This window comes from Providencia sp. PROV261 (genome assembly GCF_028477945.1).
Lineage (GTDB): Bacteria > Pseudomonadota > Gammaproteobacteria > Enterobacterales > Enterobacteriaceae > Providencia > Providencia stuartii.
In genome coordinates this window covers 1-57,671 of sequence record NZ_JAMPMC010000012.1, presented here as the reverse complement: position 1 = coordinate 57,671, position 57,671 = coordinate 1, and the positions used below count along the sequence as shown (strand labels likewise).

Genomic DNA, 57,671 nt, shown 5'->3' with positions numbered 1-57,671 from the left:
GCATGTAGCCAGTTAACTTGTGCTTCATGGCCTTCCTGAGTTAATGAATTGAGCATGCTCAGCATCGGTGTTAAACCGACACCCGCTGAAATGAGAGTGACAGGGGTTTTATTATCGATATCAATAAAGAAATCACCGCATGGTGGCGCTAAATGAACAATATCACCTTCATTTAAGTTTTGGTGAATATAATTGGAGACAACACCATTATCTTCACGTTTAACGGCAATACGATAACTACGACCATTTGGTGCTGTGGTCAGTGAATATTGGCGAATTTCTTGGTTAGTTAGGCTGTCATCATTGATATAAATAGTGATGTATTGGCCTGGACGATAATCTGCGACAGGCTGACCATCGACAGGGACAAACTCAAAGCTTGTGATCACATCACTTTGCGCCTGTTTAGCCGCAACACGGAACTCACGTAAACCTTCCCAGCCCCCTGTTTTATCTGCATTTTGGCGGTAAATTTCTGCTTCACGGTTGATAAAAATATCAGCAAGGACACCATAAGCTTTACCCCAAGCATCTAACACTTCTTGCCCTGGGTTGAGTAACTCATCGATAGCAGCCAATAAATTTTCCCCGACAATAGGGTAGTGTTCAGGTTTGATATTCAAGCTTGCATGTTTTTGTGCGATTTTTTCTACAGCAGAAATCAATGCTTCGGGCGTCTCAATATGTGTTGCATACGCGCAAACCGCATTAAATAAGGCTTCACGTTGTGAGCCGTTACTTTGATGCGTCATGTTAAAAATATCTTTCAGCTCAGGATGTTGTTTGAACATTCTGTCGTAGAAGTGAGCAGTTAGTTTGGGACCCGTTGCAGCAATGGCTGGGATAGTGGATTTAACAATAGCGATAGTTTGGCTGTCTAGCATACAGGCTCTCCTGAAATAATTTCATTCGATGATGAATTTTATAACATGTATTTTAAATGCAATTTATAACTTTTAACACACAAAGTAAATAGGTCTATTATAAAAAGAGTTTAAAAATAGAAACTTTATAAAAGAGTCACCCAATAAATAGGATTTAATCTTTTAGCAATGCGAATATGGCTGATTTTATCTTGGTATGCTTGATAGTCTTTTATGACTGAGAAAATTTATGCAAACGTTTGCGTATATTTTTTCTTTAGGGCTATCACCCTGAAGAAAAAGAGTTTACACTGTGTGCTATTGCGATAGTTTTGTTATCAACTTATTGAATGGCTGAGGCAGGAGAAGCGAATGTTAAAGCGTGAAATGAATATTGCAGATTATGATCCACAACTGTGGGAAGCAATGGAACAAGAAGTCGTCCGTCAAGAAGAACACATTGAGTTAATTGCTTCAGAAAACTATACCAGTCCACGAGTGATGCAAGCTCAGGGATCTCAGCTAACGAATAAATATGCAGAAGGCTACCCAGGCAAACGCTATTACGGTGGTTGTGAGTATGTTGACGTTGTCGAGCAATTAGCTATCGATCGTGCAAAAGCGCTGTTTGGTGCAGATTATGCTAACGTACAACCTCATTCAGGTTCACAGGCTAATGCGGCTGTTTACATGGCGTTGCTGCAACCGGGTGATACCGTATTGGGTATGAACCTTGCTCATGGTGGTCACTTGACCCATGGTTCACCAGTCAACTTCTCTGGCAAACTTTATAACATCGTTCCTTACGGTATCGATGAAAGCGGAAAAATCGACTACGAAGATATCAAAGCACAAGCATTGAAACATAAGCCAAAAATGATCATCGGTGGTTTCTCTGCATATTCTGGTATTGTTGATTGGGCTAAAATGCGTGAAATCGCAGATAGCATCAATGCTTATCTATTCGTTGATATGGCTCACGTTGCGGGTCTAATCGCAGCAGGCGTCTATCCTAACCCAGTTCCACACGCACATATTGTTACTACAACAACCCATAAAACATTAGCTGGCCCTCGTGGTGGTCTGATTTTGGCGAAAGGTGGTGACGAAGAACTGTACAAAAAACTGAACTCAGCCGTCTTCCCTGGCTCTCAAGGTGGCCCGTTAATGCATGTTATTGCAGGTAAAGCGGTCGCATTGAAAGAAGCGATGGAACCTGAATTTAAAGTTTATCAACAACAAGTTGCGAAAAATGCGAAAGCAATGGTAGAAATTTTCCAACAACGCGGTTATAAAGTAGTGTCCGGTGGCACAGAGAACCATCTGTTCTTAGTGGATCTGGTTGATAAAGGTATTACAGGTAAAGATGCTGACGCTGCATTGGGTCGTGCAAACATTACGGTGAATAAAAACAGCGTTCCTAACGACCCGAAAAGTCCATTTGTTACCTCTGGTATCCGCATTGGTACGCCAGCGATCACACGTCGTGGCTTTAATGAAGGCGATGCACGTGAACTGGCTGGTTGGATGTGCGATGTTCTGGATAACCTCAATGATGAAGCGACCATTGAACGTATCAAACAAAACGTATTGAATATCTGCGCAAAATACCCAGTTTACGCATAAAATAAAATTAATTTAGTTTCAAAACCCGCTTCTACACTTTGGTAAAAGCGGGTTTTTTGCATTGAAAAACAAGGAGGAGTGATGGTAATTCCATCAACTCGCTGGCTAGCGATTGATTATTTTACCTATTTTTTCGCTTACAGTATTTTTCTACCATTCTGGCCAATTTGGCTACAAGGTGAAGGTATTGATGCTGAAATGAGCGGGGTGTTATTAGGGATTGGGTTAGCTGCGCGTTTCCTTGGTGCAATGTTTATTACACCGATGGTTAAAGATCAATCCAAACTCATTAACGCATTAAGAATATTGGCAGGATTGTCTCTACTCTTTGCTGTTGCCTTTTCCTTTGGTTCCCATTGGGCATGGCTATTTTTTGTCATGACTGGGTTTAACTTATTTTTTGCGCCATTAGTGCCACTCGGTGACTCGCTGGCAGGAACATGGCAAAAGCAGTTTCCCTTTGATTATGGCAAAATTAGGCTTTGGGGCTCCGTCGCTTTTATTATTGGCTCCATAGCGATGGGATATTTCGCCGATATATTAGGTCATCAATCCATTATGGTGGCTTTAATTATTAGCTGCTTAGCTTTATTACTCACGGCAATGTTAACGCCTGCAATTATGCCTAAAGGCATACCTAAAGTTGCAGGAGAAGATAAACTCTCATTTAGACAACTCATTGCGGATAAAAACGTAGTGACGTTCCTAATTTGTGTCACCTTGTTGCAAGGCGCACATGCTGCATATTATGGCTATGCCTCTTTATTTTGGAAGGAAGCAGGCTATTCTGACATCGTTATAGGTCGCCTCTGGGCACTTGGCGTTGTCGCTGAAGTTGTGGTTTTTATGTTGAGTAACAAACTATTTCGTCGTTGGAGTTCACGAAATCTACTTTTGTTATCTGCCATCAGCGGCATCATTCGTTGGGGGCTAATGGGGGCATTTACCTCACTACCAGTCCTTATTGTTGTTCAGATATTGCACAGCGGAACCTTTACCGTATGCCACCTCGCTGCAATGCGTTTTATCAGTGCTCGAAAAGAAAATGAAATTATTCCATTACAAGGTGTTTATTCAGCATTAGCAACAGGGGGCGGTTTAGCTATCATCACTGTTGTGGTGGGGGCTATCTATGAGCGTGTGCCAGACAATCACGGTTTAGTCTTTTATTTAATGGCACTATTGGCGATCCCTGCTTTGTTTATTAGACCGAAAGTTGTAGCACAATCATAAGGTTAACTTGGGTTTGTTCCTAAATATCAGGGTTAGATATATATCTGAAGTGAATGAACAATCCAAAATCACTAACAAGAAGGCATTTTGGTGGTGTAATCGATAGTAAAAAACGTGACACTAAAATGCTTTCTATCAAATTGAGTTATCTTATGGTGGGTTATATGAGAGGGGAGAATTAAAGGCATTGGGGGAAGCCCCAACACCTTTATTAAATCATTAACGTTTCAGTGACTCGGATAATTCTTCACGCATCACAGATAAAATCTCTTTAACAATGCGTGGGCTACCCGCAACAATATTACCTGAAGCTAAGTAATTATGGTTGCCAACAAAATCCGTCATAATACCGCCAGCTTCACGCATGATCAGTTCACCACCTAAGAAATCCCATGGTTTTAAACCAATTTCATAGTAAGCATCGACACGACCCGCAGCGACGTAACACAAGTCAAGAGCCGCTGAGCCTGTACGGCGGAAGTCTGCACAGCTCTCAAACATTTTGCTCATGATGTTCATGAACACAACGGCGTGTTGTTTTTGCTTAAAGGGGAAACCGGTTGCCACGATCGCGCCATCGAGTTCGCGAGCATCGGCACCACGTAGGCGATAACCATTTAATTGTGCGCCTTGACCACGAACAGCGGTAAATAACTCGTTACGCATAGGATCGTAAACAGCGGCGACTTCTGTACGGCCTTTAATACGAACCGCGATAGAAACAGCAAAGTGAGGGAAACGTTTTGTGAAGTTAGTAGTGCCATCCAGTGGATCGATTACCCATTGAATATCATCTTCTTTACCAAGTAACTCACCACTTTCTTCAGTAATGATAGTGTGGTCAGGATAAGATTTACGGATGACCTCGATAATTAAATGTTCTGCTTCACGGTCAACGTTGGTGACGAAATCGTTAGAGCCTTTTTGAGTGATTTGAACATTGTCAGGCGTTTCATAGCTTTTTGCTATGTGGTTGCCAGCCTTACGCGCAGCACGTATGGCGATATTTAGCATCGGATGCATGGGCTTTTTCCACTGGAATGTTAAAGAACGAAAAACTTTGAGTGGGCGGATTATATAGATGTTCGTCACAATAAGCAATTTTGTGTTAGACTCTTGCGATTATTTTTTAGAAAAACGACTAAACCATGTTAGACAATATCCGCATTATCCTTGTTGAGACCTCACACACTGGCAATATGGGCTCTACTGCTAGAGCCATGAAAACCATGGGTTTATCCAACCTTTATCTCGTTAATCCACAAGTACAGCCTGACTCGCATGCGATTGCGCTTTCTGCAGGAGCCAGCGATGTTATTGGCAATGCCACGATAGTCAATTCATTGGATGAAGCTCTAGAAGGGTGTAAATTAGTCATTGGCACGAGCGCGCGCTCTCGGACACTTTCTTGGCCGATGGTTGCACCGCGTGAATGTGGCGAAAAATCAGTGATGCAAGCGAAAACGGCGCCTGTTGCCATAATTTTTGGCCGTGAGCGTATTGGGCTGACCAATGAAGAGCTGCAAAAATGCCAGTACCATCTTTATATACCTACCAATCCTGAATATGGTTCATTAAACCTTGCGATGGCGGTTCAGTTGGTCAGTTACGAAATTCGCATGGCCTATTTAGCCCTAGAGGAAAAAAACGCAGTGAACTCGGAGGAGGATGAGGTAGAATATCCGCCGGTAGAAGATATTGAGCGTTTTTATGTGCATCTTGAAAGTGTGTTAAATGAATCAGGGTTTATTCGTAAGGCGCATCCGGGCCTAATTATGAATAAATTGAGACGTTTATACACCCGTGCACACATTGAAACTCAGGAGCTACATATTTTACGAGGTATCCTGACTTCAATGGAAAAATGGGCAAAAAAATGAGTTATCACTCCGTGAAAAATACTTGAGTAAATTAGTCAGGTAAATAGTTGACTAAATTAGTCGGGAATGTCACAATTGGGCAATATTTTACCACGGAGTATATGTTATGAGACTCACTTCCAAAGGGCGTTATGCAGTAACGGCGATGTTAGATGTCGCATTACACTCTCAGACAGGGCCTGTACCTTTAGCTGATATTTCTGAGCGTCAGGGAATTTCCCTCTCTTATCTTGAGCAACTTTTCGCTCGTCTACGCAAAAACGAGCTTGTTTCGAGTGTTCGTGGCCCAGGTGGTGGTTATTTGCTAGGCCGCGATGCTGATCAAATTTTTGTTGCTCAAGTAATTGCCGCGGTTGATGAATCTGTTGATGCGACACGTTGTCAAGGTAACAAAGAAGGTTGTCAAAATGGTGACCGTTGTCTAACGCATGCGCTGTGGCGTGATTTGAGCGATAGGATCACAAGCTTCCTAAGCAGCATTAGCCTTGATGAATTAGTTAAAAATCAAGAAGTCATAGATGTCGCCGATAGACAAGATAACGAAAAACGTCGGGCAACATTAGGTGGTCTTTCACCTGAAACGATTATTAATGTCCGTGCTTAATTATATAATATTTTAATAAATTGCAGTTGATACACAAAGTGATGGGGTTCGAATGAATGATCATCATAGGTATCGTTAGAAAATGAAGACAATTTTGTCTTTTGGAGTAAGTGAGCAATGAAATTACCGATTTATCTTGATTATTCAGCAACAACACCCGTTGACCCACGTGTTGCTGAAAAAATGATGCAATGTCTAACAATGGACGGCATTTTTGGTAACCCCGCTTCGCGCTCTCACCGTTTTGGGTGGCAAGCAGAAGAGGCCGTTGATATTGCACGTAATCAAATCGCAGAATTGGTGAATGCCGATCCACGCGAAATTGTCTTTACTTCAGGTGCAACAGAATCTGATAACTTAGCTATCAAAGGTGCCGCTAATTTCTATCAAAAGAAAGGCAAGCACATTGTCACTTGTAAAACAGAGCACAAAGCAGTTTTAGACACCTGCCGCCAGCTTGAGCGTGAAGGGTTTGAAGTGACTTACCTTGCACCACAAAGCAATGGTTTGATTGACCTGAAAGATTTAGAAGCTGCTTTACGCGACGATACTATCCTTGTTTCTATTATGCATGTGAATAATGAAATTGGTGTCGTTCAAGATATCGCAGCCATCGGTGAAATGTGCCGTAGCCGCAACATTATTTTCCATGTCGACGCCACTCAAAGTGTTGGTAAACTCCCTATCGACCTGTCCACTCTGAAAGTGGATTTGATGTCATTCTCTGCACATAAACTGTATGGCCCTATGGGTATCGGTGCTTTGTATGTGCGTCGTAAACCACGTGTTCGCCTTGAAGCTCAACAACACGGTGGTGGTCATGAGCGTGGTATGCGTTCTGGTACATTACCTGTCCATCAAATCGTTGGGATGGGTGAGGCTTACCGTATCGCAAAAGAAGAAATGGCTGAGGAGTCAGCACGCTTACGTAAACTGCGCATGCGTCTTTGGAATGGCATTAAAGATATTGAAGAAGTTTACCTCAATGGTGATTTAGAGAACGGTGCTCCACACATTCTGAATGTCAGCTTCAACTATGTTGAAGGTGAATCGCTGATGATGTCTCTTAAAGATTTAGCGGTATCATCTGGCTCTGCATGTACTTCTGCAAGCCTAGAACCTTCTTATGTTCTACGTGCCCTTGGAATGAATGATGAACTTGCTCACAGTTCTATTCGTTTTTCTTTAGGTCGCTTTACAACAGAAGAAGAAATTGACTATGCAATCAAACAGATTCATGGCGCAATTGGCCACTTACGTGAACTGTCTCCTTTATGGGAAATGTTCAAAGACGGCGTAGATCTTAACAGCATCGAATGGTCTCACCATTAATCAGACAGTTTCAGGAGTTTAAAAATGGCATATAGTGAAAAAGTCATCGATCATTATGAAAATCCACGTAATGTGGGTTCATTCGACAATAACGACCCAAGCGTAGGTAGCGGGATGGTTGGCGCGCCAGCTTGTGGTGATGTGATGAAACTGCAAATCAAAGTAAATGATAATGGAATCATTGAAGATGCGCGTTTCAAGACTTACGGCTGTGGCTCAGCAATTGCTTCAAGTTCACTTGTCACTGAGTGGATGAAAGGTAAAAGCTTAGATGAAGCCGAAGCGATTAAAAATACAGCTATCGCTGAAGAGCTAGAATTACCACCAGTGAAAATTCACTGTTCGATTCTTGCTGAAGATGCAATTAAAGCAGCCATTGCGGATTATAAAAGCAAACGCCAAGGCAAATAAGGCTTTAATTCCGGCTAATGGGCACATGGACATAAATAACTAAAATCCGTGTGATGAAAACATCGGTCGGTATAATTGATTAATTTTTAAGGCGGATGCTACCAATTAGTGAGTATCTGCCTTGTTTGTTTCTATAGTGAGGTTCGCAATGTCTATTTCTCTAACAGAAAGTGCTGCGCAACGTATTCAAGCTTTCCTCGCAAGCCGTGGTAAAGGTGAAGGTTTACGCCTTGGTGTCAGAACATCAGGTTGCTCAGGCATGGCCTATATTCTCGAATTTGCAGATATTATCAATGAAGAAGATACCGTTTTTGAAGATAAAGGTGTCAAAGTGATCGTTGATGGTAAAAGCATTGTCTACTTAGACGGTACTGAGCTAGATTTTGTCAAAGAAGGCTTAAATGAAGGTTTTAAATTCAATAACCCCAATGTCAGCAGTGAGTGCGGTTGTGGTGAAAGCTTTCACGTATAATGTCTTTTTATAGGCAATATTTTTAACTAATGCATTTCGTGGCTCCTGACACCTATCGAAAGCGAATATTCGCGCTGATTATTTAACATTGTGAGTGAGTTTTGATAGCTAACTAGACGAAGTGCATGAGTGCGTCAGTTCGAGAAACTAAGTACTTATGGATTATTTTACTCTTTTTGGGTTAACGCCCAACTATGCGATCGATAATGAACAATTAACGCAACGTTTTCAATCGCTACAGCGCCAATACCATCCAGATCGCTTTGCTGCCTGTACGGAACAGGAAAAAATGCAAGCGCTTCAACAAGCGGCAACGATCAATGCGGCTTACCAAGCTCTTCGTCATCCACTAAAACGTGCCGAATATATGTTATTACTACAAGGGATTGATATTAATAACGAACAACATACTATGCACGACACTGCATTCTTAATGGAGCAATTAGAGCTACGAGAAGAGCTCGATAATATTGAGCACCATAATAATGCGACTGATTTGCTTACAGCGTTCATGACGAAAGTAAAACAAATGCAAAAAACACGTTCCGCATTGATGGTTGAGCAACTCGATAGTGCACAGTGGGAATTGGCGGCAGATACGGTACGTAAATTGCGTTTTCTCGATAAATTACAGCAACAAGCTGAACAACTCGAAGAACGTTTACTGGATGATTTTTAAGAGAAACGATTATGGCTTTACTTCAAATCAGCGAACCAGGCATGACAGCCGCACCACATCAACGTAAATTGGCGGCGGGGATTGATCTTGGTACGACTCACTCTTTGGTCGCCACGGTACGTAGCGGTGAAGCAACGGCTTTACCTGATCATGATGGGCGTTATTTACTACCATCGGTCGTCAATTATCAATCCGATAATAAACAAGTGGGCTGGGCGGCAAAACAGCTAGCAGAGCGTGACCCTGTTAATACCATTATTTCGGTAAAAAGAATGATGGGGCGTTCATTGGCTGACATCCAACAACGTTATCCCGACCTACCTTATCGTTTCACTGCTAGTGAAAATGGGCTTCCTTTTATTCAAACGGCAGCAGGGCAAGTTGATCCGATCCAAGTTTCTTCAGATATTTTAAAAACGCTAGCAAAGAGAGCGGAAGAAACATTAGGCGGAGAAATGGATGGTGTCGTGATCACCGTACCCGCTTATTTCGATGACGCACAACGCCAAGGAACAAAAGATGCAGCCCGCCTTGCCGGTTTACATGTTCTCCGTTTATTAAATGAACCGACAGCGGCGGCTATTGCCTATGGTCTTGATTCAGGCCAAGAAGGGGTCATCGCTGTTTATGATTTAGGAGGCGGAACATTTGATGTTTCTATTTTGCGCCTAAGTCGTGGCGTGTTTGAAGTCCTTGCTACAGGGGGCGATACCGCACTGGGCGGCGATGATTTTGACCAAGCATTAGCCAAATGGATTGCCGAGCAAGCAGGTATTCAGACACAAGGTGACCACCATTTAAATCGTCAATTACTGAATGCTGCAACCGAAGCGAAAATCGCACTTAGTGAGGCTGAAACCGCACAAATTTCATTGCCACAATGGCAAGGAGAAATTCAGCGTGAGGTGTTTGAACAGTTAATACAAAACCATGTGAAACGCACATTAATGGCCTGCCGTCGTGCATTGAAAGATGCACAAGTAGATGCTGATGACGTGTTAAATGTGGTGATGGTTGGTGGCTCTACCCGCGTGCCTTTAGTCAGAAATAAGGTTGGTGAATTTTTTGGTAAACAACCATTAACTTCGATTGATCCTGACAAAGTAGTAGCCATTGGTGCTGCCATCCAAGCTGATATTTTAGTGGGCAACAAGCCTGATAGTGACATGTTGCTGTTAGATGTTATCCCATTGTCGTTAGGTCTTGAAACGATGGGGGGATTAGTCGAAAAAATTATCCCTCGTAATACCACGATACCTGTAGCACGTGCCCAAGAGTTTACGACGTTTAAAGACGGACAAACAGCGATGTCTGTGCATGTGGTACAAGGTGAGCGTGAAATGGTTTCAGATTGCCGTTCATTAGCACGTTTTTCATTACGCGATATTCCGCCAATGGCTGCTGGTGGTGCTCATATTCGTGTCACTTTCCAAGTGGATGCGGATGGCTTGTTAAGCGTCAGTGCAATGGAAAAATCGACGGGAGTAGCCGCTTCTATTCAGGTGAAGCCCTCATATGGGTTAACTGATACTGAAATTTCAAGCATGATTAAAGATTCAATGACTAATGCGCAAGATGATTTAAATGCACGCCGTTTAGCGGAACAAAAAGTTGAAGCAGCAAGAGTGCTTGAGAGTTTGACTAGTGCATTAGAGCAAGATGCTAATCTATTGACTCCCGACGAAGAGTCAGCGATTGATAATGCCGTCAATATATTAATTGAAGCAGTAGAAGGCACAGACCCTACTGCTATTGAAAATGCCATTAAACAACTGGATAAGCAATCACAGGGGTTTGCGGCGCGTCGAATGGATGCTTCTATTCGCCAAGCGCTATCAGGCCAATCTGTGGATGAGATATAATTATGCCTAAAATAGTTTTTCTACCTCATACAGAATTATGTCCGGAAGGTGCAGTTGTTGATGCACAACAGGGCGAGTCAATTTTAAATGCAGCATTGCGAGTTGGCATTGAACTTGAACATGCATGTGAAAAATCATGTGCTTGTACAACTTGTCACTGTATTGTTCGCGAAGGCTTTGATTCTCTCGAAGAGAGCAGCGAATTAGAAGATGACATGCTGGATAAGGCATGGGGATTAGAACCAGAAAGTCGCTTAAGCTGCCAAGCTTTGGTCGCTGACGAAGATTTGGTTGTTGAGATCCCAAAATATACAATTAATCACGCTCGTGAACATTAATACTGATATAATCCGCTGTGTGGGGAAGCAAATATGAGCCTTAAATGGTCGAATAGCCGAGAAATCGGTGAAGCACTGTACGATGCGTATCCTGATTTGGATCCAAAAACTGTGCGCTTTACGGATATGCACCAATGGATTTGTGAATTAGAAGAGTTCGACGATGATCCACAAAAATCCAACGAGAAAATCTTAGAAGCCATTTTATTGGTTTGGTTGGATGAGTTCGAATAATTTTCAAATTTGATAGATAAACCGGGCAACTCGTCCGGTTTTTATTTATGAGCACTATCTTGATACCTATTTGGCCGTTAATCGGTTAAGTTACTTCTATCAGCGACTGATTTAGACAAGAGCTGCCTGTAAAAAACAGATACAGATAAAGTGGGAGAAACGATGACAAAACAAATTATGCCAGTAATGATTTCATTTGAAGCCGCGGCACCTTGTTGGGGTGAAGGGGCGTTAGTGAGTTCTGGCGATAAAGGAATAACTATTCATTTAAAGCATCCGGGTAAGTTGTGTGCGGTACAAAGTGCAGGGCGTAAATTGGATAGCCAAGGTATTCGTAATGTTTCTTTAACGGGTGAAGGTTGGGATCTAGAAAAAAGTTGGGCATTTTGGCAAGGTTTCCGTGCACCAAAAGGGGCAAGAACAATAGAGTGGCCAGTTTTGCCAGAAGCGGATCGCCAAGAATTAGAAAACCGTATCCGTACAATTGATTGGGTACGCGATGTGATCAATGCGCCAGCGGATGAGTTAGGGCCAGAGCAACTGGCGCAACGTGCGATTGATTTGTTGTGTCATATTAATGCTGAAGATATCAGTTACCGTATCATTAAAGGTGATGATCTACTTGAGCAAGGGTATGCAGGTATTCATACGGTAGGTCGTGGTTCAAGCCGTGCGCCTGCTTTATTAGCGTTAGATTACAACCCTACAGGCAACCCCCACGCGGCTGTTTTTGCCTGCTTAGTTGGGAAAGGGATCACATTTGATTCAGGTGGCTATAGTATCAAACCTTCATCATCCATGAACTCAATGAAAGCAGATATGGGTGGGGCAGCAACGCTGGTTGGTTCTCTGGCACTCGCTATTAATCGTGGTCTGAAAAAACGCGTTAAATTGTTCCTTTGCTTGGCTGACAATATGGTTAGCAGCAATGCCTTTAAATTAGGTGATATCATCCGTTACCGCAATGGTAAGTCTGTTGAAGTGATGAACACAGATGCAGAAGGTCGTTTAGTTTTGGCTGATGGCTTGATTGATGCAAGTAAAGAGCAGCCATCGCTGATTATTGATGCGGCAACTTTAACGGGGGCTGCAAAAACCGCAGTTGGCAACGACTATCATTCAGTGCTTAGCTTTGATGATAAACTGGTTGCTGAGCTTATGGATGCTTCAAATGAAGAGTTTGAACTGTTTTGGCGCTTACCACTGGCTGAATTCCACCGCCAGCAATTGCCGTCGGGGTTTGCTGACCTAAATAACATTGCTGCACCATCCCATACAGCAGGTGCAAGTACCGCAGCCGCATTCCTATCCCATTTTGTTGAGAATTATCGTCAAAACTGGGTGCATATTGATTGTTCAGCAACGTACCGTAAATCACCAGTGAGCCTGTGGGCTGAAGGTGCAACGGGAATTGGTGTAAGAACGATAGCAAACTTACTGATGAAAAAAGCAGGCTAAAAAGTCTTATCTTAATAAACATTAGCGGGGACGAAGGGGGCGACTTTTCGTGCCCGTTTTTTTATTATAGGGTTAATTATTTTTCTATGAGGCATAAGCATGTCGCAGCAATCCGAATCGAATAAACCTTTTAGCAACGATAACAATATCGAATTTACTGAGTTGGTTATTCCTCAAGGGGCATCGTTAAAATTAAGCGCACTTGAAGAAGAGCCTGAAGCATTAGTAGGGGTCTTAACTGAATGTTTTAAACAGCATAAGGTGGTACGCCGTGCCTTTTTAGTATCTGCCCAAGAAGAAAACCAAGAGGGTGATGAAGCTATTTTAATGGTGGCATTAGAGTTTGTGCCAGGAACTGAGAATATCGATGAGATTATTCATCAAGCGGGAACATTAGCGTGTGAATATTTAGACGATAATGAGTCCATTGATTTTTGTTTAGTTAATGAAGCAGAAAAGGGTATTAGCCATTTTATTACTGAACATATTCAACCTTTCTATCAACGTAAGTTAGGCAGTTGGTTACGTGATTCAATCCCAATTAAAAACACCAAATAAGCTTCTGCAGTGGGTTAGTGGCCCACTGTGGGGTATCCCTCATTAGACCAATAGCTTAAATAACCTAAGCAGCGAGCGTCATTACATATAGCGTTTCAGAATCATGCTATTTTTCAGAGAAACTTTTGTCGTGAGTTAATTGAGCGACTAATGACCTTTTCAGTATTGAGATGATAGGTTTGTCATGTAATGACAAATAGTAGGGTACATCGTCCATATTGATGGTTAAATAGTTTAAAGTCATAAATATTGCTGTGTCGATAACGATATGGCTAGTGTGAGTGTAGTCAGTAACGACTTAATATATGACGAGTTATAGTGGTCATTTAAAATACGATGCTCCCTTCTAAGGCAATCACCAAAATCGCCTGCAAATAAATATCACAATGATTTTTATAGGTCTGCTTAGATAAGGTTCGCTAATGAAGAAAGTACAACGACACTCAGCTCACGATGCGGCATTTAAAGGTTTCATGGCGCAAATAGAAAATGCTAAAGATTTTTTTCATTTTCATTTACCAGAGCATATTCATGCATTATGTGATTTTGAAACATTAACTCTCACTAATTCTTCTTTCATAGACAAACAATTGCGTTCACGATTATCAGATGTGTTGTATTCAGTTCAAACGACAGAAGGAGAAGGGTATATTTACTTACTCGTCGAACATCAATCTTCACCAGACAAATTGATGGCATGGCGATTAATGCATTATGCATTTTTAGCGATGAATCAGCATTTGCAACAAGGGCATAAGAACTTGCCGCTAGTCGTACCTGTTTTGTTTTATCACGGGGAGAGTTCACCTTATCCATATTCACAATTATGGACTGACTGTTTTCCTCTCGCGGATGTGGCTAATAACTTGTACACACGTTCTTTTCCTTTAGTCGATGTCACGGTTATTGATGATAATGAAATTGTTAATTATCGTAAGGTTGCAATTATGGAATTGGCTATGAAACATAAGCATTTGCGGGAGGAAAGTGAGCATGTGATCTCCCTATTGGCTCAAGCGCTCAATAATCACTATAATACTGATAGCGATGTCATCACTATTCTCAACTATCTATTTTTTACGATGGATGCAGAAAATGTTGAGAAAATAGTCCAACAGTTGAGTGAAAAAACTGAAAAGCATCAAGAGGTTATTATGAATATTGCACAACGTTTGCAAGATAAAGGTGTAAAAGCAGGCTGGGAAAAAGGGCATCAACAAGGTCTGGAAGAGGGCATTGAAAAAGGTATTGAAAAAGGCATTGAAAAAGGCAAACATGAGGCAAATCTTGCCACCGCTAGAACACTTTTAAAAAATGGAATTAGCCTTGAGTTAATTATGGAAAGTACAGGGCTAAGCCAAGAAGAACTTATTTCCCTCCAGTGATGTGACAGGCGCTCTGCTTTGTTGATGTGAAGGGCTCTATTTTTTCTTTGTATCTTACAAAATCATCACAACACCGCCTACAGATACATTAATGGATTATCTTATGTGCGTTAATATCTGTTTTATCTGTACTGATGCCTAAAATAGTTAGGGTTTTTTCCGCTTTGTCTTATAGGTACTAATCGCACAATCTGTTAAATTGTGTAACCGATTTACGCACTATCTCAGTCTTTGCTTATTTTAACATCCAGCCAAGATTTCTGTAGCTTCCAACTTATAGATGGAAGTAAAAGCACCATATATTAACTATAAAAGGAAGAATCGGTCATGAATCAACATATTCGTTGGGCTTCATTGGCGGGTCTAAAAACAAAAAAACGTTATATTGTAGCAGCATTAGCCTCAGTTATTGCACTAACAGGTTGTGATAATTCAGACAACACAAATAGTAAAGAAAACAGCGTCGTAGCCGAAAAAAGTGCAACGACAGAAAAAGTGATTCAAACGGCACCGTTAGCGGCGGCAAAGGGAGCTACGCCGAAATTATCAGCAGCTGAAATGATGAAGCGCTATGCGGGTAAAGAGTTAACTATTCTTGATGCCTCTGAGTTGCAACTAGATGGGGCAAGCGCAATGGTTGTCACCTTCTCTGTGCCGCTATATGAGGAGCAAGATTTTAGTCAATATTTAAACTTAGTTGATGTGAAATCAGGAAAATTGGATGGTGCTTGGGAACTATCCGATAATAAAATGGAGTTACGTTTTCGTCACTTACCGCCATCAAGAGAGTTAAATCTCACAGTAAATACAGGGATTAAGGCGATAAATGGGCGTACGATAGAGCAACCATTTGAGAAAAAACTGCAAACAGCACAGATTATCCCAACTGTTGGTTTTGCAAGCAAAGGCTCCTTATTACCGAGCAAAGTAGCACAAGGATTGCCCGTTATTGCGCTGAATGTAGATAAAGTCGATGTGAATTTTTTCCGTATTGACGAAAAGCAATTACCACAATTTCTGTCAATGTGGCAATACCGTAGTAACTATGAATATTGGTATTCAGAAGAGTTTCTCAATAAAACCGAACTTGCTTATACAGGGCGCTTTGACCTCAATCCTGATAAAAACACTCGCCAAACCGTTTTACTACCTTTAAAAGACATTAAAGAGCTACAGCAAGACGGCGTCTACCTAGCTATCATGCAAAAAGCGGGTAGCTACAGTTATCAGTTCCCTGCAACAGTATTCACCCTGAGTGACATAGGGGTCTCACTGCATAGCTATCAAGATCAGGTTGATGTTTTTACGCAATCACTCGCAAAAGGTTCAGCCCTTAAAGGCGTTGAGCTGCGTATCCTTGATGAAAAAGGTCAATTGGTTAACCAAGCGACTACTGATAGCGAGGGGCATGCCAAATTAGATAAATTAGCGGGTGGAAAATTATTGCTAGCGACCCTTGATGGGCAAACGAGCATGATTGACCTTACTCAACCTGCTTTAGACCTCTCTGAATTTGATATTTCAGGCCCTACTGGATACGCAAAACAATTTTTTGTGTTTGGGCCACGTGACTTATATCGCCCAGGTGAACTGTTATTGGTTAATGGGTTATTACGCGACGGTGATGGAAATCCACTTAAAGCGCAACCTGTTAAAGTGGATGTTTTAAAAACGGATGGACAGGTTGTTAGAAGTTTTGTGTGGCAACCTGAGAAAGACCATGATGGTTTGTATCAATACCAGTATGAAATTCCTCAATCAGCGGAAACGGGGGGCTGGTCATTACGCTTTGATTTAGGTGACGGGTCACCACTACGTTACTATAAATTCAATGTTGAAGACTTTATGCCTGAACGCATGGCATTAGATGTCACTACAAAAGATAAACCTATTTTGAATAATCAGCCTGTTGAGTTTGATATTCAAGGCCGCTATTTATATGGTGCACCCGCCGCGGGTAATGAACTTCAAGGGCAAATATTTATTCGTCCTGATCGTGAAGCCGTAGCTAAATTACCTGGATTTGAATTTGGTTTTGCGAGCGAAGAAGGGTTGCAACGTAAGCTTGATGAATTCGATTTAACGCTAGATGATACGGGTGAAACCGCCATTAGTGTGCCACAAAGTAATTGGGAATCTTTACGCTCCCCAATAAAAGTTATTGCGCAAGTCAGTCTATTGGAGGCTGGCGGGCGTCCGGTGACCCGTCGTGCTGAGCAAGCCGTATGGCCAGCAAGAGAGATGGTGGGTATTCGCCCATTATTCAATAAAAAGGAAATTTATGATTATCGAACTGACCGCTATGCCCAACGCTATAATGTTGATGAAAATTCTTTAGCGGAGTTTGAGCTTGTCTTTGCTGATGCTGCCGGAAATAAATTAGAGGCCAACAATTTAACTGCACGCCTGATTTATGAGCGCCGTGATTATTATTGGAATTGGTCTGAAAGTGGTGGTTGGACATCAAACTATGACCAAAAAGATTTAGTGATGGCCAATGAAAACATCAAGATTAGTCAAGGTCAGACAACAAAAGTCTCATTCCCTGTTGATTGGGGTGCCTTCCGTCTTGAGGTTATCAATGAAAATAACCAATTAGTCACCAGTCTACCGTTTTGGGCCGGTTATTCATGGCAAGACAATACGGGCGGTAATGGGGCTGTGCGCCCTGATCAAGTTAAGCTGAGTTTAAATAAACCGGCTTATTTACCGGGTGAAAAAGCAAAAGTTCGTGTGGAATCACCAAAAGCGGGTAAAGGTTATATTTTACTTGAATCAAGTAATGGTCCACTGTGGTGGCAAGAAATTGATGTTCCTGAAAAAGGAATGGAAATTGAGGTACCAGTGAATAAAGAGTGGGCTCGCCATGACCTATACATTACTGCGGTCGTTGTTCGTCCAGGAGATGACTCGAAAGAGGCAACGGTTAAGCGAGCGATTGGGGTACTTCATCTTCCGTTAGCGGATGAAAATCGCAAGATTGGATTAGTGCTCTCAGCACCAACCCAAATGCGTCCAAACCAAGACCTTATCGTTAAAGTGAAAGCGACGGCACAAGATGGCAAGCCATTACCTGAAAAAGTCAATGTATTGCTATCTGCTGTGGATACTGGCGTGTTGAACATTACTGATTTTAAAACGCCCGATCCGTATGACGCCTTCTTTGGTCGTAAACGTTACAGTGTCGATCAGTACGATGTGTACGGTCACCTCATTGAAGGCCAAGGTAAGTTAGCAAATTTACGTTTTGGTGGTGATGGTGAAGATACTTCATTAGATCGTGGTGGAATGAAGCCACTTACAGAAGTGCAAATCATTGCGGAACAGGCGGCACCTGTCACATTAGATAAAAATGGTGAAGGTGAAATTAGCTTACCGATCCCTGATTTTAATGGTGAGTTGCGCGTAATGGCTCAAGCATGGAATGAGAAGGATTTTGGTCATGCTGATAGTAAAGTCGTGGTAGCGGCGCCGCTTATCACTCAAATGTCGATGCCACGTTTTATGGCTGGTGGTGATAAATCTTACTTCGCATTAGATCTCACTAACACGACGGACAATACACAAAATGTGACAGTGACTTTTAAAGCCTCTGGAATGGTGAAATTAGATGGAGTTGCCACGAAAGAGCTAGCCTTAGTGAAAGGTAAACGTACAACGGTAACGTTGCCAGTTCGCGCGGATTATGGTTATGGTCAGGGTGAGGTTTCAATGACAATCAATGGTATTGATTTGCCAGATGAATCATTGAAAGCGTATAGCAATAGTTGGAAAGTCGGGGTTCGCCCTGCACAGCCTGCGGAAACGGTCTCTTATGCTGTTGCTATTGAGCCGGGTGAGCAATGGTCATTACCAACCGAGAATTTACAAGGTCTCTCCCCTAATACGCTCGAAGGTCAAGTTTTACTAACTAGCCGTCCACCATTGCAGATTGCCCGCTATATTCGTGAGTTATTTGCTTATCCATATGGCTGTCTTGAGCAGACAATCAGTGGCTTGTATCCATCGTTATACTCTTCACAAGCAGAGCTGAATAAGTTAGGTATAAAATCGCAGACAGATGATGACCGTCGCAAAGCCATTGAATTGGGGATCCCTCATTTATTAAGCATGCAACGTCCTGATGGTGGTTTCTCGTTATGGGATCGTAACGGTAGAGAAGAGTACTGGTTAACGGCATATGCTGCGGATTTCCTTAACCGAGCAAATCAGCGTGGTTATGCGGTGCCGAAAGAGGCATTAACCAATGCTAATAGTCGTTTATTGAGCTATTTACAAGATGGTAATCAAATTAATTACCCCTATGTAGATGATCAATCAGCCGCACGTTTTGCAGCCCAAGCCTATGCGGGCTTAGTACTTGCAACACAGCAAAAGGCGCCTCTCGGAGCACTACGACAACTCTACTCAAGAAGTCAGGAAGCCAATAGTGGGTTGCCACTAGTACAGTTGGGTATCGCTTTAAATTTGATGGGCGATAAAACACGGGGTGATAATGTAATTGCTGATGGGTTGAAAAAGCAGCGAGCTCGTTACAGCTACAGTGGGGATTATGGCTCAATCATTCGTGATGATGCGATGATCGTTGCGTTACTGAATGAATACCAATTGATGACAAAAGCACGTGATCAAAAACTGCAAATGCTTTCAAACAACTTGGTATCTCAACAGTACTTCTCAACTCAAGAGAGCAATGCGCTGTACTTGGCGGGACGTTATTATGTGAATAATACAGAAACCCCATGGAAAGCGGTCATTAATGGTCAACAACCACCGATGACCTCAGATAAGCCTATCAATGAGTTTTTAACTAAAGAGCAGCTAAAAACAGGTTATAGCATCGAAAATACAGGAACGAACACGTTGTATGGCCAATTGAACGTAGTGGGTTATCCATTGTATACGCCAACACCAAGTTCGAATGTGTTGAATGTGAAACGAACCTATTTAGATCTGCAAGGTCGTCCAATTTCACTCGATCGTTTAAGAACAGGTGAAATGGTTGTGGTGAAATTAGAAGTTAATGCTTCACAAAGAGTACCTGATGCTTTAGTGGTTGATTTATTGCCTGCTGGCTTAGAGCTTGAAAACCAGAACTTAGCAAATAGTAGTGCTAATCTGAGTGAAACTGCGCCAAACTTGCAGGAAGTGATTGATGATATGCAACAATCACAAGTCAACCATATGGAATATCGGGATGATCGCTTTGTGGCAGCCGTTGAGGTTGAGCAATATAGACCGACAACATTAGTCTATTTGGCGCGTGCCGTGACACCGGGGGTATATTCTATCCCGGCTCCACAAGTGGAATCGATGTATGTTCCTGAATGGCGTGCGGTAGGTAAAGCTAACGGCCAATTAGAAGTCGTTCGTTAATCTTTAATCAGCCCTTATACTGGATGCGTGATGATTTCGGTATAAGGGCTATTTGTTTGCGGTATATCCATCTATGAAAAAAAGATTACGACGCGCTGGGTTGGTTTTGCTCTGCTTGGTGATTTTTTTGCCTCTTTTATTTTTGCTGGCAGATAAGATTTGGCCATTGCCGATAAAACAAGTTGAGATGGCGCGCACGGTCGTTGCCCAGGATGGTACACCACTTTGGCGTTTTGCGGATAAAGAAGGAATATGGCGTTACCCCGTAAAACTGGATCAAGTTTCCCCTGAGTTTATCGAAGCATTATTGACCTACGAAGATCGTCATTTTTATCAACATCCCGGTGTTAACCCATTTTCATTACTGAGAGCATTGTGGCAAGACGTCAGTTCAGGGCGCATTGTCTCTGGTGGAAGTACGATCTCAATGCAAGTTGCTCGGTTAGTCGATCCCCATGACCGCACCATAACAGGGAAATTGAAACAGTTATGGCGTACTGCACAACTTGAATATCACTATTCAAAAGATGAAATACTGGAAATGTATCTTAACCGAGCTCCCTATGGAGGTACGATTGAAGGTATCGGTGCGGCCAGTTGGGTCTATTTAAACAAAGCACCTGATAAATTAACCTCGGGTGAAGCGGCATTGTTTGCGGTGTTGCCACAAGCACCTAGTCGACTAAGGCCAGACCGTTACCCCGAAAGAGCGCAAGCTGCACGCGATAAAGTGCTCGATAGACTCGCGGAATATCAGGTGTGGCCAGCAGATAAAATTGAAGATATTAAACAAGAACAGATTTGGTTAGCGCCACGCAAAAATCCGAATTCTGCGCCTTTGTTGGCGCGCCGAGTTGTCAAAGATGCACAAGAAACGGTCATTGAAACCACCATTGATGCAGGGTTGCAGCGCCAATTGGAAGAGATGGCAATTAACTGGAAAAACCAGCTTCCTAAGCAGACATCGCTAGGGATATTGGTAGTAGATCATACTGATATGAGTGTGAAAGCTTATATTGGGTCAATCGATTTTCAAGATAATAGCCGTTTTGGTCATGTCGATATGATCACGGCTTGGCGCTCACCGGGGTCAACATTGAAACCCTTTTTATATGCCTTAGCGATGGATGATGGTTTGATCCACGCTGAATCTTTACTGCAAGATGTGCCTCGACGCTTCGATGATTATCGACCGGGGAACTTTGATAGCGGTTTTAATGGGCCTGTGAGTGTGAGTGACGCATTAGTCCGCTCACTGAATTTACCCGTAGTACAAGTGCTTGACGTTTACGGAAGTAAGCGTTTTACGGCGAAATTACGTAATGTGGGAACAGAATTACGTTTTCCTTTAGCTAGCGAACCTAATTTGTCGTTAATTTTAGGTGGCACTGCCGCTCGTATGGATGAGCTAGTTGCGGCTTATAGTGCTTTTGCTCGCCAAGGGAAAGTGTCGCCATTGCGCTATCGTCCAACAGACACAATACGTGATCGCCAATTAATGTCAGCGGGTGCGGCATGGATTATTCGGCGTATTATGGGTGGTGAAGCGCGCCCTGTTCCTGATAGTAGTTTGACCGCGCAAGTTAATTTAGCGTGGAAAACAGGTACTAGCTATGGTTATCGAGATGCTTGGGCTATCGGGGTAAATCCACGCTACACAATAGGAGTGTGGGTGGGGCGGCCCGATGGTACTCCTGTTGCCGGGCAATTAGGTTATGCGACCGCGATCCCCATTATGAATCAAGTGAATAATTTATTGTTAGGGCGTTTGTATCAATCGAATCAATTGATGCCAAAAGACACCAAGCCATCAACGGTCAGTCAAGCGATGATCTGTTGGCCTAGCGGCACTGTATTACCAGAAGGGGATAGTAATTGTCGGCAACGCCGTTTAAGTTGGATTTTAGATAATACGATCCCGCCAACATTAATGGCGAAAGATCAAGAATCATTATTGGGGTTACGTCAGAAAATATGGGTAAATGAACAAGGGTTGCAGGTTGCTCCTGATTGCTCTAATGCAGTGGAAAAAGAGGTTTATTTGTGGCCGATTACCTTAGAGTCTTGGTTACCACAGAGTGAAAAACGGATAAATCGTTTACCGCCAATCGACTCGTCCTGTCCTCCACTGCGTACGGAAACACCACCTTTGTTTATTTCGGGCATCCGTGATGGGGAAATTCTGCAACGGCTACCAGGAAAAACGAGTTTGGATGTGCGTCTAATGACACAAGGTGGGCAAGGGCAGCAATGGTGGTTTTTAAATGGTGAACAGATCCAAGAGACTGAGCACAATGGTAGCGTTTTACTGACCTTCGATAAGGCAGGAAACTATCAAATTTCGGTATTAGATCTTGGTGGGCAAGTCACGTCAGTTAATTTTAAAGTCAAGTAACAAATAAAAAGTGTGACTGAGTCAAAAAAATAGTGTTTTTTGCTATAAAAAGTTTAACAAAATGTTGATGTGACTGTAGGAAATTGTAATCGTAGCCCCTATAATCAACGCCTTAATTTCTGCTGCTCGTCATCAGAAGATAAACAATATAAAAAACTACAACTGACATCTACTTTGTGTTTTGATTAACATGAAAGTTAAGAATACAAAAGTAAAAGTCACGATATCGCTAAGAGGTTATTTATGACGGTTCAACGTACATTTTCTATTATTAAACCAAACGCAGTGAAGAAAAATGCTATTGGTGCAATCTATAATCGTTTTGAAAGCGCTGGTTTTTCAATCGTTGCCGCCAAAATGTTGCATTTGACTCGTGAGCAAGCAGAAGGTTTCTACGCAGAGCACAAAGGCCGCCCTTTCTTTGAAGGTCTGGTTGAATTCATGACTTCTGGTCCAATTATGCTGCAAGTACTAGAAGGCGAGAACGCAGTTCAACGTCACCGTGACCTAATGGGTGCAACTAATCCAGATAATGCACTGGCAGGTACTCTACGTGCTGACTATGCAGACAGCTTCACTGAGAATGCGGTTCACGGTTCAGATTCTGTTGAATCAGCAAACCGCGAAATCGCGTATTTCTTCACTGAAGACGAAATCTGCCCACGCTAATTGGTAAACTAGTGTAATGCATTAGCATTATTCTTATAAAGTTTGTACAATGCGACGCCCTGTTAATATAATTGTTAACAGGGCGATTTTATTATGAACGTTGTGCTACCAAAGTAGCACTCGCCGAAAGTGTAACAACGAGGCAACTTAACATGTCCGATATGACAACCAGTGCACAATGTGCAACTTCCTCCGCTATTTCTGTCACACCAGAAAACAACACACAAAAAATTAACCTGCTGGATTTGAATCGCAAGCAGATGCGTGAGTTTTTTGCGCAAATGGGTGAAAAACCATTCCGTGCCGATCAAGTCATGAAATGGATTTATCACTACTGTTATGACGATTTCGATCAAATGACAGATATTAATAAAGCGTTAAGAGCAAAACTAAAGGAAGTCGCTGAAATTCGTGCTCCTGAAGTTGCTGAAGAACAACGCTCAGCAGATGGCACCATTAAATGGGCGATAACGGTAGGTGACCAGCAAGTCGAAACGGTTTATATTCCAGAAGATGATCGTGCAACCTTGTGCGTCTCCTCACAGGTAGGTTGCGCGTTGGAATGTAAATTTTGTTCTACCGCTCAACAAGGATTTAACCGTAACTTACGGGTTTCTGAAATTATCGGGCAGGTTTGGCGCGCAGCAAAAATTATTGGTTCATTAAAATCCAGTGGTCGTCGTCCTATTACCAACGTGGTTATGATGGGAATGGGGGAGCCATTACTGAACTTGAATAATGTGGTTCCCGCGATGGAAATCATGATGGATGACTTTGGTTTTGGTTTATCTAAACGCCGAGTCACACTGTCAACTTCCGGTGTTGTTCCTGCGCTGGATAAATTAGGGGATATGATTGATGTCGCTTTGGCGATTTCATTACATGCACCGACTGATGATATCCGTGATGATATTGTACCTATCAATAAAAAATACAATATAGAAACATTCCTGAGCAGTGTAAGACGTTATTTATCCAAATCCAATGCGAATGGTGGTCGTGTCACGGTAGAGTATGTCATGCTTGACCACATTAATGACAGTATTGAACAGGCTCACCAATTAGCGGAATGTTTAAAAGATACGCCAAGTAAAATTAATTTGATACCTTGGAACCCGTTCCCTGGGGCGCCGTATGGTCGTAGTTCGAATAGTCGTATTGATCGTTTTTCAAAAGTATTAATGGAATATGGCTTTACAACGATTGTGCGTAAAACACGTGGTGATGATATTGATGCCGCCTGTGGTCAGTTGGCGGGAGAAGTGATTGACCGAACAAAACGGACCTTGAAAAAACGTATGGCTGGGGAACCTATTAAGGTGAAAGCAGTCTGAAGTTATAGATAAAGTCTAAATATTTGGTCTAATTATCATTTGGGTCATTTATGGATAGGCAAAATGACCCTCATCACCTACAATGTTTTGTAGGTGATGATATTAATATAATTATCACATTAGGATTATTACGAGTAAAGCTAAGGAAAAATAGCTTTATATTTCATTCACTCGGAAACAGTGTTGCCAGCAAATGACTATCGATAACAATACCGAACAAACCCCAATCACTGTAGGAAAATTATTGTCTCAAGCGCGTGAACGTATGGGATTAACACAAGAGTCAGTCGCGGAGCGTCTGTGTCTTAAAGTTAGTACGGTAAGGGAAATCGATGAGGATGTGAAACCTGCTGGCGTTGAACCTACGTTTTTACGCGGTTATATGCGCTTATATGCGCGTATGGTTAATGTGCCTGAAAGTGAATTGAATGCGTTACTTAAAAATGATGAGCCGATTGCGGCATCAACAGTCTCATCAATGCAGAGTTACTCTTTAGGTAAAAAGCGTAAGAAGCGTGAAGGTTGGTTAATGAAACTAACCTGGCTAATTGTCATTGTTTTGATTGCTATGGTTGGTATTTGGTGGTGGCAAGATCATCAAAAACAACAAAATGAATTTGTTACGATGGCAAATCAAAATGATTTGCTTATATCTCAGCAAAATGAAAGTGGAAATCCAGTTGAGCTTTCCAATGGGTCAACAGAGACGCCAACAAATACATCTGAGACAGGTGAAGGTACCCTTGTCGACTTAAACGCCGCTCAAGCGACAGAGAATCAGCCAATTGAATCTTTGCCAGTAAAAACCGTTCCGTTACCGAATTCACCTAATACAACCGTGAGCGTTGATCGCACTCAATCAACGGAAGAGCCTGTAGCTACTCCTGTCGTTCAAGATGCGCTCACCATGAGCTTTAAAGGTTCATGTTGGCTGGAAGTTCGCGATGCGAATAATAAAGTCTTGTATAGTGGTATTAAGAACAGCGGCGACACCTTGGATTTACAAGGTAAATTGCCTTACCGCTTGAATATTGGTGCGCCCGCAAACGTTGATATCAAATTCAATGGTAATGTGGTTGACTTAAGCCGTTTTATTAAAGCGAATCGTTCTGCTAAATTAAAAATACCTGAAGCATAAAGTCACAAATTAAGAAGACGCAAACTGTATCCTAAAACTAGAATTGTGATAGTTTGCAGTTTGCGTTTTTGTGTATAGTGGTCATCGAAGCAATGATTATCAACTACACAACAGTGTTTAAGAGCACATGGATGTCCAGAGAGTAAAATTAAAATGCATAATGAATCACCGATAAAAAGACGTAAATCCACCCGAATTTATGTAGGTAACGTGCCTATTGGCGATGGTGCTCCCATTGCTGTCCAATCTATGACGAATACGCGCACGACGGATGTTGAAGCCACTGTGCGGCAAATCCAATCACTTGAGCGTGTAGGTGTTGATATCGTCCGCGTGTCTGTTCCTACGATGGATGCAGCAGAAGCCTTTAAATTAATTAAGCAGCGCGTGAATGTGCCATTGGTTGCGGATATTCACTTTGACTACCGTATCGCGATGAAAGTGGCTGAATATGGTGTTGACTGCCTACGAATTAACCCAGGTAATATCGGCAGTGAAGAGCGTATTCGCCAAGTCGTTGATAGTGCTCGTCATCACAACATTCCTATCCGTATAGGGGTCAATGGCGGGTCACTGGAAAAAGATATCCAAGAAAAATACGGTGAGCCAACACCTGAAGCATTGGTTGAATCAGCAATGCGACATGTTGATATCTTGGACAGGCTGAATTTCGATCAGTTCAAGGTCAGTGTTAAAGCGTCGGATGTCTTTCTTGCCGTCGGCTCTTATCGTTTATTGGCGCAAAAAATTGATCAACCACTTCACCTCGGTATTACAGAAGCGGGTGGGGCTCGTTCTGGTTCAGTGAAATCAGCAATTGGTCTTGGTATGTTGTTGGCTGAAGGTATCGGCGATACGTTACGTATCTCACTCGCGGCGGATCCTGTTGAGGAAGTGAAAGTCGGTTTTGATATTCTAAAATCGTTACGGATCCGCTCACGTGGCATCAACTTTATTGCTTGCCCAACCTGTTCACGCCAAGAATTTGATGTGATTGGTACGGTAAATGCTTTGGAGCAGCGCCTCGAAGATATTATCACGCCGATGGATGTCTCTATTATTGGTTGTGTAGTGAATGGCCCGGGTGAAGCCGAGGTTTCTACTTTAGGTGTGGCTGGCGCGAAAACCAAAAGTGGTTTCTATGAAGATGGCGTTCGCCAAAAAGAGCGTTTTGATAATGACAATATTATTGATCAGCTTGAGGCGAAAATTCGCGCAAAAGCAGCAATGCTTGATGAAAATAACCGTATAAAGATAAACCAAGTCGAAAAATAATTGTCAAACAACTGGCTCATTGAGGGCCAGTTTTTGTTTTTATGACTTTTTGACGGGGGTTCAGCGCATAGCTTGATGTAAAAATTAAACGGACAAACCCAAAAAGAGCAGAATATTCCCGATTGAAGCGGAATATTGTGGTTTGTCGATTGAACCCAATGACATTTCGCTTTTATAATCGAGTCTATTCGATTCCGAAAAAATAGAGACATAACGTGGCAAAAAATATCCAGGCCGTTCGTGGCATGAATGACTATCTGCCGGCAGACACTCGAGTCTGGCAGAAAATTGAAGCAGTACTTAAAAATATTTTGCAGGGTTACAGCTTTAGTGAAATCCGTACCCCGATTGTAGAGCACACCCCGCTATTTAGCAGAGCGATTGGTGAAGTGACCGATGTTGTCGAAAAAGAGATGTATACCTTTATCGACCGTCACGACACAGATAAAGCAGAGGTAAGTCTCACTTTACGCCCTGAAAATACTGCCGGTTGCGTCCGTGCAGGTATTGAGCATGGTTTGCTGTACAATCAGGAACAGCGTTTATGGTATCTAGGGCCCATGTTTCGTCATGAACGCCCACAAAAAGGCCGCTATCGTCAATTTCACCAACTTGGCGCCGAAGTTTTCGGTCTGGCGGGGCCAGACATTGATGCTGAACTGATAATGATGACAGCACGCTGGTGGCGCGCATTAGGTATCAGCGAACATGTGACGTTAGAGTTAAACTCAATCGGCTCTTTAGACGCTCGTGCAAATTATCGTGAAGCATTAGTGGCCTTCCTTGAGCAGCATAAAGAAAAACTCGATGAAGATTGCAAACGCCGTATGTACACGAATCCATTGCGTGTGCTTGATTCAAAAAATCAAGATGTACAGGCGTTATTAAATGATGCTCCTGAGTTGTTTGATTATTTAGATGATGAATCTCGTGAGCATTTTGATGGTTTATGCAAATTGTTAGATGCAGCGGGTATTCAGTATCGTGTTAATCAACGTTTAGTACGTGGTCTGGATTATTACAACCGCACCGTTTTTGAATGGGTGACAACAGCGCTAGGCTCGCAAGGTACAGTATGTGCTGGTGGACGTTATGATGGTTTAGTCGGTCAATTGGGCGGTAAACCAACCCCAGCAGTCGGTTTTGCTATGGGCATGGAACGTATGGTTCTATTAGTTGAAAGCCTAAATCCTGGCTTTATTGCTGATGAATCTGTCACGGATGTTTATTTAGCCTCATTTGGTGAAAATAGCCAAAAATCGGCGCTGTTATTAGCAGAGCAAGTACGTGATGCTCTACCAAGCTTACGTGTGATGACCAACCATGGCGGCGGTAACTTTAAAAAGCAATTAGCGCGTGCAGATAAACAGGGCGCTAAAGTTGCGTTGATTTTAGGCGAAGAGGAAATCGCTAATCACCAAGTCGGGGTAAAAGATCTACGAACAGGTGAGCAAGAAACAGTATCGCAGCAGCAATTGGCACAGCGTTTAGCTGAACTGTTAGGTTAAGGAGAGGCACGTGGAAGTTTATACAAACGAAAATGAACAAGTTGATGCGATTAAACGCTTTTTTGCTAATAATGGCGTGGCATTGGTGGTCGGGCTTGTTTTAGGGGTTGGGGCTGTTTGGGGATGGAATTACTGGCAGTCACATAAAACAAATATGCTGCAAGAAAGCGCTCAACAGTTTGCAAAAGCGAGCGAAGAACTGCATTCAGGCTCTACTCAAGGTATTGAAGCTGCGCAAAAATTCGCTGCGGATACAACAGATGTATACAGCGCGATGATCGGACTAGAATTGGCTCAAGTGGCTGTCGATAAAGGCGATTTAGCGTTGGCTGAAAAATCATTGTCTGCTGCTTTAACTAAAGCAAAAACCGATGATATGCTTGATTTAATTAATTTCCGCTTAGCAAGAGTGCAGCTTGCACAAGGGAATGCTGATGCAGCATTAGCTTCTGTTGGTAACATCAAAGGAAAGGCATGGCAGGCTGCTGCACAAGATGTTCGTGGAGATGCATTACTTCATAAAGGCGACAATGCAGGCGCAAAAGCTGCATATACTCAAGGGCTAGATAGTGAAGGCTCACAGACGCTTAAAGAACTTCTTACCCTTAAACTGAACAACGTATCTGTACTCTAAATTATTAGGGTCGTATCTAATCGATAGGCCAATCCCCCTTAGAGCGATAGACATACGCGATAGGGGGAAATCAATGGATATCAACAGGATACGGCTTGAAATTGGATGAGTATAATTTATAAGAAGAAAGGAAACGATTATTATGCAGTTGCGGAAAACACTTTTGATTGGCTTAGTCGCTTCAGCTTTACTTGCCGGTTGTTCCAGCGAAACTGATTCTATCGTTATGGCACCACTTCCTCAGGTTGAAAACCAATTTACTCCAACGATCGTTTGGGATAAATCAGTCGGTAATGGTGTAGAGCAGTTTTATTCTGATCTATCGCCAGTATGGGATGGTAGTGCTGTTTATGCTGCCGATCGTAAAGGAATAGTGAAAGCATTAGAACTGGAGAGCGGTAAAGAAATTTGGTCAGTAGACCTTTCTAAGCGCACAGGTTTTCTTTCTGCTAACTTATCCGCACTGCTTTCGGGTGGGTTAACGGTTTCGGGTAACCATATTTATATTGGTACTGAACGCGGAACAGTCATTGCATTGAATAAAGAAGATGGCTCGGTGGTATGGGATGTCGAAGTAGCAGGTGAAGCCCTCTCTCGCCCAGTAGCCAATGATGGCTTAGTTATTGTTCATACCAGTAATGGCATGTTGCAAGCACTTGATGAGAACAGTGGTGAAATCAAGTGGACAGTGAATATGGATACACCATCATTGTCTTTACGTGGTGAATCAGCGCCAAGTATTGCCTATGGTGCCGCTATTGTTGGTGGTGATAATGGCCGCGTTAGTGCTGTACTTTTATCCCAAGGTCAACTTATTTGGCAACAACGTATCTCTCAAGTGACTAGCTCTACAGAAATTGGTCGCTTAGATGATGTTGATATGACGCCAATTATTGATGATGGTACTATCTATGCAATTGCGTATAACGGTACACTCGCAGCACTTGATATGCGTTCAGGACAAATAAAATGGAAACGCGATCTCGGCTCTGTCAATAACATGGTGCTTTCAGGTGAAAACCTTTATCTGGTCGACCAAAATGATCGTGTATTGTCTGTGCGTAAGAGCGATGGCGTAACACTGTGGACACAAGAAGATCTGCTTAATCGTGGGTTAAGTGCACCAGAAATGTACAATGGCTACCTTGTGGTTGGTGATAAAGAAGGCTACCTCCATTGGTTAGACATGAGCACTGGTGGTTTTGTAGCACAAAACAAAATTAACAGTTCAGGTCTGCATAGCCGCCCAGTTGTTGCCAGTGATAAGCTAATGGTTCAGGCAAGAAACGGAACAGTTTATCTGTTAACTCGTTAATTTTCTGACAAGCTGTCAATTTCTCGCTAAAATCAACGGTTCCTAGTGGTAGGAACCGTTTCGTTTTTTGTTTTCTGGTTGGGTTTTGTTTAAGAACCGGGATTCTTTTAGTTAATTAGAGTAGTGAGGCATCAAATAATGATACCCGTCGTAGCGCTGGTTGGGCGTCCAAACGTAGGAAAATCCACGTTATTTAATCGATTAACCCGTACCCGTGATGCACTGGTAGCGGATTTTCCTGGTCTGACTCGTGATCGCAAATATGGTCGTGCCGAAGTGGAAGGGCATGAGTTCATTATTATTGATACGGGTGGTATCGATGGTACTGAGGAAGGCGTCGAAACCCACATGGCAGCACAATCCTTACAAGCGATTGAAGAAGCTGATGTGGTTCTATTTATGGTCGATGCACGTGCAGGGTTAATGCCTGCTGATGAAGGTATCGCAAAACACCTGCGTAGCCGTAAGAAAAAAACATATCTGGTCGCCAATAAGACGGATGGTATTGATGCTGACAGTGTAATTGGAGACTTTTATTCACTTGGCTTAGGTGAAATCCACCCTATTGCAGCGTCACATGGTCGCGGTGTGACCCAGCTAATCGAAAAATCGCTAAAACCTTTCATTGAAATAGAAGAAGAAGTCGAGCTAACCGAGGAAGAAGAAAACGCGGCGTATTGGGCAGCGCAAGAGGCTGAAGCTGAGTTTGATGAAGAAGACGAGGAGTTTGATCCAACAACGTTACCAATTAAATTAGCGATCGTTGGGCGCCCAAATGTAGGTAAATCAACACTGACTAACCGTATCCTTGGAGAAGAGCGTGTTGTGGTGTTTGATATGCCAGGCACAACTCGTGACAGTATCTATATTCCAATGGAGCGTGACGGGCGTGAATACGTTTTAATTGATACAGCGGGTGTCCGTAAACGCGGTAAGATCACCGAGACGGTCGAAAAATTTTCGGTAATCAAAACGCTGCAAGCGATTGAAGATGCGAATGTGGTGTTGTTGGTCATTGATGCGCGGGAAGGTATTTCCGATCAAGACCTGTCACTACTTGGTTTTATTCTTAATGCTGGTCGTTCATTAGTGATTGCGGTTAATAAATGGGATGGAATGAAGCCTGAAGATCGTGAACATGTGAAAGACATGTTAGAGCTACGTCTCGGCTTTGTGGATTTTGCCCGTATTCACTTTATTTCAGCGCTGCATGGTAGTGGTGTAGGTAACCTGTTTGAATCCGTTGAAGAGGCCTATGAGTCTGCGACACGCCGTGTTGGTACTGCATTGTTAACACGTATTATGAAGATGGCGGAAGAGGAGCATCAACCTCCACTTATCCGTGGTCGTCGTGTGAAAATGAAATATGCGCATGCGGGGGGTCATAATCCGCCAATTGTTGTTATTCATGGTAATCAAGTTTCTGATTTGCCTGATAGCTATAAACGTTACCTGATGAATTATTTTCGCCGTTCATTGCAAGTGATGGGTACACCAATTCGTATTCAATTCAAAGAAGGTGAAAACCCTTATGCGAATAAGAAAAATCAGCTAACAGCAACTCAATTGCGTAAACGTAAGCGTTTAATGCAACATTTGAAAAAACGCTAAGCGAAGAAGTCGCACGTCAACGTGAAGCTTCTGAAAAAGCCGTAACAAATTATTCTGTTACGGCTTTTTAATAACTATCCGTTATTATTTAAAGTGAGCTAGGTTCAACCGTTTGGCTCCCTATCTATGCAGATTACAGAGGGTAACCATGCAAATTAAATCTTCGACACGTCTTAATAAGTACATTAGCGAGAGTGGAATTTGTTCAAGGCGTGATGCGGATCGTTATATCGAGCAAGGAAATGTCTTTATTAATGGCAAACGTGCGGCTATCGGCGATCAAGTTTTTAGTGGTGACGTTGTCAAAGTAAATGGACAACTTATTGAACCTAGGAATGAAGAAGACTTAGTGTTAATTGCGCTGAATAAGCCAGTTGGTATTGTGAGTACGACGGAAAGTGGGGAAAGAGATAATATCGTTGATTATGTTAATCACAGTAAACGTGTTTTCCCTATTGGTCGCTTAGATAAAGATTCTCAAGGGCTAATTTTTCTCACAAACCATGGCGATTTAGTGAATAAGATCTTGCGTGCGGGTAATGAGCATGAAAAAGAGTATTTAGTCACGGTTAACAAGCCTATTACTGATGATTTTATTCGTGGTATGGGAGCTGGCGTACCTATCCTAGGCACGGTAACTAAAAAGTGTAAAGTAAAGAAAGAAGCTCCTTTTGTATTTCGGATCACGTTAGTTCAAGGGTTAAATCGTCAGATTCGTCGCATGTGCGAATATTTTGGTTTTGAGGTCACTAAGTTAGAACGCGTGCGTATTATGAACGTGAATCTTTCTGGGATCCCATTAGGTGAATGGCGTGACTTAACAGATGATGAGCTAATTAAGCTATTTGAGATGATTGAAAAATCAGAATCAGAGGCTAAGCCGAAAAAGTCTGCTAAACCGAAAACATCAACGGCAGGGAAAACGGGTAGCAAGCCAAATGCAGGTAGTAAGCCTAAAGGAATGGCTGATACTGCGTCTCGTAAACGTTTCACTCAACCAGGCCGTAAAAAGAAAAGACGCTAACCTTATGTTTTAAAATGTCAGCCGTATTTTATGGCTGACAAGCTCTGTCTGTTAGTGACAGGGCATTTTATTTGCAAACTTAAACGTAGATACCGACATTTTCCCAGCTTTTGCGAGTAAGATTAACGACATGATGGTCAAATTTTTCTGTCGCTGTTCTAATGGTTGCTTTGGCGAAATCGTCAAATGTTGCTCGCGTGCTAAGTGTCTTATCAAACATAGTGCGGATCCAAATCTGTCCCGCTACCTCCCATGAGTAACCACCTAACGTTGTCGCCAGCAGGTAAAATGCTTTATTAGGTATACCTGAATTAATATGCACACCACCATTGTCTTGGAAAATAGATAGATTTTTGTAATCTCTCATATGACCGACTTGTGGGTCTCTGTTTGTTTCCGAAAGGCGATAGGCGGTTCCCGGTGCGGCCATAGAACGTAAAGCAGGAGCTTTGGCTTTATTGATAAAAAGGTTTTCACCGAGCAGCCAATTGGACTCAGCTGCTGTTTCATTTGCTACATACTGTTTAACCATAATACCGACAACATCGGCAACGGATTCATTCAAGGCACCTGACTGGAAAATATAATCAAAATCAGTCGTAAAGGTAATAAACCCATGGGTTAATTCGTGTGCAATAATATCAATATCATTATAAAACGGGCCAAAATAGATACTATCACCATCACCGAAATAGATAGCTTGTGAATTCCAGAATGCGTTTGGATAATTTTTGTCGAAATGAACTACCGCATTGATTTGCGAATCACAACCAAAGATCTTATCAATGTTGAGCTTCTCTTTATAAAACTGCCTAACATAGCCAATAGAATCATAAACAATCTGTACGGGTGTGTATGGTTGTGCAGGATCACCTTCTTTCATAACAATAAGATAGTCTTCATGGGGCATATGAAGTTCATCAGGACTCGGATAGGTAGGCTCCAGTGAAAGGTCAGAACGAGAGCAGATAGGTAGGTTAGAATGGGTATGGTTAGGTAAAAATGCTTTTTCCTGTGCATCGCGGATGATGCGTTCGTAGTTTGTACCTGGGCGGACTGAACAAGTAAATAACTGTTTTAGGTGTTCTTTATCTTCCGTCGAATAGCCTCTGCTCATTAATTCATTGATATGAAGTAGTGTGGATTTAAGCTTTTGGCATTGAGATTCTTTATATAAGTGATCAACAAGGTATGGGGGAAGATAGGAACGACCAAGAATATGATTCATAAATAGACTCCATTTTGTGGGTGGAAATGGAATCATAAGCTACAAGGGGATGAGTGTAACTAGTTGATAATTAATTATATTTGATAATTTTTGCTATTTTTTGTTACTAAAGCCGCCAAGTGCTTTGGCGACTTTATAAAAAATGATTTTTACACTTATTTCGCCAGCCAATCTTTTTTAGAGACTAAAAAGTCACTATACAGCTTGGCTTCGGGGGTATTGGGCTCAGGGTGATAGTCATATTCCCAACGGACTAAAGGAGGCATTGACATTAAAATGGATTCTGTACGTCCTCCACTTTGTAAACCAAATAGTGTACCGCGATCCCACACGAGGTTGAATTCAACATAACGACCACGTCGATACAGTTGAAATTGACGCTCTCTTTCTCCCCACTGATGGTGGCGACGTTTTTCTACGATAGGTACATAGGCATCTAAAAAACCATGACCAACAGCTTGTGTGAAGTCGAAACAAGTCTCGAAATCAGGTTGGTTTAGGTCATCATAAAATAGCCCACCAACGCCTCGTGGCTCATTGCGATGTTTCAAAAAGAAATAGTCATCACACCACGCTTTATATTTGCGGTAAGTTTCTGAACCAAAAGGTGCGCAGAGGTCGTGTGCAATGGTGTGCCAGTGGATCACATCATCTTCAAAACCATAGTAAGGGGTTAAATCGAAACCACCACCAAACCACCAAACGGGATCTTGACCCTCTTTTTCTGCAATAAAAAAACGGACATTTGTATGAGTGGTTGGAATATAGGGATTCAGAGGGTGGATCACCAAAGAGACTCCCATAGCTTGATAGCTACGACCTGCTAATTCAGGGCGGTGAGCGGTTGCTGAACTCGGGAGTTTTGTTCCTTGAATATGGGAAAAGTTAACGCCTGCCTGTTCAAAAATAGCACCTTGAGTTAACACACGGCTGCGGCCTCCGCCACCTTCTGCGCGTTCCCATGTTTGTTCTAGGAAGGTTTCCTTACCATCCAGTTCAGTAATTTTTTGGCAAATGGTTTCTTGTAGTTCAAGCAAAAATGTTTTTACTTGAAAAATATCAGGGTAATTCATTGTTTTCCAATAGAACGGTTGGTAAAAAAAAGTGAGTAAAGTATACCCTTTTGAGTTAAAAAAGGCATATTGAATATTGATTGTGCGCAAAAAGCGGTGATAATGGCAGAAAACTCAGTTAAAACGGGTCATGAACATGGAAATACGCATCTTTCGCCAAAGCGATTTTGAAGAAGTCATCACATTGTGGGAACGCTGTGATTTAAATGAGTTTGGGGATGATCCTGAACTTGATATTGAACGAAAACTCCAGTGTGGTGCAGATCTTTTTCTTGTTGCGGAAGTGACAGGTGAGGTTGTTGGCACTGTGATGGGAGGATATGACGGAATAAGAGGAACGGCATGCTATCTTGCGGTTCATCCAGAGTTTCGTGGCCGAGGTATTGCCAATGCTCTGATTAGTCGCTTAGAGAAAAAATTGCGAGCAAGAGGGTGCGGCAGAATTGAGTTCCTTGTGAATGAGGAGTCTGACGCTGCTATCTGTATGTTCGAAAAAATGTTATATGAAGAAGAGCAGCCAGCAAGGCTTATCTATACAAAAACACTGGATCGTGATTTGGATTTTTAATGCTGTTGTGTGTTTATTTCGTTATAAACTGGAATGTTTTCAGAAAAAGGTTGTCACAGTAAGCAGTCAGTCAGCCAATAAATAGAGGATGTTATGCCCAAAAGTGTAATTGTGAAGCTTTCTCAGATAGTCGCGCTAAGTGGTGTGTTTTTGCTATCGGGTTGTGCAGGCTCAGGGGGGTTTTGGTCTTCACTTTCACCAATGAACTGGTTTAGTAGCCCTATTACTGCGAAGGCAGCGGGTGTGGGGGAGATCACAGGGTTCACACCAATGCAAGCTGACATCATCAAGGAGCGATTAGATAACCGTTACACGATACGAAGTGGGATGCAAACTGAGCAAGGTGAAATTGTGACCGTGTTTCAAGGTATCGATGATGAGACGGTTAAAATTGAAGTGATTGGCCCTGAAAAAGGTTATGTTTCACGTATTATTGTGGATGACCCTGACATTAAAACTGAATGGGGAACGAAAATTGGTTCATCATTTAGCGGTATTTATGAAAAAGCTTTTGGCGCATGTAAAATGGCTGAGCCAATTAATAATCAACCGACTGTTGAATGTGTAGCCCCGCAAACATCCCATATCATTTATCGATTTAATGGTAAATGGCAAGGGCCAGAAGGTTTAATGCCACCGGATGATGAATTAAAGAGCTGGACGGTATCACAAATTATTTGGAAAAAATAATGGTGATTTAGCGTGATGATAGAGAGCTATTGGTCGATAGCTTGGATTATGTTCTAAACATTTAATTGATATAACAACGTGTTTTATTAAGGTAAAATACGTTGTTATTCCCTCCTAATATACGATCCCCTCTTAACCCACTTATCTTATTAAGAATAAATTGTGCATTTTTCTAAATGTTAGCCAATATTTGCGTTAAAACAGGTGAAAATCGTCATCGATGAGATACTATATCGCTAGACATAAATAATAAATTATTTAAAAGAGGTTGATTAGCATGTCTCATTCTCAGAGCGGTATTTTGAAAGATCATAGCCGTTTCGGTATTTTCATTGAAGCAATGGTGCAAGGGTCTCTGGCTGATATAAAAACAGGTTGTCAGCGTTTTGTTGAAACACTGACTCAATTACAAGAGCAGTATCCAACAGATAGATTAGGGGCTGTAGTGGCCTTCGGCTCTGATATCTGGAAACAGCTATCAACACCGGAAAGCGCGCCTGAGTTAAAACCATTTCATCCATTAGGTAAAGGGTTAGCGCCAGCAACACAGCGTGATATTTTTATTCATATCCAATCTCAACGCCATGATATTAACTTTTCATTGGCACAGGCGGCACTAAAAGCATTCGGCTCAGCAATTAAAGTCGAAGAAGAGATCCACGGCTTCCGTTGGGTTGAGGAGCGCGACTTAAGTGGCTTTATTGATGGAACCGAAAACCCACAAGGTGAAGAAATTGCTGAAGTTGCATTAATTGCTGATGGCATTGATATGGGAGGCAGTTATATTCTTGTTCAGCGTTATGAGCACAGCCTCAATAAATGGGACCGTTTCTCTGAACAAGAACAAGAGAAAATGATTGGTCGCACCAAAAAAGACAGTGTGGAGCTGGATGAAAGCGAACGTAATGTGACTTCACACGTTTCTCGCGTGGTGGTTGAAGAAGATGGGGAAGAGCTATCGATTATGCGTCATAGCTTGCCATATGGTACGGCAAGCGGCAAACATGGTTTATTCTTCGTTGCGTATTGCGCGCGCCTCCATAATATTGAACAGCAGCTTTTGAGTATGTTTGGTGAAAAAGATGGTAAATATGATGACCTGTTACGCATGACCAAAGCAGTATCAGGAAGCTACTATTTTGCCCCTTCAATTGACACTTTATTGTCGTTATAAATTATTCTTATTGCCGCCATCTGGCGGCAATTTACTTTTGCGTCAATATCCTACTTTTCCCTTCTATTGCTTAGCGCCTTCATGAAGGCCTTTCACGCAGTCAACTTTATGATAACTAATATAATTTATTTGCTTATTGCCATAATTTCTTGAATATACCAATTTGATATATTAAAAGGCAATTGATAGCTACACAGTTATAAACAAAGCAGATAAAGTAACCTCATTAGCGTAGTTTTGGTTTAGTCATAAGTAGGTGCCTAATGCAAAAAGCGATTTTAAAGAAAACAGCCTTAGCGAGTCTCGCAACATTTTCAACATTTTCATTGATGGGGAGCGCGCCGTTGGTAGCGGCTGAACTGCTCAATAGCTCTTATGATATCGCCCGAGAGCTATTTGTTGCACTAAACCCTGAATTTGAAAAGCAGTGGAATGAACAGCACCCTGATGACAAATTAACGATCAAGCAATCACATGCTGGCTCATCGAAACAAGCCTTAGCTATTTTGCAAGGTTTAAAGGCTGATGTGGTGACTTATAACCAAGTGACAGATGTACAAATCTTGCATGATAAAGGCAAGTTGATCCCTGAAAATTGGCAAGCAAGATTACCGAATAATAGCTCACCATATTACTCTACGATGGCGTTTTTAGTGCGTAAAGGTAATCCAAAGGGCATTAAAACGTGGGATGATTTAGCGCGTGAAGATGTGAAGCTGATTTTTCCAAATCCAAAAATATCGGGTAATGGTCGTTACACTTATTTAGCGGCATGGGGAGCCTATGCGCAAGAAAATAAAGGTGATGAAAAGAAAAACCGCGAGCAGATGAAGCAGTTTTTGAAAAATGTAGAAGTGTTCGATACAGGGGGGCGTGGTGCCACAACTTCCTTTATTGAAAGAGGCCTTGGGGATGTATTGATTAGCTTTGAATCAGAAGTGAACAATATTCGTCAGCAGTATGGTGAAACGGACTATGAAGTTATCGTTCCTCCTGTCGATATTCTGGCGGAGTTCCCAGTTGCTTGGGTTGACAAAAACGTTCAGAAAAATGGTACGGAAGAGGTGGCGAAAGCCTATCTTAATTACCTATATAGTCCAAAAGCTCAAGAAATTATCACTAAATTTAACTATCGGGTGAACGATCAGGCAGTCATGGCGGCAAATAAAGATAAGTTCCCTGAAACCCGCTTATTTACGGTCGAATCACAGTTTAAGAGTTGGCCTGCGGTGATGGAGACCCATTTTGCGACGAACGGAGAGTTTGACAAATTGATGGCAGAAGGGCGCCGTTAATGCGTAAGTCAGGGAAACGCTTTTTGCCAGGATTTGGCCTCACACTAGGTAGCAGCCTATTTTATACCTGTTTGATCCTGCTGCTACCTTTGAGTGCGTTAGTCGTTCAGTTATCTGAAATGACGTGGCAACAATATTGGGATGTGATCAGCTATCCGCAAGTCGTTGCCGCTTATAAAGTCACCTTACTGGCTGCACTGGTTGCGAGTTTATTTAATGCGGTTTTTGGCATGCTGCTCGCTTGGATTTTGACTCGGTATCGTTTTCCTGGCCGCACTTTTTTAGACGGCCTTGTTGACTTGCCTTTCGCCCTACCTACCGCGGTGGCAGGTTTAACATTAGCTACGTTATTTGCAGCGTCTGGCTGGTACGGGCAGTTTCTGCATCACTTTGATATTAAAGTAGTAAATACTTGGCTCGGCATTGCTGTCGCAATGGCTTTTACCAGTATTCCATTCGTTGTACGAACGGTACAGCCTGTGTTAGAAGAGCTTGGGCCTGAATATGAAGAGGCGGCACAAACATTGGGTGCAAGCCGTTGGCAAACATTTCGACGGGTGGTATTGCCTGAAGTTTCTCCCGCATTAATTGCAGGAACAGTATTGTCTTTTACCCGAAGTTTGGGGGAGTTTGGCGCCATTATCTTTATTGCAGGAAATATTGCTTGGCAAACTGAAGTCGTATCTTTGATGATTTTTAGTCAGTTACAACAGTTTGATTACCCAGCAGCGAGTGCGATTGCTTCTGTTATTTTAGCGGTTTCATTATTACTGCTATTTAGCGTCAATGTCGTACAAAGCCGCTTTGGCAAAAGGTTGGGAGGAAAGTAATGGCTCAGGTTACACCTGTCACGGGGGCTTCTCGTCAATCGATTAATTGGGCTAAATGGTCTTTGATTATCACTGGCATATTGTTTTCAGTCATGTTGTTGGTGGTGCCAATTATTTGGATATTTTTGACCGCTTTTTCCAAAGGTATTGATGCGGTTTTAATGAATTTGAATGACGCGGACATGTTGCATGCTATTGGACTGACGGTCCTTATTGCACTGATAACGGTGCCTGTCAACTTGATCTTTGGCACCATGCTCGCGTGGTTAGTTACTCGATTTCAGTTCCCTGGTAGGCAACTGTTATTAACCCTAGTCGATATTCCTTTTGCGGTATCGCCAGTGGTCGCGGGGTTACTTTATCTACTGTTTTATGGCTCCAACAGTTGGTTTGGGGGCTGGCTAGAAAGTTATGATATCCAATTAATGTTCTCGTGGCCCGGTATGGCATTAGTGACCATTTTTGTGACCTGTCCTTTTGTGGTTAGGGAATTAGTTCCACTGATGTTAAGCCAAGGTAGTCACGAAGATGAAGCGGCAGTATTACTGGGCGCTTCAGGTTGGAAAATGTTTTGGAGAGTTACCTTACCAAATATCCGTTGGGCACTATTGTATGGTGTTGTTCTGACTAATGCTCGAGCAATAGGTGAATTTGGTGCCGTGTCCGTTGTTTCTGGTGCCATACGCGGGGAAACCTATACGCTACCGTTACAAGTAGAATTATTGCATCAAGACTATAACACCGTAGGCGCATTTACTGCTGCTGCGATCCTAGCTGTAATGGCGATTATCACTTTAATTATTAAAAGTGCATTGCAATGGCATTTGAGCCGGCAGCAATCCGAATCAGGAGTTCATTTACCATGAGTATTCAAATTGAAAAAATTGGGAAATTGTTTGGTAGGACGCAAGTGTTGAAAGATATTTCATTAGATATTGCATCTGGTGAAATGGTGGCACTGCTCGGTCCATCCGGTTCAGGTAAGACGACACTATTACGGATTATTGCAGGGTTAGAACAGCATAGCCATGGCTTACTACGCTTCCATGGTCAAGATGTTAGCCGTATTCATGCTAAAGATAGGCATGTTGGCTTTGTATTTCAACATTATGCCCTGTTTCGTCATATGACGGTGTTTGACAATGTCGCGTTTGGTCTCACCGTTATGCCAAGAAAACAACGCCCATCATCGCAAGCTATCAAGCAGAAAGTCATGCAATTACTTGATATGGTTCAGTTGGCGCATTTGGCCTCTCGTTATCCTTCTCAGCTTTCAGGAGGGCAAAAACAGCGTGTTGCGCTGGCCCGTGCCTTGGCTGTAGAGCCACAAATTTTATTGCTAGATGAGCCTTTCGGTGCGTTGGATGCTCAGGTACGTATTGAATTGCGCCGCTGGTTACGTCAATTACATGATGAATTGAAGTTTACCAGTGTATTTGTCACCCATGATCAGGAAGAGGCCATGGAGGTTGCCGATAGAATAGTGGTGATGAGTCAGGGGCATATTGAGCAAGTTGGCACTCCTGATGATATCTGGCAACGTCCTGAAACGCGTTTTGTGTTGGAGTTTATGGGGGAAGTGAATCAACTCCATGGGCAAATTAAAGGTTCTCAGTTACATATTGATGGTTATGAATTCCCTCTACATCATGCAAGTGCCCAACAAGGCGAGGTGGATGTGTTTTTACGTCCATGGGATATAACATTGAAGAAAGACGTTGATGAACAGCACCGATTACCGGTTCGTGTGATTGAATCCGGGCCGAGAGGGCATTTCTGGCAGTTAACGGTACAGCCTATAGGTTGGGGGCATGAACCTCTCTCTGTAGTTTGGCAATCGTCTCATGCAACGCCTGTGCGTGGTGAGCACTATTTCCTTGGTAGTCAACAGGCTAAAATTTACCAAGGTGAAAATGAGCTCTTATTTCCCCAGTTAGCTAAAAGTGCCTAACCATTCCTAATATTGCGTTGATGTTGTTATTTCATCAACGCAATATCCCTCGATATTAAAACGCAATTTATGCCTGCCTGACCATTTTTGAGCTGACTAATGGCATTTTTTTGAGACTATTTTCAGTCAAATTCCCTGTAAACATATCATATATCGATATTAGTAATAACATCGACCAGAATTATTAATTACTGATATATAAGTGAATTTTTTTCATGCTGCTAATTTGTAGGTGTTAGGATACTATCTATATCATTCGAAATAGTGATTATAGATAAATAGAATAAGGAATAGACAGTGGCAACTCTGGAACAATTTATAGGTAATACGCCGCTAGTTAAACTTCAGCGTTTGACACAGGGGATGGATGCTGAAATTTGGGTCAAACTAGAAGGTAATAATCCGGCTGGCTCCGTCAAAGATAGAGCCGCGTATTCAATGATCACAGAAGCGGAAAAACGTGGTGAAATAAAACCTGGTGATACATTGATTGAAGCGACGAGTGGCAATACCGGGATTGCTTTGGCAATGATCGCCGCAGTCAAAGGTTATAAACTCAAACTATTGATGCCCGAAAATATGAGTAAAGAGCGCCAAGCCTCAATGAAGGCTTATGGTGCTGAACTCATTTTAGTCAGTACTTCAGTTGGCATGGAGGGCGCTCGCGATTTAGCTCAAGAAATGGAAGCGAAGGGGGAAGGGAAGGTTCTTGACCAATTTAATAACCCCGATAATCCATTAGCCCATTTTAAGACCACAGGCCCTGAGATATGGCAGCAAACCGATGGGCGCATGACTCACTTTGTTTCAAGTATGGGAACGACAGGAACTATCACGGGTGTCAGTCGTTATTTAAAATCACAATCATCACATATTCAGATTGTGGGCTTACAACCAGCGGAAAAAAGCCAAATTCCGGGGATCCGCCGTTGGTCGCCAGGCTATCTTCCGGGGATCTTCAATCAGGAATTCGTTGATACCGTTTTAGATATTAATCAGGAAGAGGCTGAGGAGACGATGAGAGCCCTCGCTAAACAAGAAGGTATCTTTTGTGGTGTTAGTTCAGGAGGTGCGGTTGCAGGCGCTTTGAGAGTGGCTAAAATGAATCCGGGAGCGGTGATCGTTGCCATTATTTGTGACCGAGGCGATCGCTATCTTTCTACGGGCGTGTTTGACGATTAATTAGCATCGCCATCTAGACACTGACAAAAGCATCAATGTGCTCGAATATAGGTGAGTCGTTGATTGCAACAGATATGATGGCGATGGATTTTATCCTGCCATAAAAAACCACCAGAGGTCATACAACGCTATCTGGTGGTTTTATTTGAAAAGCTTAAAAGGGATTGCCGTTATTTTTTAACGCGCATAATAACTGTTTCACCCACGGTAACGCTACCGCTAAGCTTAGTCAGCTCTTTAATTTCATCCATATTAGAAATCACAACCGGCGTTAGAACTGATTTTGCTTTTTCTTCCAGCAATGCAAGGTCAAACTCGATAACCAAATCACCTTTTTTAACGGATTGCCCTTCTTCAGCGATACGTTTAAAGCCTTCACCTTTCAGTTCGACTGTATCAATACCGAAGTGAACAAATAGTTCAATACCATCATCAGATTCAATAGAAAACGCATGATTGGTTTCAAATATCTTACCAATAGTCCCATCTACAGGAGCGACAATTTTGTTCCCTGCTGGTTTGATGGCGATACCATCACCAACAATTTTTTCAGCGAAAACAACATCGGGAACATCTTCAATATTGACAATTTCACCCGATAGAGGTGCGATAATTTCAATACTGCCACTGCTATTTTTATCATCCGAAACCAGTGATTTCAGTTTGTCAAACAGACCCATGGACCTTCTCCTAATCGTTTTTATATGGGACCGAACTAATGTGCTGCTCCTAGCATAACGTTTTTTCTTGGATAAAGGTATCAACAAGTTTCATCAATTCGTCTGCGGTTGGTTGGGCAAGGGCTTGCTCAGCCAGTGCTTTAGTATCTGCAAAGTTTGCATTACGAATTAATTTTTTAATACGAGGAATTGAAATTGCACTCATACTAAATTCATCTAACCCCATACCAAGCAGCAACAAGGTTGCACGTTCATCACCTGCTAATTCACCACACATTCCTGTCCATTTGCCTTCTGCATGTGATGCATCAATGACTTGCTTAATCAAGTTCAATACAGCAGGCGACATTGGATTGTAGAGGTGAGAAATCAGCTCATTACCACGGTCAACAGCTAGAGTATATTGAGTGAGATCGTTCGTCCCAATACTGAAAAAGTCAACTTCTTTTGCTAAATGATGAGCAATAACCGCTGCGGCAGGGGTTTCCACCATGACACCAACTTCGATTGATTCATCAAAGGCTTTGCCTTCTTCACGTAATTGACCTTTTAGCATCTCAAGTTCTGCTTTTAGTTCGCGAACTTCCTCAACGGAAATAATCATCGGGAACATAATACGCAGTTTACCAAAACTTGAGGCTCTTAAAATAGCTCTTAACTGAGAATGTAGAATTTCTTTGCGATCAAGGCAAATACGAATTGCCCGCCAGCCTAAGAATGGGTTCTCTTCTTTTGGCAAATTCATGTATGGCAGGTCTTTATCACCGCCGATATCCATGGTACGCACAATAACAGCTTGGCTTCCCATTGCTTCGGCAACAGCTTTGTATGCTTGGAACTGTTCTTCTTCAGTTGGCAGTGAGTCTCTATCCATAAACAGGAACTCAGTGCGATATAAACCAACCCCTTCAGCACCGTTACGCTCAGCACCCGCGACATCGCGTACAGTACCAATGTTTGCACACACTTCGACTTGATGGCCATCCAGTGTGATTGCAGGTAAATCTTTTAATTTTGCCAGTTCATTTTTTTCTTGCTGATATTCTTCATTGAATTTTTTCAGCTTATCAATTTCTTGATCTGACGGGTTCAGATAGATGTGGTTGTTGACACCATCTAGAATGAGGTAGTCACCATTTTTGATTTTCGCGGTGGCATCTGAGGTGCCGACAATGGCAGGCAACTCCAGTGAACGAGCCATGATTGAGGTATGTGATGTACGACCACCTAAATCGGTGATGAAACCTAATACTTTATCAAGGTTTAATTGTGCCGTATCTGACGGTGTTAGGTCAGCTGCAACCAAAATAACCTCTTTGTCGATGGCACTCAAATCGACGATAGGCATACCGAGGATATTTTTTAATAGGCGTTTACCAATATCGCGTACGTCGGCAGCACGCTCCTTCAAATATTCATCATCAAGTGCTTCGAGCGCTTGGGCTTGATCCTCAATAACGGAGTAAACCGCGGCATCAGCTGTTTTTTTATCACTTTTGATTAGAGAGACAATTTCTTGTTCAAGCTCTTCATCTTCCAGCAGCATAATATGGCCTTCAAAGATCTCAGCTTTTTCTGCACCAAGATTTTTTTCGGCTCGCTCTTTAATGAAGCTGAGCTGTTCGGCTGATTTGTTACGTCCTTCAATAAAGTGTTGGATCTCGGTTTCTATCTGGTCGTCAGTAATTTTTTTTGTGCTGACAGTGATAGGATCTTCTTTGAGGATTAAAGCCTGACCAAAAGCAAAACCTGGGGATACTAAAATTCCTGAAATCATAATATTACCTTACTACTGCGGGTAGGTGTTCTGATGTTGAAAAGACAACAGTAAGCTTATCTGTGTGTAAACTGATATCCCTGAATGATGCCATTCAGGGATGAAGATTAATGCGGTGACACAGGCTCTCTTGCTTGTGCGGTTATTCCAACTCACCCATCAGTTTAACTAAATGCTCAACTGCTTGTTTTTCATCTTCGCCTTCGGCAGAAATTGTCACAACAGTACCTTGAGTTAAGCCTAGAGTTTGTAACTTAAATAGGCTTTTTGCGCTTGCTGATTTGCCACCAGAAGTCAAAGTAATATCAGAAGAGAATGCTTTGGCTTCTTTCACAAATTGAGCGGCAGGGCGAGTATGTAAGCCGTTAGGTGCTGTAATAGTGACTTCTTGCTGGAACATATTATTTCCTCAATAACTTTAGTTTTTTATAATGACCTAAGCTAGTGTAGTTGAATAAACTTAGGTTTGCGTATTGTTAGATTATTAACTGTTAAAAAGGTTTCCTACTTTGTTGCGTATCAACACTTTTTCAGTTTATTGGCCTAAATAATGTCAATTTAAATCGCAAAGAATATGAGTAATTGAACAAATCTTTGACTTAAAGTTGATTAATTTCGTGGCTCAAAATAATTACTATGTTTAATACTAAACCCTAGGTCAGAAATCATCTCAATACGTGCTAAAGTTTGATCCATTCCACAAAAAAAGCACCAAAGAGGTGCTTTTTTAACGATTAATTAACGGTTTTTAAAATTACTCGGCGGATAGATCGGAAAATAGAACCGTTGATAAATAGCGCTCGCCTGATGAAGGTAAGATAACAACAATGTTTTTATCTTTAAATTCAGGTTCAGCTGCGAGTTTTACTGCGGCTGCAAGAGCAGCACCTGATGAAATCCCTGCTAGGATCCCTTCTTTTTCCATTAATTGGCGGGCAGTTTGAATGGCTTCATCATCACTGATTTTAAATACTCTATCAATAAGCGTGATATCTAGGTTGCCAGGAATGAAACCAGCCCCGATCCCTTGAATTTTATGTGGGCCTGGCTTGACTTCATCTCCTGCTAGCGTTTGGCTAATAACAGGGGACGTTTCAGGCTCTACCGCAACCAGAGTGACATTTTTGCCCTTGGTTTTTTTCAAATAACGACCGATACCGGTGATAGTACCCCCGGTTCCCACACCCGCGATAACAACATCAACCTTACCGTCAGTATCACTCCAAATCTCAGGTCCTGTCGTTTTTTCATGAATTTCAGGGTTAGCTGGATTATTAAATTGTTGCAGCAAAATATACTTATGCGGATTGCTGTTGACGATTTCTTCGGCTTTCTCAATGGCGCCTTTCATCCCTTTAGCGCCTTCAGTCAATACAAGATTCGCCCCTAATGCTTTAAGCAGTTTACGGCGTTCGACGCTCATCGTTTCAGGCATGGTCAATGTTAATTTGTAGCCTCTAGCCGCGGCGACATACGCCAAAGCAATCCCTGTATTACCACTAGTAGGTTCAACCAGCTCTTTTTCTTTGGTCAGAAGTCCTTTTTTCTCAGCATCCCAAATCATATTCGCACCAATACGGCATTTAACGCTGAAACTTGGGTTGCGTGATTCAACTTTCGCTAAGATATTGCCATTGCCGAAATGCTTTAAACGTACTAACGGGGTATGACCAATGGTTAGCGAATTATCATCATAAATTTTACTCATGGGATATCCTTATAATCAGGCAGTTGCCTATTTAGAACTGAGAATGATAGATAAGATTGACTCCAAACATACGTGAACTCGCTATTATTGCAAATATAAATTAAGTATAAGCTTATAACGAATTGCTATCTTATGTGGAAAAATTATAAGTAAAAGGTTGTGACACAAGCACCTATCATAAAATATGTTGCGCTGTGTCTGTGATCTGAGGGAGGCTGAAGATGAAAAAGTGCGAGGTGTAAATTCCCCCCGCACTCTTGATCAAATCAGTGAATAATTAATAGCGTGCATGACGAGCGCGGTATTGGTCAACCCACATTAAGGTCGCGCCACAAACGGCAACAGGCATAATAATCAAGTTAAGGATAGGTATCATCATTAACACACTAACTGCTCCACCAAATTGAATATTATTCATGCGGTCTTTGGCTAAAGCATTTTTCATTTCACTAAAGCTAACGCGGTGATTATCAAATGGATAATCGCAATACTGAATTGACATCATCCACGCACCGAATAGGAACCAAAGAATAGGAGCAACAGTTTGCCCAATACCAGGAATAAAAAACAAAATTAATAAGCCAATAGCGCGCGGAAGGTAATAACCGATCCTAACAAACTCACGCTTAACCATGCGTGGAACATCTTTTGCGATATCAACAATACCGCCATCAGGGGCGGGCACACCGGTTAATTCTGATTCGAGCTTTTCGGATAACCAACCATTAAACGGTGCGGCGATAATGTTGGCAACCGTACTGAAAAAGTAAGTAAATATAAGTAAAATCGAAATAACGGAAATAGGCCAAATAAGATAATCAAGCCATTGTAACCAACTAGGAATATAGCTCATGACTTGGTCAATCCAACCACCAAGTTTGGTATATAACCACCAAAATGCACCACCGAGTAAGATGATATTGGCTAAAAGTGGTAGAATAACAAAACGTTTAATACCTGGACGTGTAACAAGACGCCATCCTTGAACGAAGTAATAAAAACCCGAATGGCTTTTTTGTTGCGAATCTGTCGATTGTATCATACTTCTTATTCTCTCCTTTGCGGTTGACTATGTATCATATAGATAGGTTTTTAGGCTGGCTAGTCAGTATTTGCTTAAAAAAGCAGCAAACGAAAGCAGAATTGTCTCTTTCTTATCAGAAAATCGTTTAGGGGGTTGCACTTAGCACGTTTGACAAATAATCTTAAGATATATCCGTCATTTTTTAAGTTGTTTTTCGGTTGACGGCGTTTTACCGCTGAAATCCCCAAAATCATACCGCAATGCGGGGCGAGGGGAGCGGGAGTGCGCCTTGGCTTGCAACTTAAAGTATTTTGGCTTATTTTTTGCCGTGGTGGCATTATCATTCAACAATTAGAGATAGCAGCGATGCAGGATTTGCGTCTGATATTAGTGGTCGTAGGTGCGATAGCCATAATTGCGTTATTACTGCATGGTTTATGGACCAGCCGTAAAGAGCGCTCTAAGTTATTCCGTGATCGTCCCGTAAAACGCCGAAAACATGACAGTCAGGATAAATCATCGGATTATGATGATGATTCTGCATTATTCAGTGAAACTCAAAAGGTAGAGCCTCCCGTCTCTTCACCGGTAGTTTCTGAGCCTGCTCGTCAGGTTCAAGAAGAACGTCGTGCCGAACCTGATTTGCCACCCATTACATCTTCTACTCGTGATACCGAGCCTGTATTAAATATTACGCCTGAGCGTTCAGAGCCTGTTGAATCTGATATTGACTCGCGCGTTAATGCTGTAAATGAACAACCCGCGATGAAGGTGGAACCAACGGTTCAACCAATAGCGACACCAGTCTCTACAGCGAATGGGCGCACTCAGCATGCGCCTGAACAACCAGAATTTGATTTTGACATTCACGAAGAGCAAGAGGGGCCACAGCCGACACACCATGAACAGGAACAGGCGCACACTGAGAAGAAAACTGAACAACCGCAAAACCAATCTTCAGAGAACAACAAGGAGACGGTTCTGGTTCTTCATGTAGCTGCACTTCAGGGGCAAGTTCTACAAGGTGAAGCGCTGTTGCAAAGTATTCTTCAAGCGGGCTTCCAGTTCGGTGAAATGCGTATTTTCCATCGACATGTGCATCCATCGGGAACAGGGCCGGTTTTATTTAGTCTTGCTAATATGGTGAAACCGGGGTCTTTTGATCCAGAAACGATGTCAGAGTTCACCACTCCGGGTATCTCTATGTTTATGATGGTGCCATCGTATGGTGAAGCAGGGCAAAATTTCAAATTGATGTTGCAAGCTGCACAGCGTATTGCTTCCGATGTGGGGGGCGTAGTCCTTGATGATGAGCGTAAAATGCTCACACCTCAGAAAATTGAGGTGTACCATGCTCGGATCCGCAACACACTGAATTAAATATCAGAATCAACGAAACCCCCTTAACTGGGGGTTTTTTATCTTTACTGGTGAAACATGACTACAAAACAACATCTCGATACACTCAAACAACAATTACGTCATCATGAATATCAATATCATGTATTAGATGCACCTGAAATCCCTGATGCAGAATATGACAAACTCATGGAAGAGCTGAAGGCTATCGAAGCGGAACATCCTGAATGGATCACCAGTGACTCACCGACTCAGCGAGTGGGTGCGGCTCCATTAGCGGCGTTTGACACCGTACGTCATGAAATACCGATGTTATCGCTTGATAACGTATTTGATGAAGAAAGCTATCTTGCTTTCGACAAACGCGTGAGAGACCGATTAAAAGATCAGCAAGAACAAACCTTCTGTTGTGAATTAAAATTAGATGGCCTTGCGGTGAGCTTACTGTATGAGAATGGCGAACTCGTCCAAGCCGCTACTCGCGGTGATGGAACTGTGGGGGAAAATATTACCTCTAATGTTCGTACAATTCGTGCTATTCCACTTCGTTTAACGGGTGAAAATATTCCTGCTAGGGTAGAAATTCGTGGTGAAGTATTTATGCCACAAAAAGGCTTTGAAGCATTGAATGAGGAAGCGCGCCGTACAGGTGGAAAAGTTTTCGCTAACCCTCGTAACGCGGCAGCGGGGTCATTACGCCAATTAGACCCACGTATTACAGCGAAAAGGCCTTTAACGTTCTACTGCTATGGCGTGGGGCTGGTGGAAGGTGAAACACTGCCAGATACTCATTATGAGCGACTGATGCAATTTAAGAAGTGGGGGTTACCTGTAAGTGAGTATGTGCAATTACGGACAGGCGCTCAGGCGGTATTGGACTTTTATCATGAGATAGAAAAAGCTCGCCCAACATTAGGCTTTGATATTGATGGGGTCGTCATTAAAATTAACGACATTGCAACCCAAGAAGAGTTAGGCTTTGTGTCTCGGGCACCTCGTTGGGCAACGGCGTTTAAGTTCCCGGCTCAAGAGCAGATGACATTGCTAAAAGATGTTGAATTCCAAGTTGGACGTACCGGAGCAATTACGCCTGTTGCACGTTTGGAACCAGTTCAAGTTGCCGGCGTGACAGTCAGTAATGCGACGCTACATAACGCTGATGAAATTGAGCGCTTAGGGGTTCATATCGGTGATACTGTTGTGATCCGTCGTGCGGGCGATGTGATACCTCAAATTGTGAGTGTTGTTGAGTCTGAACGCCCAGCCGATAGCCGAGAAATTGTTTTCCCAACTCACTGCCCAGTCTGTGGCTCTGATGTGGAACGTGTCGAAGGTGAGGCCGTTGCGCGTTGTACTGGTGGGTTGATTTGTGGCGCACAACGTAAAGAAGCACTGAAACATTTTGTCTCACGCCGTGCGATGGATGTGGATGGCATGGGCGATAAGATCATCGACCAATTAGTTGAAAAAGAATATGTGAAAAATCCGGCTGATCTGTACCAATTAAGTGCAGGGATATTGACGGGTTTAGATCGCATGGGGCCAAAGTCGGCACAAAATTTAGTGGAAGCCCTAAATAAATCGAAATCAACGACTCTTGCTCGTTTTATTTATGCGTTAGGCATTCGTGAGGTCGGTGAGGCTACCGCGGCAAATTTAGCGGCGCATTATGGCACCCTTGAAGCCCTAATGGCGGCAGATGAGGAGTCACTCAAAACGGTACAAGATGTTGGTCATGTGGTGGCTAAGCATGTCGTTAACTTTTTCCGCGAGGAGCATAATCAAACTGTCATTCAAGCGTTAATAGATAAGGCGAATATTCATTGGCCAGAAGCTGTTGCGGTAGATGTGAGTACGATAGATAGTCCATTTGCAGGGAAAACCGTGGTATTGACGGGCTCTTTGAGCCAACTGACACGGGATGAAGCAAAAGATAAATTAGTGGCACTCGGCGCTAAAGTCTCTGGCAGTGTCTCTAAGAAGACGCATTTAGTCATTGCAGGTGAGGCGGCAGGTTCAAAACTGGCAAAAGCAAATGAGCTAGGTATACCTGTCATTGACGAAAATGAGCTAATTCGCTTATTAGAAGCCTAATAATTAACGAGAGTTTGAAGTATCATTACCCAGAAAATGGGTAATGATATGATCTGTATCAATCTACCACCTAAGAATTAGAATTTACTGTAATAATGTGATCGGTATATATTTTTTGCAAAATACACTGGGGTCGTTTTCATACTAATGTGATTCCCGTCTCATTTAAATGTCGGCTATTACATAGAATAGATACATAAACCGCTTTATTAAATTTGTATGGAGTCGCATATGACCTCGATCCTGCATTTTGTTCTATCCCTTGTTGTAATTGGCGCTCTTGCAGTCTTAGCCAGTAGTAACCGTAAGGCGATACGACTACGCTATGTTTTTCAACTACTGGTTATTCAAATCGCATTAGCATACTTCTTCTTGAATTCTAATGTCGGTTCTTCATTCGTACTAGGCGTTGCAAGTGTTTTCACCCATTTATTAGGTTATGCAGCCGAAGGGACCAAGTTCGTTTTTGGTGGCATGATCGAAGGCAATCTAGCGTTTTTCTTCTTGCAAGTCCTCTGCCCAATCATCTTTATTTCCGCACTGATCGGTATCTTACAGCATATTAAGGTGCTGCCTCTTGTGATCCGTGTGATCGGTACGGTTCTATCTAAAGTCAATGGTATGGGCAAGCTAGAGTCTTTTAACGCGGTTAGCTCACTGCTATTAGGCCAATCTGAAAACTTTATTGCCTATAAAGATCAGCTAGGCAAAATGTCTGAACGTAGAATGTACACCATGGCTGCAACGGCAATGTCGACGGTTTCTATGTCGATAGTTGGTGCATATATGTCCATGCTAGAACCGCGCTTTGTGGTTGCAGCATTGGTACTTAACATGTTTGGTACTTTCGTGATCCTTTCCTTAATCAACCCATACCCACCTGAAGCCGAAGAAGAGTTACAGATGACCAATATTCATGAAGGTCAAAGCTTCTTTGAAATGTTGGGTGAATATATCCTTGCCGGCTTTAAAGTTGCGATTATCGTATCAGCCATGTTAATCGGTTTTATCGCTTTGATTGCCATGGTAAATGGTATCTGTATGGCGATTTTTGATATCAAGTTCCAAACCATGCTGGGCTACGTGTTCTACCCATTTGCTTGGATATTAGGTATCCCTGCTGAAGAAGCATTGCAAGTCGGTGGGATCATGGCGGTAAAAATGGTCACTAACGAGTTCGTCGCAATGGGCGACCTAAAAGAGGTTGCAGCAACGTTATCAACACGTTCAGTCGGTATTTTATCGGTATTTTTAGTCTCTTTTGCTAACTTCTCCTCAATCGGTATTGTGGCAGGGGCAATCAAAGGCTTAAATGAGAAACAGGGTAACACGGTTGCACGTTTTGGCTTGAAACTGCTGTTTGGTTCAACATTAGTTAGCTTCCTATCAGCGGCTGTTGTTGGCTTAATTCTGTAAAACATAAAAGCGTGGTAAAGTGTAAAACGGCGTTCATTATGAATGCCGTTTTTGCTTTTAGGAGGAAAAAATGGAAAAACAAGATCTCATTGATATGGCAAACACGCGGATGCCATTTGGAAAATATCAAGGTCGTGTATTGATCGATCTTCCTGAAGAATACCTGCTATGGTTTTACAAAAAAGGGGCATTTCCACAGGGGCGATTAGGGCAACTGATGGAAATGGCATTAGGCTTAAAAATAGAGGGGCTAGATGGCCTTGTAAAGCCTTTAAAACGAGTTTAGTTGTATTGGGTCAGTCATGGCCTAAAGCCGCAGTGACTTTCTGTGAAAGCTGGATAAACAAAGCTTGTTCATTCGCTGTTAAAGCACTACTGACTTTAGCGGCATTTTCTTTTCGGCCTGTTGCTGCACGTTGTAAAAAATCCCGACCTTCATCGGTTAAGTGAGTGATTAATTCTCGCTTATCTTGTTCAGATTGGTATTGGCTCACGAACCCAAGTGCTTTTAGTGCTCGAAGAAACTTGGATAAATTCTGCCGAGATATGCCTAACAGTTGGCTTAATTGCCCTGGTGTTTGATCCCCTTTGAGCCGAAGTATTTCTAATACATCATATTGCCCCCAAGTGACCTGTTCAGGTGTAAAGCTTAAACGCCTCGCAACCAAGGTACATTGCAAAAGTGATAGTGCATCTTCGAGTTGATTTGCCATGTTATTTCATCATGTTAGTGATTATTGACACAGTATAGCCTTATCAATCCGATAAAATCGACTATTGATTAACTAAAGTTAATCATATACAGTGTGGTTAATTAACTTTAGTTAATCATATTGAGAGGAAGTATGCAAAATTTACAAGAGAAAGTCGCTTTAGTGACAGGCGCATCAACAGGAGTTGGTGAAGAAATTGCACTACATTTATACCAATGTGGTGCGACGGTGTTTATAACAGGACGCAACGAAATATCATTACAAACAGCAGCCAATAAGATAGACCAAAGTGGCGAACGTGTTATTCCTTTAGTGATGGATGTGACAAGTCACGAGCAATTTAAAGCAGCAATTACACAAATTGAGCAGCAGTGTGGGGCGTTACACTATTTGGTTAATAATGCAGGGATCACAGGACCTCATGGCGTTACTATTGAGGATTATCCACTAGCGGATTGGGATGCCGTTATCGCAACTGATGTGAGTGGAACTTTTTATGGATTAAAATACGGATTACCTGCAATCGTCAGGGCGGGAGGCGGAGCCGTCGTGAACTTATCTGCATGTAATGGCGTGACTGGTATTGCGGGTATTTCACCTTATACAGCGGCAAAACATGCTGTTTTAGGTCTAACTCGTGCAACGGCACTAGAGTATGCTCAAAAAGGGGTGAGGATTAATGCTATCGGTCCTGGTTATGTCGCAACGCCAAATATAATGAATTTACCAACTGAAACTCAAGAATGGATGGCATCGACTCACCCAATGGGGCGCATGGCAACGCGTGAAGAGATCGCAAAAACAGTCGCATTTTTACTTTCTGATGATAGCAGTTTTATTACAGGGGCATTTATACCCGTCGATGGGGGATATACGGCACAATAGGGATGCGGTGGTGATAGATATTCATGGCTAGCCGCAACCACTTCTTCTTACAAGAAGTGCATCAAAAACAGCCATAGTATGAGGAAGAGTTATATCTCAATAGCGGCTATTTTTCTGAAGTAAAACCGGATGACATCCCGAACCAATCTATTATATTGGGATAAAACAGAGATAGGCTGACTAACTATTGACAGGATATAAAGTGGTGGAGCTAAGCGGGATCGAACCGCTGACCTCTTGCATGCCATGCAAGCGCTCTCCCAGCTGAGCTATAGCCCCAACAAAATGATTTTGATACCACCTAACAGGGAATTAGATGGTGGAGCTAAGCGGGATCGAACCGCTGACCTCTTGCATGCCATGCAAGCGCTCTCCCAGCTGAGCTATAGCCCCAAACAAAATCTTTTGGACGGAGGGCATAATATTCAAGCAATGTCAGGGTGTCAATCAAATAATGTGGTTTTAAGTTTAATTGCTGAATTATAGAGCATTTCGTCAATGAATAAGGGAGTGTATCGAGATTAGAGGAGTGCTTATAAGGTTGATAAGGTGTGAACCCCTATGATGCTAACCATCACAGGGGCTTAATTAAATCAATTACTGGGCTGAGGCTTCACGTTCGGCGATAAACGACAACGCTTTATCAATGCGTGCAATAGCACGTGTTTGACCAATCGCATGAACGGTAACATCTAACGCAGGGGATTGACCCGCACCAGTTACAGCGACACGTAATGGCATGCCGACCTTACCCATACCAACGTCTAATTCAGCGGCCGTTTGTTCGATAGCTTGATGAACGTTTTCTGCTGTCCAATCGGTAATTGCTGACAGTTTTTGTTTCACCGTTTCTAATGGTTGACGTGCAACAGGGCGCAAGTGTTTTTTCGCGGCATCTGCATCGAACTCATCAAACTCTTCATAGAAGTAGCGGCAGGATTCAGCGATCTCTTTCAATGTTTTGCAGCGTTCACCGAGCAATTTAACTAACTCAGCTAATTGCGGGCCATTTTCAGTGTTGATGTTTTGTTGCTCAATATGCCATGCAAGGTGAACGGCAACTTCTTCTGGTGGCAATTGATTAATATAATGGTGGTTTAACCAAAGCAACTTATCGGTATTGAATGCGCTCGCTGATTTGCTAATTGCATCTAAGCTAAAGTATTCAATCATTTCTTCACGAGAAAAAATCTCTTGGTCGCCATGTGACCAGCCCAAACGAACTAAATAGTTGAGTAGTGCTTCTGGTAAATACCCTTCGTCGCGATATTGCATAACGCTTACAGCACCGTGACGCTTGGAGAGTTTTTTACCGTCATCGCCTAAAATCATTGAAACGTGTGCATATTCAGGAACAGGTGCTCCTAGCGCTTTTAAGATATTAATTTGGCGTGGGGTATTGTTGATATGATCTTCGCCGCGGATAACGTGAGTAATTTCCATATCCCAGTCATCAATAACCACACAGAAGTTATAAGTTGGTGAGCCATCGGTGCGGCGAATAATGAGGTCATCTAACTCTTGATTACTAAACTCAATCGGGCCACGGATTTTATCATCAAAAATAACCGAGCCTTCTTGTGGATTACGGAAACGAACAACATGCGGCTCGTCAGGCGTATGGTTATGGGCGTGATCACGGCAGCAGCCATCATAGCGAGGCTTTTCACCTGATGCCATCTGTTGATCACGCAGCGCTTCTAAGCGCTCTTTTGAGCAGTAGCAACGATAAGCGGTACCTGCTTCAAGCATTTGGTCAATAACATCGTTATAACGGTCAAAGCGTTTCGTTTGATAATAAGGGCCTTCATCCCAATTCAAATTTAACCAGTTCATACCATCCATAATGGCATCGATAGCTTCCTGAGTTGAGCGTTCTAAGTCCGTATCTTCGATACGCAGAACAAATTCGCCTTGATTATGGCGGCTGAATAACCAGGAATAAAGCGCAGTACGCGCTCCACCAACATGTAAATACCCTGTTGGACTAGGTGCAAAACGGGTTTTAATTTTACTCATCGAGATTGCCTTAATTGCGATACGTGGTTTCTAACATGCCAACGTTCTCTAAATAATAGGGAGGCGTTAAATATAAACAGCCTATCATTGATGTGTGAGCGAAAGATTTCTTCTCGCTATCGGTCACCAGAGAAACACGTCAGCATGTCTAAAATGTTGTTCTATTCTATCACTCTAAAGTGATACCTCAATCAAGTTATCGATGTTGATGCAAATAAAATCCGTAAAAAAAGAAAAAGGATAGGCAATTTCTCAGCATAAAAATATTTTTGTTCTAATATTGTATTGGTTGGGTGATACAAAAGCTTAATTATTGGTTAAATAAGGTTCTTTTCTGGTGAATATTGGAACATCTTGCTTATTTTTACAACGAACAGAAAAAATCTATTCAAAAACCGTTGACTCAGAACGAGGGATCCCTATAATGCACCTCCATCGACGGCAGGGCGATTAGCTCAGTTGGTAGAGCATCTCCCTTACAAGGAGGAGGTCACTGGTTCGAGCCCGGTATCGCCCACCACTGTCGACGATGAAACAAGTAAGTGAAGTAAATAAATGGGCGATTAGCTCAGTTGGTAGAGCATCTCCCTTACAAGGAGGAGGTCACTGGTTCGAGCCCGGTATCGCCCACCATTTATTTACAAATATGTGAAACTTGTCATGAAGTGGGCGATTAGCTCAGTTGGTAGAGCATCTCCCTTACAAGGAGGAGGTCACTGGTTCGAGCCCGGTATCGCCCACCACTTCATTAGTTACTCGCATTTTCATAAATACTGGTTATAAAAATTAAT

Annotated in this window: 49 protein-coding genes and 5 tRNA genes (1 of these 54 running past the window's edge); 41 read left to right on the top strand and 13 right to left on the bottom strand. The window is 42.4% G+C overall.

The genetic code is table 11. The features are described from left to right. Nucleotides 1–884, bottom strand: partial view of an NO-inducible flavohemoprotein gene (hmpA, locus tag PR675_RS08210; protein ID WP_004921414.1) — the 5' portion only. Its footprint begins 316 nt before the window's first position; the window shows 884 of its 1,200 coding nt (coding positions 1–884); its start codon is at nucleotides 882–884; its stop codon lies off the left edge, out of view. A 351-nt stretch (nucleotides 885–1,235) separates the two neighbouring features. Here hmpA and glyA point away from each other — a divergent pair, with 351 nt between their 5' ends. Together glyA and PR675_RS08200 are read left to right on the top strand one after the other, a co-directional pair. Continuing rightward, entirely contained in the window at nucleotides 1,236–2,489 is a 1,254-nt protein-coding gene (gene glyA / locus PR675_RS08205) for a serine hydroxymethyltransferase (protein WP_004921412.1), read from the top strand. An 81-nt stretch (nucleotides 2,490–2,570) separates the two neighbouring features. Next, nucleotides 2,571–3,722 (top strand): 3-phenylpropionate MFS transporter, encoded by a 1,152-nt coding sequence (locus PR675_RS08200; protein WP_004921405.1) that lies wholly within the window; start codon nucleotides 2,571–2,573, stop codon nucleotides 3,720–3,722. Nucleotides 3,723–3,941: 219 nt separating this feature from the next. Here PR675_RS08200 and suhB read toward each other — a convergent pair whose 3' ends face one another. After that, nucleotides 3,942–4,745, bottom strand: coding sequence for an inositol-1-monophosphatase (suhB, locus tag PR675_RS08195; protein WP_004921404.1), 804 nt, complete (start codon nucleotides 4,743–4,745; stop codon nucleotides 3,942–3,944). A 125-nt stretch (nucleotides 4,746–4,870) separates the two neighbouring features. Between suhB and trmJ the strand changes: the two genes are divergently transcribed. The 23 genes from trmJ to rluF all read left to right on the top strand — a co-directional run bounded on the left by trmJ (nucleotide 4,871) and on the right by rluF (nucleotide 33,214). Next, nucleotides 4,871–5,602 carry a tRNA (cytosine(32)/uridine(32)-2'-O)-methyltransferase TrmJ gene (trmJ, locus tag PR675_RS08190; RefSeq protein ID WP_004921401.1) on the top strand — a complete coding sequence of 244 codons (732 nt, stop codon included), beginning with the start codon at nucleotides 4,871–4,873 and terminating at the stop codon, nucleotides 5,600–5,602. Between the two features lie 106 nt (nucleotides 5,603–5,708). Then, a complete protein-coding gene (gene iscR / locus PR675_RS08185) occupies nucleotides 5,709–6,206 on the top strand; it encodes a Fe-S cluster assembly transcriptional regulator IscR (RefSeq protein ID WP_004921396.1) in 498 nt (165 codons plus the stop codon). Nucleotides 6,207–6,323: 117 nt separating this feature from the next. Continuing rightward, entirely contained in the window at nucleotides 6,324–7,538 is a 1,215-nt protein-coding gene (locus PR675_RS08180) for an IscS subfamily cysteine desulfurase (RefSeq protein WP_014656323.1), read from the top strand. Nucleotides 7,539–7,562: 24 nt separating this feature from the next. After that, entirely contained in the window at nucleotides 7,563–7,949 is a 387-nt protein-coding gene (gene iscU, locus PR675_RS08175) for a Fe-S cluster assembly scaffold IscU (protein ID WP_004921389.1), read from the top strand. Nucleotides 7,950–8,097: 148 nt separating this feature from the next. Then, nucleotides 8,098–8,421 (top strand): iron-sulfur cluster assembly protein IscA, encoded by a 324-nt coding sequence (gene iscA / locus PR675_RS08170; RefSeq protein WP_004921385.1) that lies wholly within the window; start codon nucleotides 8,098–8,100, stop codon nucleotides 8,419–8,421. Nucleotides 8,422–8,578: 157 nt separating this feature from the next. Further along, the gene (hscB, locus tag PR675_RS08165; RefSeq protein ID WP_004921381.1) at nucleotides 8,579–9,100 is read left to right on the top strand and encodes a co-chaperone HscB; all 522 of its coding nucleotides are present in this window, start codon (nucleotides 8,579–8,581) and stop codon (nucleotides 9,098–9,100) included. 11 nt (nucleotides 9,101–9,111) lie between these two features. Next, on the top strand, nucleotides 9,112–10,962 hold the full coding sequence (hscA, locus tag PR675_RS08160; protein ID WP_014656322.1) for a Fe-S protein assembly chaperone HscA: 1,851 nt from the start codon (nucleotides 9,112–9,114) through the stop codon (nucleotides 10,960–10,962). A 2-nt stretch (nucleotides 10,963–10,964) separates the two neighbouring features. Next, nucleotides 10,965–11,300: an ISC system 2Fe-2S type ferredoxin gene (fdx, locus tag PR675_RS08155; RefSeq protein ID WP_004921377.1), complete on the top strand. Its 336-nt coding sequence runs from the start codon at nucleotides 10,965–10,967 to the stop codon at nucleotides 11,298–11,300. 33 nt (nucleotides 11,301–11,333) lie between these two features. Then, entirely contained in the window at nucleotides 11,334–11,534 is a 201-nt protein-coding gene (iscX, locus tag PR675_RS08150) for a Fe-S cluster assembly protein IscX (RefSeq protein ID WP_004921376.1), read from the top strand. Between the two features lie 162 nt (nucleotides 11,535–11,696). After that, nucleotides 11,697–12,992 carry an aminopeptidase PepB gene (gene pepB / locus PR675_RS08145; RefSeq protein ID WP_004921373.1) on the top strand — a complete coding sequence of 432 codons (1,296 nt, stop codon included), beginning with the start codon at nucleotides 11,697–11,699 and terminating at the stop codon, nucleotides 12,990–12,992. A 99-nt stretch (nucleotides 12,993–13,091) separates the two neighbouring features. After that, nucleotides 13,092–13,550, top strand: a complete 459-nt coding sequence (locus tag PR675_RS08140) for an enhanced serine sensitivity protein SseB C-terminal domain-containing protein (RefSeq protein ID WP_004921371.1) — start codon at nucleotides 13,092–13,094, stop codon at nucleotides 13,548–13,550. A 422-nt stretch (nucleotides 13,551–13,972) separates the two neighbouring features. Next, nucleotides 13,973–14,935, top strand: coding sequence for an Rpn family recombination-promoting nuclease/putative transposase (locus tag PR675_RS08135; protein WP_014656319.1), 963 nt, complete (start codon nucleotides 13,973–13,975; stop codon nucleotides 14,933–14,935). Between the two features lie 327 nt (nucleotides 14,936–15,262). Further along, nucleotides 15,263–20,311: an alpha-2-macroglobulin family protein gene (locus PR675_RS08130; RefSeq protein ID WP_060561144.1), complete on the top strand. Its 5,049-nt coding sequence runs from the start codon at nucleotides 15,263–15,265 to the stop codon at nucleotides 20,309–20,311. Between the two features lie 73 nt (nucleotides 20,312–20,384). Next, on the top strand, nucleotides 20,385–22,706 hold the full coding sequence (gene pbpC, locus PR675_RS08125) for a peptidoglycan glycosyltransferase PbpC (protein ID WP_014656317.1): 2,322 nt from the start codon (nucleotides 20,385–20,387) through the stop codon (nucleotides 22,704–22,706). A gap of 243 nt (nucleotides 22,707–22,949) precedes the next feature. Then, nucleotides 22,950–23,375: a nucleoside-diphosphate kinase gene (gene ndk / locus PR675_RS08120; protein WP_004921360.1), complete on the top strand. Its 426-nt coding sequence runs from the start codon at nucleotides 22,950–22,952 to the stop codon at nucleotides 23,373–23,375. A 152-nt stretch (nucleotides 23,376–23,527) separates the two neighbouring features. After that, nucleotides 23,528–24,709, top strand: a complete 1,182-nt coding sequence (locus PR675_RS08115) for a bifunctional tRNA (adenosine(37)-C2)-methyltransferase TrmG/ribosomal RNA large subunit methyltransferase RlmN (RefSeq protein ID WP_004921358.1) — start codon at nucleotides 23,528–23,530, stop codon at nucleotides 24,707–24,709. A 193-nt stretch (nucleotides 24,710–24,902) separates the two neighbouring features. Next, nucleotides 24,903–25,847: a cytoskeleton protein RodZ gene (gene rodZ / locus PR675_RS08110; protein WP_004921357.1), complete on the top strand. Its 945-nt coding sequence runs from the start codon at nucleotides 24,903–24,905 to the stop codon at nucleotides 25,845–25,847. 153 nt (nucleotides 25,848–26,000) lie between these two features. After that, nucleotides 26,001–27,122 carry a flavodoxin-dependent (E)-4-hydroxy-3-methylbut-2-enyl-diphosphate synthase gene (ispG, locus tag PR675_RS08105; protein ID WP_004921354.1) on the top strand — a complete coding sequence of 374 codons (1,122 nt, stop codon included), beginning with the start codon at nucleotides 26,001–26,003 and terminating at the stop codon, nucleotides 27,120–27,122. Between the two features lie 215 nt (nucleotides 27,123–27,337). Beyond that, nucleotides 27,338–28,630 carry a histidine--tRNA ligase gene (gene hisS, locus PR675_RS08100; protein WP_004921351.1) on the top strand — a complete coding sequence of 431 codons (1,293 nt, stop codon included), beginning with the start codon at nucleotides 27,338–27,340 and terminating at the stop codon, nucleotides 28,628–28,630. Nucleotides 28,631–28,640: 10 nt separating this feature from the next. Then, nucleotides 28,641–29,264 (top strand): YfgM family protein, encoded by a 624-nt coding sequence (locus PR675_RS08095; protein WP_004921349.1) that lies wholly within the window; start codon nucleotides 28,641–28,643, stop codon nucleotides 29,262–29,264. A gap of 142 nt (nucleotides 29,265–29,406) precedes the next feature. Further along, on the top strand, nucleotides 29,407–30,579 hold the full coding sequence (gene bamB, locus PR675_RS08090; protein WP_004921347.1) for an outer membrane protein assembly factor BamB: 1,173 nt from the start codon (nucleotides 29,407–29,409) through the stop codon (nucleotides 30,577–30,579). A 138-nt stretch (nucleotides 30,580–30,717) separates the two neighbouring features. After that, nucleotides 30,718–32,190 (top strand): ribosome biogenesis GTPase Der, encoded by a 1,473-nt coding sequence (gene der / locus PR675_RS08085; protein ID WP_004921345.1) that lies wholly within the window; start codon nucleotides 30,718–30,720, stop codon nucleotides 32,188–32,190. Between the two features lie 148 nt (nucleotides 32,191–32,338). Continuing rightward, nucleotides 32,339–33,214 (top strand): 23S rRNA pseudouridine(2604) synthase RluF, encoded by an 876-nt coding sequence (rluF, locus tag PR675_RS08080; protein ID WP_004921343.1) that lies wholly within the window; start codon nucleotides 32,339–32,341, stop codon nucleotides 33,212–33,214. A 79-nt stretch (nucleotides 33,215–33,293) separates the two neighbouring features. On the opposite strand, the gene PR675_RS08075 is transcribed toward rluF, so the two are convergent. After that, a complete protein-coding gene (locus PR675_RS08075) occupies nucleotides 33,294–34,442 on the bottom strand; it encodes a M4 family metallopeptidase (RefSeq protein WP_060561143.1) in 1,149 nt (382 codons plus the stop codon). A gap of 155 nt (nucleotides 34,443–34,597) precedes the next feature. Further along, nucleotides 34,598–35,515, bottom strand: a complete 918-nt coding sequence (gene hemF / locus PR675_RS08070) for an oxygen-dependent coproporphyrinogen oxidase (protein WP_060561142.1) — start codon at nucleotides 35,513–35,515, stop codon at nucleotides 34,598–34,600. Between the two features lie 136 nt (nucleotides 35,516–35,651). On the opposite strand from hemF, the gene PR675_RS08065 reads away from it, so the two are divergent. The 8 genes from PR675_RS08065 to cysM all read left to right on the top strand — a co-directional run bounded on the left by PR675_RS08065 (nucleotide 35,652) and on the right by cysM (nucleotide 43,205). Then, entirely contained in the window at nucleotides 35,652–36,083 is a 432-nt protein-coding gene (locus tag PR675_RS08065; protein ID WP_014656314.1) for a GNAT family acetyltransferase, read from the top strand. A 93-nt stretch (nucleotides 36,084–36,176) separates the two neighbouring features. Continuing rightward, the gene (locus PR675_RS08060) at nucleotides 36,177–36,773 is read left to right on the top strand and encodes an RpoE-regulated lipoprotein (protein WP_004921336.1); all 597 of its coding nucleotides are present in this window, start codon (nucleotides 36,177–36,179) and stop codon (nucleotides 36,771–36,773) included. Between the two features lie 277 nt (nucleotides 36,774–37,050). Next, nucleotides 37,051–37,947 (top strand): Dyp-type peroxidase, encoded by an 897-nt coding sequence (locus PR675_RS08055; protein WP_036940983.1) that lies wholly within the window; start codon nucleotides 37,051–37,053, stop codon nucleotides 37,945–37,947. A gap of 263 nt (nucleotides 37,948–38,210) precedes the next feature. Then, complete coding sequence (gene cysP, locus PR675_RS08050) at nucleotides 38,211–39,242, top strand: thiosulfate ABC transporter substrate-binding protein CysP (RefSeq protein ID WP_272582719.1); 1,032 nt, start codon at nucleotides 38,211–38,213, stop codon at nucleotides 39,240–39,242. Then, the gene (cysT, locus tag PR675_RS08045; protein ID WP_004921329.1) at nucleotides 39,242–40,072 is read left to right on the top strand and encodes a sulfate/thiosulfate ABC transporter permease CysT; all 831 of its coding nucleotides are present in this window, start codon (nucleotides 39,242–39,244) and stop codon (nucleotides 40,070–40,072) included. The genes cysP and cysT overlap by 1 nt, the downstream gene beginning before the upstream one ends. Continuing rightward, nucleotides 40,072–40,938, top strand: a complete 867-nt coding sequence (gene cysW / locus PR675_RS08040) for a sulfate/thiosulfate ABC transporter permease CysW (RefSeq protein ID WP_060561140.1) — start codon at nucleotides 40,072–40,074, stop codon at nucleotides 40,936–40,938. The genes cysT and cysW overlap by 1 nt, the downstream gene beginning before the upstream one ends. Continuing rightward, nucleotides 40,935–42,023, top strand: a complete 1,089-nt coding sequence (gene cysA, locus PR675_RS08035) for a sulfate/thiosulfate ABC transporter ATP-binding protein CysA (RefSeq protein ID WP_060561139.1) — start codon at nucleotides 40,935–40,937, stop codon at nucleotides 42,021–42,023. The genes cysW and cysA overlap by 4 nt, the downstream gene beginning before the upstream one ends. Before the next feature lie 297 nt (nucleotides 42,024–42,320). Further along, nucleotides 42,321–43,205, top strand: a complete 885-nt coding sequence (cysM, locus tag PR675_RS08030) for a cysteine synthase CysM (RefSeq protein WP_004921324.1) — start codon at nucleotides 42,321–42,323, stop codon at nucleotides 43,203–43,205. A 170-nt stretch (nucleotides 43,206–43,375) separates the two neighbouring features. Here the strand turns inward: cysM and crr are convergent, their stop codons facing one another. The 5 genes from crr to cysZ form a co-directional block, all read right to left on the bottom strand. Next, entirely contained in the window at nucleotides 43,376–43,885 is a 510-nt protein-coding gene (gene crr, locus PR675_RS08025) for a PTS glucose transporter subunit IIA (RefSeq protein ID WP_004921322.1), read from the bottom strand. Nucleotides 43,886–43,934: 49 nt separating this feature from the next. Beyond that, nucleotides 43,935–45,662, bottom strand: coding sequence for a phosphoenolpyruvate-protein phosphotransferase PtsI (ptsI, locus tag PR675_RS08020; RefSeq protein WP_060561138.1), 1,728 nt, complete (start codon nucleotides 45,660–45,662; stop codon nucleotides 43,935–43,937). A gap of 142 nt (nucleotides 45,663–45,804) precedes the next feature. Next, complete coding sequence (gene ptsH / locus PR675_RS08015) at nucleotides 45,805–46,062, bottom strand: phosphocarrier protein Hpr (protein ID WP_004921318.1); 258 nt, start codon at nucleotides 46,060–46,062, stop codon at nucleotides 45,805–45,807. Between the two features lie 354 nt (nucleotides 46,063–46,416). Then, a complete protein-coding gene (gene cysK / locus PR675_RS08010; RefSeq protein WP_004921315.1) occupies nucleotides 46,417–47,370 on the bottom strand; it encodes a cysteine synthase A in 954 nt (317 codons plus the stop codon). Between the two features lie 277 nt (nucleotides 47,371–47,647). After that, nucleotides 47,648–48,412 (bottom strand): sulfate transporter CysZ, encoded by a 765-nt coding sequence (cysZ, locus tag PR675_RS08005; protein WP_004921313.1) that lies wholly within the window; start codon nucleotides 48,410–48,412, stop codon nucleotides 47,648–47,650. Nucleotides 48,413–48,760: 348 nt separating this feature from the next. Here cysZ and zipA point away from each other — a divergent pair, with 348 nt between their 5' ends. The 4 genes from zipA to PR675_RS07985 all read left to right on the top strand — a co-directional run bounded on the left by zipA (nucleotide 48,761) and on the right by PR675_RS07985 (nucleotide 53,549). Further along, on the top strand, nucleotides 48,761–49,774 hold the full coding sequence (gene zipA / locus PR675_RS08000; protein ID WP_151207855.1) for a cell division protein ZipA: 1,014 nt from the start codon (nucleotides 48,761–48,763) through the stop codon (nucleotides 49,772–49,774). 57 nt (nucleotides 49,775–49,831) lie between these two features. Beyond that, nucleotides 49,832–51,847, top strand: coding sequence for an NAD-dependent DNA ligase LigA (ligA, locus tag PR675_RS07995; RefSeq protein ID WP_004921309.1), 2,016 nt, complete (start codon nucleotides 49,832–49,834; stop codon nucleotides 51,845–51,847). 231 nt (nucleotides 51,848–52,078) lie between these two features. Then, a complete protein-coding gene (locus PR675_RS07990; RefSeq protein ID WP_014656308.1) occupies nucleotides 52,079–53,263 on the top strand; it encodes a NupC/NupG family nucleoside CNT transporter in 1,185 nt (394 codons plus the stop codon). Between the two features lie 70 nt (nucleotides 53,264–53,333). Then, on the top strand, nucleotides 53,334–53,549 hold the full coding sequence (locus tag PR675_RS07985) for a DUF3820 family protein (RefSeq protein WP_004921304.1): 216 nt from the start codon (nucleotides 53,334–53,336) through the stop codon (nucleotides 53,547–53,549). A gap of 10 nt (nucleotides 53,550–53,559) precedes the next feature. Here the strand turns inward: PR675_RS07985 and PR675_RS07980 are convergent, their stop codons facing one another. Continuing rightward, nucleotides 53,560–53,976, bottom strand: a complete 417-nt coding sequence (locus tag PR675_RS07980) for a MarR family winged helix-turn-helix transcriptional regulator (protein ID WP_004921302.1) — start codon at nucleotides 53,974–53,976, stop codon at nucleotides 53,560–53,562. A gap of 132 nt (nucleotides 53,977–54,108) precedes the next feature. On the opposite strand from PR675_RS07980, the gene PR675_RS07975 reads away from it, so the two are divergent. Then, entirely contained in the window at nucleotides 54,109–54,861 is a 753-nt protein-coding gene (locus tag PR675_RS07975) for an SDR family NAD(P)-dependent oxidoreductase (protein WP_014656307.1), read from the top strand. Between the two features lie 203 nt (nucleotides 54,862–55,064). Here PR675_RS07975 and PR675_RS07970 read toward each other — a convergent pair. From PR675_RS07970 to gltX, 3 genes are all read right to left on the bottom strand, one after another. Next, nucleotides 55,065–55,140 (bottom strand) — tRNA-Ala (locus tag PR675_RS07970). Between the two features lie 38 nt (nucleotides 55,141–55,178). Then, nucleotides 55,179–55,254: transfer RNA gene (locus PR675_RS07965), tRNA-Ala, on the bottom strand. A gap of 204 nt (nucleotides 55,255–55,458) precedes the next feature. Beyond that, the gene (gene gltX, locus PR675_RS07960) at nucleotides 55,459–56,880 is read right to left on the bottom strand and encodes a glutamate--tRNA ligase (protein ID WP_004921297.1); all 1,422 of its coding nucleotides are present in this window, start codon (nucleotides 56,878–56,880) and stop codon (nucleotides 55,459–55,461) included. A 444-nt stretch (nucleotides 56,881–57,324) separates the two neighbouring features. On the opposite strand from gltX, the gene PR675_RS07955 reads away from it, so the two are divergent. The 3 genes from PR675_RS07955 (at nucleotide 57,325) to PR675_RS07945 (ending at nucleotide 57,623) form a co-directional block, all read left to right on the top strand. Continuing rightward, nucleotides 57,325–57,400: transfer RNA gene (locus tag PR675_RS07955), tRNA-Val, on the top strand. 37 nt (nucleotides 57,401–57,437) lie between these two features. Beyond that, nucleotides 57,438–57,513 (top strand) — tRNA-Val (locus PR675_RS07950). A gap of 34 nt (nucleotides 57,514–57,547) precedes the next feature. Continuing rightward, nucleotides 57,548–57,623: transfer RNA gene (locus tag PR675_RS07945), tRNA-Val, on the top strand. Nucleotides 57,624–57,671 lie beyond the last annotated feature (48 nt).

Excerpts from the sequence above, each read along its gene's own strand:
- glyA (WP_004921412.1), top strand. The coding sequence starts at position 1,236 with ATGTTAAAGCGTGAAATGAATATTGCAGATTATGATCCACAACTGTGG.
- PR675_RS08200 (WP_004921405.1), top strand. The coding sequence starts at position 2,571 with ATGGTAATTCCATCAACTCGCTGGCTAGCGATTGATTATTTTACCTAT.
- suhB (WP_004921404.1), bottom strand. The coding sequence starts at position 4,745 with ATGCATCCGATGCTAAATATCGCCATACGTGCTGCGCGTAAGGCTGGC.
- trmJ (WP_004921401.1), top strand. The coding sequence starts at position 4,871 with ATGTTAGACAATATCCGCATTATCCTTGTTGAGACCTCACACACTGGC.
- iscR (WP_004921396.1), top strand. The coding sequence starts at position 5,709 with ATGAGACTCACTTCCAAAGGGCGTTATGCAGTAACGGCGATGTTAGAT.
- PR675_RS08180 (WP_014656323.1), top strand. The coding sequence starts at position 6,324 with ATGAAATTACCGATTTATCTTGATTATTCAGCAACAACACCCGTTGAC.
- iscU (WP_004921389.1), top strand. The coding sequence starts at position 7,563 with ATGGCATATAGTGAAAAAGTCATCGATCATTATGAAAATCCACGTAAT.
- iscA (WP_004921385.1), top strand. The coding sequence starts at position 8,098 with ATGTCTATTTCTCTAACAGAAAGTGCTGCGCAACGTATTCAAGCTTTC.
- hscB (WP_004921381.1), top strand. The coding sequence starts at position 8,579 with ATGGATTATTTTACTCTTTTTGGGTTAACGCCCAACTATGCGATCGAT.
- hscA (WP_014656322.1), top strand. The coding sequence starts at position 9,112 with ATGGCTTTACTTCAAATCAGCGAACCAGGCATGACAGCCGCACCACAT.
- fdx (WP_004921377.1), top strand. The coding sequence starts at position 10,965 with ATGCCTAAAATAGTTTTTCTACCTCATACAGAATTATGTCCGGAAGGT.
- iscX (WP_004921376.1), top strand. The coding sequence starts at position 11,334 with ATGAGCCTTAAATGGTCGAATAGCCGAGAAATCGGTGAAGCACTGTAC.
- pepB (WP_004921373.1), top strand. The coding sequence starts at position 11,697 with ATGACAAAACAAATTATGCCAGTAATGATTTCATTTGAAGCCGCGGCA.
- PR675_RS08140 (WP_004921371.1), top strand. The coding sequence starts at position 13,092 with ATGTCGCAGCAATCCGAATCGAATAAACCTTTTAGCAACGATAACAAT.
- PR675_RS08135 (WP_014656319.1), top strand. The coding sequence starts at position 13,973 with ATGAAGAAAGTACAACGACACTCAGCTCACGATGCGGCATTTAAAGGT.
- PR675_RS08130 (WP_060561144.1), top strand. The coding sequence starts at position 15,263 with ATGAATCAACATATTCGTTGGGCTTCATTGGCGGGTCTAAAAACAAAA.
- pbpC (WP_014656317.1), top strand. The coding sequence starts at position 20,385 with ATGAAAAAAAGATTACGACGCGCTGGGTTGGTTTTGCTCTGCTTGGTG.
- ndk (WP_004921360.1), top strand. The coding sequence starts at position 22,950 with ATGACGGTTCAACGTACATTTTCTATTATTAAACCAAACGCAGTGAAG.
- PR675_RS08115 (WP_004921358.1), top strand. The coding sequence starts at position 23,528 with ATGTCCGATATGACAACCAGTGCACAATGTGCAACTTCCTCCGCTATT.
- rodZ (WP_004921357.1), top strand. The coding sequence starts at position 24,903 with ATGACTATCGATAACAATACCGAACAAACCCCAATCACTGTAGGAAAA.
- ispG (WP_004921354.1), top strand. The coding sequence starts at position 26,001 with ATGCATAATGAATCACCGATAAAAAGACGTAAATCCACCCGAATTTAT.
- bamB (WP_004921347.1), top strand. The coding sequence starts at position 29,407 with ATGCAGTTGCGGAAAACACTTTTGATTGGCTTAGTCGCTTCAGCTTTA.
- der (WP_004921345.1), top strand. The coding sequence starts at position 30,718 with ATGATACCCGTCGTAGCGCTGGTTGGGCGTCCAAACGTAGGAAAATCC.
- rluF (WP_004921343.1), top strand. The coding sequence starts at position 32,339 with ATGCAAATTAAATCTTCGACACGTCTTAATAAGTACATTAGCGAGAGT.
- PR675_RS08075 (WP_060561143.1), bottom strand. The coding sequence starts at position 34,442 with ATGAATCATATTCTTGGTCGTTCCTATCTTCCCCCATACCTTGTTGAT.
- hemF (WP_060561142.1), bottom strand. The coding sequence starts at position 35,515 with ATGAATTACCCTGATATTTTTCAAGTAAAAACATTTTTGCTTGAACTA.
- PR675_RS08065 (WP_014656314.1), top strand. The coding sequence starts at position 35,652 with ATGGAAATACGCATCTTTCGCCAAAGCGATTTTGAAGAAGTCATCACA.
- PR675_RS08060 (WP_004921336.1), top strand. The coding sequence starts at position 36,177 with ATGCCCAAAAGTGTAATTGTGAAGCTTTCTCAGATAGTCGCGCTAAGT.
- PR675_RS08055 (WP_036940983.1), top strand. The coding sequence starts at position 37,051 with ATGTCTCATTCTCAGAGCGGTATTTTGAAAGATCATAGCCGTTTCGGT.
- cysP (WP_272582719.1), top strand. The coding sequence starts at position 38,211 with ATGCAAAAAGCGATTTTAAAGAAAACAGCCTTAGCGAGTCTCGCAACA.
- cysT (WP_004921329.1), top strand. The coding sequence starts at position 39,242 with ATGCGTAAGTCAGGGAAACGCTTTTTGCCAGGATTTGGCCTCACACTA.
- cysW (WP_060561140.1), top strand. The coding sequence starts at position 40,072 with ATGGCTCAGGTTACACCTGTCACGGGGGCTTCTCGTCAATCGATTAAT.
- cysA (WP_060561139.1), top strand. The coding sequence starts at position 40,935 with ATGAGTATTCAAATTGAAAAAATTGGGAAATTGTTTGGTAGGACGCAA.
- crr (WP_004921322.1), bottom strand. The coding sequence starts at position 43,885 with ATGGGTCTGTTTGACAAACTGAAATCACTGGTTTCGGATGATAAAAAT.
- ptsI (WP_060561138.1), bottom strand. The coding sequence starts at position 45,662 with ATGATTTCAGGAATTTTAGTATCCCCAGGTTTTGCTTTTGGTCAGGCT.
- ptsH (WP_004921318.1), bottom strand. The coding sequence starts at position 46,062 with ATGTTCCAGCAAGAAGTCACTATTACAGCACCTAACGGCTTACATACT.
- cysK (WP_004921315.1), bottom strand. The coding sequence starts at position 47,370 with ATGAGTAAAATTTATGATGATAATTCGCTAACCATTGGTCATACCCCG.
- cysZ (WP_004921313.1), bottom strand. The coding sequence starts at position 48,412 with ATGATACAATCGACAGATTCGCAACAAAAAAGCCATTCGGGTTTTTAT.
- zipA (WP_151207855.1), top strand. The coding sequence starts at position 48,761 with ATGCAGGATTTGCGTCTGATATTAGTGGTCGTAGGTGCGATAGCCATA.
- ligA (WP_004921309.1), top strand. The coding sequence starts at position 49,832 with ATGACTACAAAACAACATCTCGATACACTCAAACAACAATTACGTCAT.
- PR675_RS07990 (WP_014656308.1), top strand. The coding sequence starts at position 52,079 with ATGACCTCGATCCTGCATTTTGTTCTATCCCTTGTTGTAATTGGCGCT.
- PR675_RS07985 (WP_004921304.1), top strand. The coding sequence starts at position 53,334 with ATGGAAAAACAAGATCTCATTGATATGGCAAACACGCGGATGCCATTT.
- PR675_RS07980 (WP_004921302.1), bottom strand. The coding sequence starts at position 53,976 with ATGGCAAATCAACTCGAAGATGCACTATCACTTTTGCAATGTACCTTG.
- PR675_RS07975 (WP_014656307.1), top strand. The coding sequence starts at position 54,109 with ATGCAAAATTTACAAGAGAAAGTCGCTTTAGTGACAGGCGCATCAACA.
- gltX (WP_004921297.1), bottom strand. The coding sequence starts at position 56,880 with ATGAGTAAAATTAAAACCCGTTTTGCACCTAGTCCAACAGGGTATTTA.